Genomic DNA, 57,671 nt, shown 5'->3' on the forward strand with positions numbered 1-57,671 from the left:
CGCCCGCCCCGGCGGCCCCGCTGGTTCCGCCCGCCCCGGCGCGCCCGTCGTCGGCCCGCGGGGCGACGACGGGCTCGGCGCAGCGATCGCCTCGACGGCATCCGATCTCATCGCCGCGATCCGCTACCTTGCGCGCCGAGGGACCCCCGCGCTCGCCCTGGCCGCGATGGCCCTCCACCGCTTCGTCTACGGCCTGGAGCTCATCACGATCATCCTGGCCAGCCGCAACCTCCTGGCCGCGGGCGGCGACGCCGACGCGGGCATCGCCAACTTCGGCGCCCTCATGGGGGCGATGCTCGCCGGCCACTTCCTCGCCGTCATCCTCACCCCCATCGCCCACGAGAGCGTCCCGCCCGCCACCTGGGTGGTCATCTGCCTGCTCGGCGGGGCGGCCGGGCAGGCGCTTATCGCCGCCTCCCACGCGCGGATCCCCTTCATGACGGGGCTCCTCCTGTTCGGCATCGGCGTGCAGGGGGCCAAGATCGCCGTGGACACCATCGTCCAGTCGGACACGGCCGATGCCTTCCGCGGCCGTGCCTTCTCCCTCTACGACGTCCTGTTCAACACCGCCGAGTGCCTCGCGGCCGGCGCAGCCGTGCTCATCCTCCCCGCCGGCGGATGGTCGCGCCCCGCGCAGATCGGCCTCGTGATCATGGTGCTCGTGGTCGTCGCCGGGTACCGAGCGGGCATGAGCCGCCTGGGAGGCCGCCCCCGCCCGTATTAGGGGATCAGGGCGCGCGTGCGCGATACTGCCTATCGTGGCACCGCCCGGACACCTGATGCCCGAGCGTGATCTGCATATTCATGGCGCGGCCCGCATCGGGCCGGCCAAGGGCCGGGCGCCTTCGCGCCCGCGATGAGAAGGCGCAAGATGGCTCACGACATGGTTGCCAACGCCGTCGAGAAGATCCTCGATGCGGTCGTCGACAAGACCTTCGTGGAGGACGTCCCCCTCCCCGGCGAGTCCGAGCTCGCCCGATTCCTCCATGTCTCACGGCCCACGATGCGCGAGGCCGTGCGCAACCTCTCCATGGGGGGCGTCCTCAACGTCGTTCACGGGCGGGGCACCTTCCTCCTTCCCCGCTTCCGCTGGCGCGAGCTCCCCTACCTCATGTACGTGGCCGCCCACGAGGGCCGGGTCTCCGAGGTCGAGGTGGACGTGCTCGGCGTGGAGGAGATGCTTGAGATCGGCGCCGTCCGCCTCGCCGTCCAGCAGCGCACCGAGGAGCACCTCGCGGAGATGCGCCGCTGCCTGGAGGAGTTCGACCTGGCGCAGAAGACCGAGAACGTGCAGGCCCTCGTCGGCCTCGACTACGCCTTCCACGACGCCATCGTGGCCACCACCGGCAACCAGTTCGTCGCCTCCACCCTGCACCCCCTGCGTGACGCCCTGCTCGGCGTCCGCTTCCGGGCTTTCGAGTCCCCCGAGGCCAGGCGGCGCACGAGTGAGCAGCACAGGGCCCTGCTGGAGGCCATCGAGGCCCGTGACGAGCAGCGCGCCATCTCCCTCATGATCGAGCACATGGGCACCACCCGCGCCGACATCCTCTCGGCGCGGGAGCGCGAGGGCAGTGAGCTCGACGAGAACCTCTGACCGGCCGCTCGACTGTGACCCATTCGTGTGAGCAAACTGATTCCCCAGAGGTCTGAGAACGTTCCTGACGTGCCGTAAACTCGTCATGCCGCCCCCGAGTCGGGGCGCACAGAGTCGTGCGGGAGCGCGACCGCTCCCGCCGCAGCCCTCAATGAAGGAAAGCAGGAGAGAATGTCCGTTGTATCCGCGCCCATGAGCGAGTCTCCCCTCCCCGGGGCGGCCGGCGTCATCGCCCCCGCGCAGGCCCAGGAGCAGGGGGAAGCGGGTTCCGCAGACATCACGATCAGCACCGTTGCCCTGGCGATCCTGGCGATCCTGGGGATGCTCACCGCCTTCGCCGCCATCGCCGGCTCCATGCCGGTGGTCGTCATCGGCTCGCTCATCTCCGTCGTCCTGTCCGTGGCCACCGCTTTCACCCAACTCCACCGCGCCGGGCTCTGACCCCGCCGCACCCCCGGGCGCCGGTGGACCACCAGTCCCCGGCCCCTTCCCCCAACCAGCGCCCCGCCGCCCCGTGCCGCGGGGCGCTCGCGCGCTCGCGGCGGCCGACTCGCGCCCCGGCCAATCTGATCGCGATAGGGTCTTGCGTTCCCATGTGACAGGGCTTACGCTTGACCCACACAACTTAGAGCACAGACCTCTGAGGAGTGTGGTGAGCAATGATGCAGAACCGGCCAGTGACCACGGGGCGGAGCGAGAGCCATGAGAATCCTTGTCGTCAATGTGAACACCACCGAGTCGATGACCCGGTCGATCGCCGGGGCAGCGCGCGCCGTCGCCGCCCCGGGCACCGAGATCATCGGGCTCACCCCGGCCATCGGGGCTGACTCCGTCGAGGGGAACTTCGAGTCCCACCTGGCCGCTGCCGCCGTCATGAGCGCGGTGACTACCTATCCCGAGCCCTTCGACGCGGTCATCCAGGCCGGGTTCGGGGAGCACGGCAAGGAGGGGCTCATGGAGCTCCTGGACGTCCCCGTCGTCGACATGACCGAGGCGGCCGCCCACCTGGCCATGCTCCTGGGCCGCTCCTTCAGCGCCGTCACCACCCTGGACCGCACCGTGCCCCTTATCGAGGAGCGTCTGGCGGCCTTCGGGCTGTCCGCCCACTGCGCCTCGGTGCGCTCCACCGGTCTGGGGGTCCTCGAGCTCGAGGACGCCGACGCCGCCCGGCGCGCCATCACCGCCCAGGCGCGCCTCGCCGTGGACGAGGACCGCGCCGAGGTCATCGTGCTCGGCTGCGGCGGGATGGCCGGTCTCGACGCCGAGCTCGGACGCGAACTGGGCGTCCCCGTCGTCGAGGGCGTCGCCGCCGCCGTCAAGCTCGCCGAGGGCCTGCTCACCCTGGGACTGAGCACCTCCAAATCACGCACCTACGCCGCGCCGCGCCCCAAGGAGGTGCGCGGCTGGCCTCTCCCCGTCATCTGACACCACCCGCAAGCACACGAGCGAAGACGCTCCATCCCTGAAAGGACGCGCCATGAGTACTCGAGCAGTCGTCGTCGCCGTCGGCGGCAACGCCCTGGTCAAGAACAGCGATGAGATCTCCGTGGCCCACCAGGCCGCCGCCGTGGCCGAGTCGGCTGCGAGCATCGCCTCCCTGGTGGAGGCCGGATTCACCCCCGTGGTCACGCACGGAAACGGGCCGCAGGTCGGCTTCCTGCTTCGGCGCGCGGAACTGGCCCTCGGCGAGCTGCCGCCGCTCCCCCTGGACGTGCTCGGCGCCGACACCCAGGGCGCCACCGGCTACATGTTCTCCCGCAGCCTGCGCAACTCCCTGGCCGAGCGCGGCATCACCAAGGACGTGGCCGCGATCGTCACCCAGACCGTCGTCGATCCCTCCGACCCCGCCTTCGACGACCCCACCAAGCCCATCGGCTCATTCATGAGCGCCCAGGAGGCCCAGCGCCACGAGCGCGAGGAGGGATGGGTGCTGCGCGAGGACTCCGGCCGCGGCTACCGCCGCGTCGTCGCCTCGCCCCAGCCGCTGGAGATCGTCGAGGCGGGGACCATCAAGGCCCTCGCCGACGCCGGCAGCATCGTCATCGCCTGCGGCGGCGGGGGCATCCCCGTGCGGCGCGACGACGGCCGGCTCACCGGTGTGGAGGCGGTCATCGACAAGGACCTCGCCTCAGCCCTCCTCGCCAACCGCCTCGGTGCCCAGGACTTCATCATCTGCACCGCGGTCGACTCGGTCTGCATCGACTTCAACAAGCCCACTCAGGCCGAGCTGCGGACCCTGACCATCGCGCAGGCCCGCGAGCACCTCGCGGCCGGGCAGTTCGGCGCCGGCTCCATGGCCCCCAAGATCCAGGCGGCCATCTCTTTCCTCGAGCGCGGCGGGAAACGGGTCATCATCACCTCCCTTCCCCGCATGATCGACGCCCTCGCGGGCGCCACCGGCACCACCATCACCCCCTGAGCCCCACCACCCCACCGAACCGCATCCCCTGCCTGAACGCACGAATCACATCCGAGGGCAACGACGCCCACCCCTGACGGAAAAGGTCGCATCATGGCACCACAGCACACAGCCGCCCCGAGCGCCGAACCAGAGATCAGCAGCAGCCTCGTCAACGACGACCTCCTACCGCCCAAGGAGCGCGACTGGGGGTTCTTCTCCCTCTTCGCCATGTGGATGTCAGACATCCACTCCATCGGCGGGTACACCTTCGCCGCCGGGCTCTTCGCCCTCGGCCTGGGTGCCTGGCACGTCTTCGGCGCCCTGAGCATCGGCATCATCGTCGTCTTCTTCCTCATGAACCTCGTCGGCTTCGCCGGGCAGGCCACAGGCCTGTGCTACCCGGTGCTGGCCCGCATCACCTTCGGCACCGTGGGCTCCAACCTGCCCGCCCTGCTGCGCGGCGCCGTCGCCATCTGCTGGTACGGCATCCAGACCTGGCTCGCCTCCAAAGCCGTCATCGTGCTCCTGGGAGGCATGTGGCCCGGCATCACGAGCCTCGGCCAGACCCGCTTCCTGGGTGAGACTCTCCTCGGCTGGGCCGCCTTCCTGTTCATGTGGTGCCTCCAGCTCCTCCTCCTGCGGCGCGGCATGGAGACCATCCGCAAGTTCCAGGACTGGGCCGGCCCCGCCGTCTGGGTGGTCATGTTTCTGCTCACCGCCTACGTCCTCTACCTGGCCGACTGGCACATCTCGCTGAGCCTGACGGCCGAGGCTCCCCAGTGGGGAACCGGCTACGCCCTGCTTGCCGCCATCAGCCTGACCGTCACCTACTTCTCCACCCTCCTGCTCAACTTCTGCGACTTCTCGCGATTCGCCCCCAACCGGAAGGCCGTGTGGTTGGCCAACCTGTGGGGCCTGCCGGTCAACTTCATCGCCTTCTCCGTGGTTTCCGTGCTCGTGACGGCCGGCTCCTACCAGATCTACGGCGAGTACATCTACGACCCCGTGGACCTCGTCGCCAAGCTCGACCACCCCATCGCCATCATCCTGGGCGCCATCACCTTCACCGTGGCCACCCTGGGCATCAACGTGGTGGCGAACTTCGTCTCCCCGGCCTACGACCTGGCCAACGCCTGGCCGGCGCGGATCGACTTCAAGAGGGGCGGCTTCATCGCCGCCTGCATCGCCCTGGTCATCACGCCGTGGAACCTCTACAACAACCCGGTTGTCATCAACGTGTTCCTCGCCGCCCTCGGCGCGGTGCTCGGTCCCCTCTTCGGCATCATCATCGCTGACTACTACATGCTTCGGAAGGGCCAGGTCCAGGTCTCTGAGCTGTTCAAGCGGGACGGCATGCACACCTTCACCGCCGGGTGGAACATGCGCGCTGTCTGGGCCTTCCTCATCGCCTCGGTGCCCTCGATCATCGTCGCCGTCGTCCCGGTCACTTTCTGCAAGTTCCTCAGCCCGTTCTCCTGGTTCATCGGAGCCGCGCTGGGCCTGGTGATCCACCTGCTCATGTCCCGGGCGGACCCCTACCTCCTCAGGGCCGTCCGCCAGGCCCGGAGCGTCGACCTCGACGCCGACCGCGACTCCGTCGCCCGCTGAGCGCGGTCGGCATCGGACCCACCCTGAACCGTCCTATCCCGCACCAGCCCTGAAAGTCCCTGATCAGCACTCATCACCCCTGACCGCCCCACTGCGGCGGCGAGAGGAGAGCATTGTGACCACCGCACCGACATCATCGACCGACCCGGCCCACGACCTCGTCGTCACGGCCAACCGCGCGGTCCTGCCCGACGGCATCCGGCCCGCGGCCGTCGTCATCGACGGCGAGCGCATCACCGCCGTCGTCGACCCCGGGGTCGCCCCCATCGCCCGCGAGCGCATCGAGGTCCCCGACGGCCACGTCCTGATGCCCGGGCTCGTGGACTCCCACGTCCACATCAACGAGCCCGGCCGTACCCAGTGGGAGGGCTACGAGACCGCCACCCGCGCGGGGCTGGCCGGGGGCATCACCACGATCCTCGACATGCCGCTCAACTCCTCCCCGCCCACCGTGAGCGTGGAGAGCCTCAAGCTCAAGGAGGAGGCCGCTCGCGGCAAGCTCTCCGTGGACGTGGGCCTGTGGGGAGGCGCCGTCCCCGGCAACACCGCCGATCTGGCGCCCCTGTGGGAGCGCGGAGTCTTCGGCTTCAAGTGCTTCACCGCCCACTCCGGCATCGACGAGTACGGCTTCCTGGGATACGACGGCGTGCGCGAGGCCCTGGCCGAACTCGCCCGCATCGACGCCCCGCTCATCGTCCACGCCGAGGACCCCGGCGTCCTGGCGAGCGCCCCGCAGGAGGTCGGCCGCGAGTACGCCGGGTACCTGCGCTCGCGGCCCGACGCCGCCGAGACCGCCGCGATCTCGGCCGTCATCGACGCCGCCCGGGCCACCGGGGCGCGGGTCCACATCCTCCACCTGGCCTCAGCCCAGGCCCTGCCCCTCATCCGGGCCGCCAAGGAGGAGGGCCTGCGCATCACCGCCGAGACCTGCCCGCACTACCTCACCTTCGCCGCCGAGCAGATCCCCGACGGCGCCACCGAGTACAAGTGCGCTCCGCCCATTCGCTCGGAGGCCAATCGCCGCGAGCTGTGGGCGGGACTCCTCGACGGCACGATCGACCAGGTCGCCTCCGACCACTCGCCGTGCACCATCGATCTCAAGCGCCAGGACACCGGCGACTTCTCCCAGGCCTGGGGAGGCGTGGCCTCCGTGCAGCTCGGGCCCGCCGCCGTGTGGAGCGCCGGCGCCGAGTTCGGGGCCACCCTGAGCGACCTCGCCCGCTGGTACGGGCGAGCCCCCGCCGCGACCTTCTCCATCCCCGGCAAGGGGGAGATCGCCGTCGGCAATGACGCGGACCTGATTGTGCTCGATCCCGAGGCCGCCTTCACCGTGGACGTGACCGCGCTGGAGCACCGCAATCCGATCTCGCCCTACCAGGGGCGCGAGCTGCGCGGCGTCGTCCACCGCACCATCCTGCGCGGCCGAAGCGTCGACCGCGACTCCAAGGCCGGGCGGCTGCTGCGCCGCCGCTGACCTCCCGCCGCCCAACCGGTGGCGGCCCACCACCCACCATCCGCCGAACCACTCACCCACTACCGCTTCCCGAAGGAGGAAGAAACATGTCCGAGCACATGCGATCGCTCAAGGGGCTCGTGGACGCCGTCGACAACGTCGGCAAGAGCTTCATCTCCATCAACGACCTGTCCGACACCCAGCTCTACAACCTCTTCGAGTTGGGCAAGAACCTTGAGCTCTTCAACCGCACCCGGGCCGAGATCCTCACCGACAAGATGATCGCGCTGATGTTCTTCCAGCCCTCGACTCGCACCCGCATGAGCTTCCAAACCGCCGTCGAGCGGCTCGGCGGCATGACGATCGTCGAGGCCAACCCCAAGGTCACCTCCTCGGTGGCCAAGGAGGAGAGCATCGAGGACACGATGCGCTGCGTCTCCCAGTACGCCAACCTCATCGTGCTGCGCCACTACGACGAGGAGGAGGCGCGTCGCGGCGCCGAGGCCGCCGAGTGCCCCATCATCAACGGCGGCTGGGGCCACTGGGAGCACCCCACCCAGGCGCTGCTCGACCTGTACACCATGTGGCGCCGCTTCGGGAGGATCGAGGGCCTTAACGTCGCCGTCGTCTCCCCGGACATGATCGAGGCCCGCACCGGCCACTCCATGGCCTACGGGCTGGCGCGACTGGGCGCCAACGTCACCATCTGCTCGGACTCCGACCGGCGCACGCCCTCCGAGGTCACCGAGCGCATCCGCGCCGAGTCCAAGGCGGGCCTCAAAGAGGAGTTCGACTTCGAGCAGGACACCTTCAACGACTTCGTGCGCACGCAGGACCTCATCTACCTGCCCGGCTGCTCCGCGCCCGCCGGCGCCAAGGCCGAGGAGTTCAAGACCCTCATGGATCGCTACTTCGTGCGCTACGAGACCCTCACCGAGGAGGCGGAGAAGGGCCACCAGATTTACGTCACCCACACCCTGCCCCGCCGCGCCGGCGAGATGGACCTGCGGATCGACAACACCCCGCACCAGCTCTACTTCCGGGCGATCCTCCAGTCCGTCTCGATCCGGATGGCCCTGGTCACCTCGATCCTCGGCGTATGAGGCGCGCCTCGTCCTGACGGCGCCACCCCACCACCATCACCACCCACCCCCACGAAAGGACATGAATCATGCTTGAGATCACCGCCGGCGGCTACACCTTCAAGGCCCGCTACGAGGAGGAGGCGGCACCGCGCACCGTGGCGGCCTTCCGCGAGAAGCTCCTGCCCCTGGACTCCCGGATCATCCACGTGCGCTGGTCCGGCCAGGCCGGATGGATCCCGTTCGGGGACCTCGACCTGGGCATCGAGCCGGAGAACGGCACCTGCTACCCGCACCCTGGCGAGATCGTCATCTACCCCGGAGGCGTGTCCGAGACCGAGCTGCTCATCGGCTACGGCTACGTGAACTTCGCCTCCAAGGCCGGCCAGCTCGCCGGCAACCACTTCGCCACCATCGTCGAGGGCAACGAGAACCTCCCCGCCCTGGGCGAGAAGTTCCTGTGGGAGGGCGCCCAGGAGATCTCCTTCCGCGAGATCTGAGACCACACAAGGGGCGGCCCCGCCCATCCCGGGGCGGGGCCGCCCGAGGAGGAGGAGCGAATGCTCACCGATGACGAGCTCTCACAGCTCGCGGACGTCGCCCGCCAGTGCCGGCGCGACATCGTCCGCATGACGAACAAGGCGGGCAGCGGACACCCCGCCGGATCACTGTCCGCGATCGACGCCCTGGTGGTCCTCTACCTGCGCCACCTGCGGGTGCGCCCCGAGGAGCCCGACTGGCGCGAGCGCGACCAGTTCTTCCTGTCCAAGGGGCACTGCACGCCCGCCTACTACGCGGCCATGGCCGCTCGCGGGTTCTTCCCCCGCGAGGAGCTCATGACCTTCCGGGCCCTGCCCACCCGGCTCCAGGGCCATCCCTCCAACACCCACCTACCGGGGGTGGACTCCTCCTCCGGCTCACTGGGCCAGGGGCTGTCCGTGGCCAATGGCGCCGCCATCGCCGCCAAGCACGACGGCCTGGACTCGCGCTACTACGTCATGATCGGTGACGGCGAGAGCCAGGAGGGCCAGATTTGGGAGGCCGCGATGACCTCCTCCGACCGGGGCCTGGACAACGTGTGCGCCCTCATAGACGCCAATGGCATCCAGCTCGACGGCGCCGTCGACTCGGTCAAGTCGCTCGGTGACCAGGGGGCCAAGTGGCGGGCCTTCGGCTGGGAGGTCATCGAGATCGATGGCCACGACCTGAGCGCCATCGACGGCGCCCTGACCCGGGCGGCGCTGACCAAGGGCGCGCCCACGGCGATCATCGCCCGCACCGTCAAGGGCAAGGGCGTGAGCTTCATGGAGAACACGGCGAAGTACCACGGCCTGGCGCCCACCGACGCCGAGTTGCGGATCGCATTGGAGGAACTGCGATGAGCCAGACCACCCGGATCAGAGAACCGCGCGACGGCTACGCCGAGGCGCTCATCGAGATCGGCCGCGCCCACGAGGACGTCTTCGTCCTCGACGGCGACTGCTCCAAGGCCAACTACACCTTCCGCTTCGGGGAGGAATTCCCCGAGCGATTCATCAACCTGGGCATCGCCGAGTGCGACATCGTGGGCACGGCCGCGGGCCTGGCGGCCATGGGCAAGGCGCCCTTCGCCAACGCCTACGCCAACTTCCTCACCGGGCGCGGCTTCGACCAGATCCGCGTCTCCGTGGCCTACTCGGACCGGGCGGTGACGATCGTCGGCCACAACGCCGGCACCACCGCCGCGCAGGAGGGCGCCACCCACCTGCCCTTGGAGGACGTGAGCCTCATGCGCTCCATCCCCGGGATGACGGTCCTCGTGCCCTGCGACGCCGTCGAGATGGGCAAGGCCGTCCGCGCCGCCTACGCCCACCCCGGGCCCGTCTACCTGCGGGTCGGCAAGCTCGGCGTACCCGTGCTCACCGATGAGGCCACCCCCTTCGAGATCGGCCGCGCCATCACCCTGCGCGAGGGCGCCGACGTCTCCCTGCTGACCACCGGCGCCATGGCCTCCGAGGCCCTGGGGGCCGCTGATCTCCTGGCCGCCGAGGGCATCAGCGCCGAGGTCGTCCACCACCACACCATCAAGCCCCTCGACGCCGACTCCGTCCTGGCCAGCGCCGAGCGCACGGGCGGCCTGGTCACCGCCGAGGAGCACTCGATCATCGGAGGCCTGGGATCCGCCGTCGCCGAGACGCTCATCGAGGCCCGGCCGGTGCCCATGGAGCGGGTGGGGACCCGGGACGCCTTCGGGGTGTCCGGAACCATGGACGAGCTCTTCGACCACTTCGGGCTGCGCGCCGCCAATATCGCCGACGCCGCGCGCCGCGTCATCGGGCGCCGCAGGGGCTGACCCCTCTCCTCCCCACCATCCGGACCACCAGCGCATGCACCCACTCAAGGAGCGAGCATCATGAAGGAATCCCTCCACGACTACATGAAGGTCGGCATCGTCCACTTCATGGCGGACCCAGCCGCCATGACCGGAGAGGGCGAGATCGCCGCCAGCGTCGCGCGCATCGCCGCCGACGAGTTCTTCGACGCCATCGAGGTCACCCACGTCAAGGACCCCGCCGAGCGGGCCGCCGTCGCCGAGGTCGTCTCCAGCGCCGGGATGACCGTCGGCTTCGGCGGGCAGCCCCTCATCCTGCGGGGCAAGCTCAACCTCAACTCCACCGACGACGCCGAGCGGGCCGCCGCCATCGAGGCCCTCAAGGGCGGCATCGACCAGGCCTACGAGCTGGGCGCCGGCAAGTTCGGCTTCCTGTCCGGCCCCAATCCGCCTGCCGACCAGCGCGAGAGGGCCCTGGGGCTCCTGGCGGACTCCATCGTCCAGCTCGGCCGCTACGCGGCCTCCAAGGGCGACCTGACGCTCTCCCTGGAGACCTTCGATGACTCCACCGACAAGTGCGCCCTCATCGGCACTAACCGGCTCGCCTGCGAGCTGGCCCGGGAGGTGCGCAAGGCGATCCCCAGCTTCGGGCTCATGGTGGACCTGTCCCACCTGCCCATGCAGGGCGAGACCGTCCACCAGGCACTGAGCGAGACCGCCGAGTTCATCAACCACGCCCATATCGGCAACTGCGTCATCCGGGACCCCTCGGACCCCGCCTACGGGGACAAACACCCCGCCTTCTCCCACCCCAAGGGGGAGAACAACGTCCCCCAGGTGCGCGAGTTCCTGCGCGGCCTGCTCGACATCGGCTACCTGCGCCCCGACCCCGCCGAGCGCCCCATCGTCGCCTTCGAGGTCCAGCCGCTGGGCGCCGGGGAGAGCACCCAGACCGTCGTCGCCGACGCCAAGCGGGTCCTCCGCGAGGCCTGGCGCACCCTATGAGACCACTGATACGAGAAGGAGTGAGCTTGTGATGGCTCGTATGCGCGCAGTGGACGCGATCGTCCTCATTCTTGAGAAAGAAGGTGCCACCCAGGCCTTCGGCGTGCCGGGCGCGGCCATCAACCCGCTGTACTCGGCCATGAAGAACCATGGGGGCATCCGGCACGTGCTCGCGCGCCATGTGGAGGGCGCCTCCCACATGGCCGAGGGCTACACCCGAGCCGCGCCGGGCAACATCGGCGTGTGCATCGGCACCTCCGGCCCCGGTGGGACCGACATGGTCACCGGCCTGTACTCCGCCTGGGCCGATTCGATCCCGATCCTGTGCCTCACCGGTCAGGCGGCGGTGGCCATGCTGAGCAAGGAGGAGTTCCAGGGCGTGGACATCGCCTCCATCGCCTCGCCGGTGACCAAGATGGCCGTCACCGTCCTGGAGCCCGCCCAGATCCCCGGCACCCTGGCCAAGGCCTTCCAGCTCATGCGGTCGGGGCGCCGTGGGCCGGTCCTCATCGACCTGCCCTTCGACGTGCAGGTCGCCGAGATCGACTTCGACATCGACGCCTACGAGCCCCTTCCCGTGGCGACCCCCGCGATGTCCCGTTACCAGGCCGATCGGATCCTCGACATGCTCGATAGCGCCGAGCGCCCGGTCATCATCGCCGGTGGGGGCGTTATCAACGCCGACGCCGCCGATGACCTCGTGGCCCTGGCCGAGTTCCTCGGGGTGCCGGTCATCTCCACGCTCATGGGCTGGGGTTCCATCCCGGATGACCACCGGCTCGCCCAGGGCATGGCCGGGATCCAGACCTCCCAGCGCTACGCCAACGCCACCTTCCTGGCCTCCGACCTCGTCATTGGGATCGGCAACCGCTGGGCCGCCCGCCACACCGGCGACCTGGAGGTATACCGGGCGGGCAGGCGCTTCGTCCACGTGGATATTGAGCCCACGCAGATCGGGCGCATCTTCCCACCGGACTTCTCCGCGGTCTCCGACGCCGGGCTCGCGCTGCGGGCGCTCCTGGCCGCGGCGCGCGAGCGCTTCGCCGAGCCCCTGGAGCGCTACGCGCCCTGGGTGGAGGAGTGCCATGAGCGCAAGGCCACGCTGCTGCGCAAGACGCATTTCGACGTCGTCCCCCTCAAGCCGCAGCGCGTCTACGAGGAGATGTGCCGGGCCTTCGGCCCCGAGACCCGGTACGTGACCACCATCGGCCTGTCTCAGATCGCCGCGGCCCAGATGCTCCACGTGTTCAAGCCGCGCCACTGGGTCAACGCCGGCCAGGCGGGGCCCCTGGGCTGGACGATCCCCGCCGCCATCGGGGCGGCCGTCGCCGACCCGGGTACGCCCGTGGTGGCCCTGTCCGGGGACTACGACTTCCAGTTCCTTATCGAGGAGCTGGCCGTGGCCGCCCACCACCGGATCCCTTACGTCCACGTCGTCGTCAACAACGCCTACCTCGGGCTCATCCGCCAGTCGCAGCGCAACTTCGACATGGACTACCAGGTGCAGCTCTCCTTCGAGAACATCAACGCCCCGCGGACCGGCGGCTACGGGGTGGACCACGTGGGGGTCGTCGAGGGCCTGGGCTGCCACGCTATCCGCGCCCGCACGCCCGAGGAGCTCGCTGACGCCCTGGGCCGCGCCCGCGAGCTGGCGATTCGGGACCAGGTGCCCGTCGTCGTCGAGGCGATCCTGGAGCGGGTCACGAACATCTCCATGGGCACGGCCCTCGACGCCGTCAACGAGTTCGAGGCGATCGCCGAGGACCCGGCGACTGACGCGCCCACGGCCATCTGCCTGGGCGCGGGGGCGGCGTCATCATGAGAGCCGCCGACGTCTCCAATGACACCCTGCGCGCCGGCGACCCCGATGGCCGCCTCTTCAACGAGGACCTGGCCCCCGCGCATCCCGATGACCGCAACTGGAACTCCTACTCCCTGTTCTCCCTGTGGATGAACGACGCCCACAACGCCTCGAACTACACCTTCGCGGCGGCGCTGTTCATCGGCACGGGGACGCTCATGGGCATGACTCCACTGGCCATCGTCATCGGCGTGCTCGTGGCCACCCTCATCATCTTCGGCGCCTGCTGCGCCTCCGGTTACATGGGCTATGAGACGGGCGCCCCCTACCCGGTGGTCTCGCGCATCACCTGGGGGGTGTGGGGGGCGAACTTCCCGGCCGCGGTGCGCGGGATCGTGGCGATCGCCTGGTACGGCATTCAGACCTACCTGGCTTCCATCTCCCTGGAACTGCTGCTCATGCGGATCATCCCGGGCTTCGGGGATCTCAGCGCCTCCATCCTCGGCCTGCGCCTCAGCGGCTGGATCGCGTTCCTGGCGCTGTCCGCCATCCAGCTCGTCATCGTGTGGCGCGGCATGGAGGCGGTCCGTCATTTCCAAGGGATGGCCGGCCCCATCATCTGGGTCATCATGATCGGCCTGGGCGTGTGGATGCTCAGCCAAGCCGGCTGGCGCTTCGACTGGCTCGCCAACGCCGACGGCGTCACACCGGGGATCGGGCAGCAACTCTACCAGATCGCCGTGACGGTGGGCCTGACGGTGGGGACCCTGGCCACGCTCATGCTCAACTTCTCCGACTTCGCCCGCTACGCCCCCAGCGCCAAGTCCCTCGTGCTGGGCAATGTCCTGGGCCTGCCCCTCAACTGGACAGCCTTCGCCATGACCTCCGTGCTGTGCTCCGCCGCGGCGATCGAGGTCTACGGAGAGGCCTTCCACGACCCGGGCGAGCTCTTGTCCCGGATCGACAACAACATCATCTTCTACGTGGTGAGCATCGGGTTCATCGTGGCGACGGTGGGGGTCAACATCGTGGCGAACTTCGTGTCCGCCGCCTTCGACCTGTCCAATATCAACCCCAAGCGGATCTCCTTCCGGGTGGGCGGCATCGTCGCCGTCGTCGCCTCGATCCTCGTCACGCCGTGGAACCTCTACGGCAACCCGACGGCGATCACCTACTTCCTGGGTTCGCTCGGGGCGCTGCTAGGGCCGTTCTTCGGGATCCTGGCGATCGACTACTTCTGGTACAAGCGCCATGAGATCGACCTGGAGGATCTCTACTCGCCCCGGCCCGGCGGCCGGTACTACTACCGGGGCGGACTCAACATGAGCGCCGTGATGGCGTTCATCCCCGCCGCCGCGGTCTCCCTGTGCGTGGCGCTGCTGCCGATCAAGGCCCTCCAGTCATTGGCCTCCTTCTCCTGGTTCATCGCGGCGCCATTGGGCGCGGTTTGTTATTGGGGGGTTATGCGGGGTCGGGGGGTGCGTGCTCGGGTTGGGTCTGGCGGGGGTGGTTGAGCCTTCGGTGACTGATGTGCCGCCGCCGGGCGCTGGGGTTTGGGTTCCCAGTGCCCGGCGGCGGTGGTGGGTGCGTGTTGAGCGCGGGTGGGGGTCAGGCGACCCAGGCGCCGGAGGCGTTCATGAAGTACCAGGTGCCGGCGTCATAGACCCAGCCGGTGGCCATGGAGCCGTTGGGCAGTAGGTAGTACCAGGTGCCGGCGTTGTTGAGCCAGCCGGTGTGCATGGCGCCGGTGGTGGGGTTGAGGTAGTACCAGCGGCCGTCCAGGGCGATCCAGCCGGTGGCCATGGCGCCGGAGGCGTCGAGGTAGTACCAGGTGCCGTCGAGGGCGATCCAGCCGGTGCGCATGGTGCCGGTGGAGTCGAGGTAGTACCAGGTGCCGGCGTCGTTGAGCCAGCCGAAGGCCTTGGCTCCGGAGGGCTGGATGTAGTTCCAGCTGGTTCCGTTCTTGACCCAGCCGGTCTTAGGGGCCTCAGGCTTGGGGGCCTCGGGCGCGGGGGCGTCGGGCTTGGGGGCCTCGGGCGCGGGGGCGTCAGGCGCAGGAGCGTCGGGCGCGGGAGCGTCGGGCTTGGCCGACTCGTTCGGCTTGGTGAGGGTCAGCACCTGGGGGTCGCCCAGCTTGATGAACCGCTCCTTGGTCTCGCCTTCAATCACGCTGGCGGAGTCGACGTAAGTGGTCGGCGCGTAGCGCTTCTCCGCGTCGAAGTAGTAGGCCTGAACCTTGATCGGCTTGCCGTAGAGATCCTCATCGAGCTTACCGTTTTCCCCGAAGACCAGTTCAACGTTGATCGTGGTCTCACCGTTGACGATGTGCTCGGAGTAGACGTCGGGCAGGGCCACCTTGGAGTTGTCGGGCAGCTCGGCGACGAAGCGGTAGTTCTTCTGGGGATTTGTGGTGGCCCCGGAGATGGTGACGTCATTGCGGTTGTTGACCAGCGCCGCCTCGACCTTCGGGGTGGCCGGCATCGTCTTCTCGCAGACCTTGTCCGGGTCCTCGTAGGTGACGTCGAGGGGGTTGCCCAATGGGACCATCTTGTCCCTGGTCTGGCCGGGGATGATGGTGTTCTTGTCTGCGTACTGGCCGGCGTACTTGTTATCGCTGTCGAAGTAGTACAGTTTGAAGGTGGCCTTCTTGGTATCGAAGGAGGAGCCGGCGAAGTTGCGCTCCTTCAGGAAGGCGTAGATGTCGAAGGCACCCTTGCCTGTGGTGAAGATCTCCTTGGTGGTGTTTTCATCGACCGCTGCGGCGGCACCCAGATCCTTGAAGGCGACGACGATGCGGTAGTTCGCGGCGGCTTCGGGATCGAAGTCGCTGACGGTCACGAGGTTCTTCGGCGCGTGGCAGGTCGCCGTGGTCGCCGAGATGGTGGGGATCTTCGGGCTTGCGGCGGGGGGGGGCGTGGCCTCACCGGCCGCCATGGCGACGGGCGCGATGAGGGAGGAGGCAGCCATGAGGCCCACCAGGACAGGGAGGTGGCGCCTACGGGAAGAGGAAGACATGGGTGACAAGGCTTTCTGCATGAGGAAAAAGGGATGGGCGGGTGACCCATCGGCGACCCTATCTGACGGCCGTGATCGTTCCCAGAATGAGAGCCCAAGCGATACGGAACTGATGCGCTGGAACCGAACTTCAGCCCATTTGCGCTGATCAGTATCTATTTTGGCGAGTAAATCGCATGTCACCAGCTGCGAGGCGCCGTCCGCCCTGCTCTCCAGCAGGGCCCGCAGGGGCGGAGCCGCCTGCTCGATCGCGCCATCGGCCACATGCTTGCGGGCCACCACCTCATGGGTGGTGACGATGACGTCGATGGGGTCGGTGAAGACATCCGGGTCCTGAAGCTCGGGGCGCGGCATCGCCGAGACCACGTCCGGGTGCGGGAGGAGCCGCCCGAAGAGCATCGAGGCGAAGGCCTGGGCCGTGCGCCCGTTGGGCAGGGCCGCCGCCGGGCGCTGGGGTTTGGGTTCCCAGTGCCCGGCGGCGGTGGTGGGTGCGTGTTGTGGGGGTTAGGCGATCCAGGCGCCGGAGGCGTTCATGAAGTACCAGGTGCCGGCGTCATAGACCCAGCCGGTGGCCATGGAGCCGTTGGGCAGTAGGTAGTACCAGGTGCCGGCGTTGTTGAGCCAGCCGGTGTGCATGGCGCCGGTGGTGGGGTTGAGGTAGTACCAGCGGCCGTCCAGGGCGATCCAGCCGGTGGCCATGGCGCCGGAGGCGTCGAGGTAGTACCAGGTGCCGTCCAGGGCGATCCAGCCGGTGGCCATAGAGCCGTTGGGCAGTAGGTAGTACCAGCGGCCGTCCAGGGCGATCCAGCCGGTGTGCATGGCGCCGGAGGCGTCCAGGTAGTACCAGGTGCCGTCGAGGTTGAGCCAGCCGGTGGCCATGGTGCCGTTGGGCAGTAGGTAGTACCAGGTGCCGGCGTCGTTGAGCCAGCCGGTGTGCATGGTGCCGGTGGTGGGGTCGAGGTAGTTCCAGGTGGTTCCGTTAGGGACCCAGCCGGTCTTGGGGGCCTCAGGGGCCTCGGAGGGGTTGGTGGACCCGGTGGTGTCGGTCGAGTCGGTGGGGTCGGTGGACCCGGTGGTCTCGGTCGAGTCGGCGGCCCCAGTCGAGTCGGCGGCCCCGGTGGTCTCGGTCGGGTCGGTGGACCCGGTGGTGTCGGTCGGGTCGGTGGACCCGGTGGTGTCGGTCGGGTCGGTGGACCCGGTGGTGTCGGTGGACCCGGTGGTCTCGGTTGAGTCGGTGGACCCGGTGGTGTCGGTCGGGTCGGTGGACCCGGTGGACCCGGTGGTGTCGGTCGAGTCGGCGGCCCCGGTGGTGTCGGTGGACCCGGTGGTGTCGGTCGGGTCGGTGGTGTCGGTCGGGTCGGCGGCCCCAGTCGAGTCGGTCGGGTCGGTGGTCTCGGTCGGCGTGGGGTCGGCTGACCCGGTCGGCTTCATGAGGGTCAGCACCTGGGGTTCGCCCAGCTTGATGAACCGCTCCTTGGTCTGGCCGTCAACCACGCTGGCGGGGTCGACGTAGGTGCTCGGCGCGTAGCGCTTCTCCGCGTCGAAGTAGTAGGCCTGAACCTTGATCTCCTGGCCGTAGTAGGCCTCGACGCCACCGACATCCTTAAGGGCGGCCTCGGCGTTGACCGTGGACTCGCCACCGACGATGCGCTCGGAGTAGACCTTGGGCAGGGCCTTCTTGGTGCCGTCGGGCAGCTCGGCGACGAAGCGGTAGTTCTTCTGGGGATCCGTGGTGGCCCCGGAGATGGTCACGTCATTGTGGTCGGCGGACAGCGTCGTCGAGACCGTCGGGGTGGCCGGCATCGTCTTCTCGCACACCGTGGCCGGGTCCGCGTAGGTGGCCTCAATGGGCGTGCCCAGCGGGACCATCTTGGCCTTGACCTCGCCGGGGACGACGGTGTTCTGGTCCTCGTACTTGCCGGCGTACTTGCCTTCCTTGTCGAAGTAGTACAGCTTGACGGTGGCCTTCTTGCCATTGAAGGCGGTGTTGGTGACGCCGCGCTCCTTCAGGTAGGCGTCGACGTCGAAGACGCCCTTACCAGTGGTGAAGACCGTCTTGCTGGTGCTGTTCTTGACGGCTGCGGCACCCACGCCGTCGATGACGATGACGATGCGGTAGTTCGCGGCGGCTGCGGGGTCGAAGTCGGTGACGGTCACGAGGTTCTTCGGCGCGTGGCAGGTCGCCGTGCTCGCCGACAAAGTGGGGATCTTCGGACCTGCGGTGTTTGCGGCCTCTCCGGCCGCCATGGCCACAGGCGCGATGAGGGAGGAGGCAGCCATAAGGCCCACCAGGACAGGGAGGTGACGCCCACGGGAAGAGGAAGACATGGGACAAGGCTTTCTGAATGAGGGAGAGAGGGATGGGTGGGTGACCCATGGCCGACCCTATCTGATAGCCGTGACCATTCTCTCAATAAGAGCCTGAAGTGATATGGAATTGATGCACTAGATCTGGGTGTCAGTCCTTTCGCGCTGCTCAGAATCTATTTCGACGAGTGAACCGCATGTCATCAGCCGCGAAGCGCGCCGATTATAAAATTGAGATGTCACAAAATCGTCCTCACCTGGGAAATGATCAGGAGCGGTTCATGAGGGGCCTGACAGGATCGCGCTTCTAGTGGGGAGATCCGCGGGCGAGGTCGTCGCCAGAGGCGCGAAGCGGCGGGCCCGTCCTCCGAGGGCCCGCCAGCCGGCAGGGGCGATGCGCGGGCGATGGTCGGGGAGACCGCCGCCCGCATGGTGTCGGTCGGGGTGGTGGACGCGCTCAAGGGGGGCGGGGCGGAGGCGGCGGGGCTCGTGGCGCTGAGCCTCAGGGGTGCCGGTGGAGCGACGGGGCCCCTGACCTGTTCTCTTGGGCCCCTGTGACCTCCCTCTTCGCCCGGTCGGACCCGGTGGGAGGCTGGTGGGTGTGACCGACGCCTGAGTGATAGGCACCATATTGCGCTCTGGCCTGTGATGACGCCGATCAAGGGGGTCGCAGGGCCCATCGAGCCGACGCCGAGTCGCGATCCTGCCGCCCTCCCCTTGCCCCGAGGGGGCACTTCCCGGCCATACTTGGCACTGCACGATGGCTCGCTGGCCCCCCAGCCCTGAATCCCAGCGAACCGACCGGCACTGCAGGAATGAGTAACGCGTGACACTGAACGCGAACCCAGGAGGCAATCGTCCCCATGGCGGCAGGCTCGCCCAGGCAGCCCTCTCCGGAAGGCAGGAGCAAGGCCGACGGGCTCCCGCGAGCGGCCGCGACAGGCGCGCCGCCCGGGCCGCTGGCCCGGCCCCCACGGGCCTGAGGAGGATCTTCAATTACCCCAGGTACGGCAAGGGCCCGATCCACCGCTGGATCCCGAGCTGGCGCTTCTGCCTGGGCTCCTTCCTCCTCATGACCGCGACGGTGCTGGGCCTGTTCGTCTATGCCTACTCGACGATCAAAGTGCCTGAGCCCAGCGAGTTCGCCCAGGCGCAGACGACCACCATCTACTACTCCGACGGCGTCACCCCGATGGGGCAATTCGCCGAGATCAATCGCACTATCATCGATGCCTCGACGATTCCCTCCCATGTGGGCAGCGCCGTCGTCGCCTCTGAGGACCGCTCCTTCTACACCAATAGCGGTGTGGACCCGAAGGGAATCCTGCGCGCCCTCGTCAACAATGCCAGCGGTGGGGGGACCCAGGGCGCCTCCACCCTCACCCAGCAGTACATCAAGAACTACTACGTCGATACGACGAACTCCTACGCGGGCAAGTTCCAGCAGGCCATCATGGCCCTCAAGATCGACCGCTCCAAGAGCAAGGCGGAGATCCTCGGCTCCTACCTCAACACGGTGTACTTCGGGCGCTCCGCCTACGGCATCGAGGCCGCCAGCCAGGCGTACTTCGGCCACCCGGCATCCGAGATGACCTACTCCGAGTCCGCTCTCCTGGCGGGGATCCTGCCCGCGCCCAGCGCCTGGGACCCGGCGATCGACAAGGACCAGGCCACTCACCGCTGGAACCGCGTGCTCGACCTTATGCTGGCCGATGGCTACATCACGCAGGCGGAGCGCGACTCCGCGACCTTCCCGACGACGATCGACGTCACTGACAACGAGACCTACAAGGGCCCCAATGGCTACCTCCTCCAGATGGTCCGGGAGGAACTCACCACGAAAGCCGGGCTCACCGACCAGCAGATCGACACCGGCGGGCTGTCCATCGTCACCACGATCAACAAGGCGAACCAGGAGGCCGCCGTCGCCGCCGCCCAGAGCCTGCCGGAGGGCCACTCGCCCAACCTGCGGGTGGGACTGGTGTCTATCGACGCCAGTAGCGGCGGCATCCTCTCCCTCTACGGCGGGAGCGACTACCTCACCGGTGGACTGAACTCCTCCACCGGCGCCGTGGCCCAGGCCGGCTCGACCTTCAAGCCCTTCGCGCTCGTGGCCGCCCTGGAGAAGGGCGCGACCCTGGCCAACGGATATCCGGGGGCCTCGCCCATGACGATCGATGGCGCCCGGTTCGTCAACTTCGGAAACGCCCAGTTCAGGTGGGCGAATCTTGTGACGGCCACCGCGTACTCGGTTAACACCCCCTACGTCCAGCTCAACAAGGACGTCGGGCCCGAGACCACCAAGGAAGTGGCCAAGAGGGCGGGCTTCCCGGAGGACACGGCGGGACTGGACGACGCCAACCTCCAGAGCGTCCTCGGCTCGGCCTCGCCGCACACGATCGATATCGCCACGGCCTACGCGACCTTCGCCTCGCAGGGGACCCGCCACCAGACGCATATCGTCGCCTCGGTCAGCGGGAAGAGCGTCTCCTACACGGCGTCCACCAGTGGTGAGAAGGTCTTCTCTGACGATGTCATGGCCGACGCCACCTACGCGATGCAGCAGGTGGTCAACGAGGGATCGGGTACCACGGCGCTGCGCTTGGGCCGGCCGATCGCCGCGAAGACGGGCTCGTCCTCGGACAACAAGTCCGCCCATTTCGTCGGCTACACCCCGCAGGTGGCCACCGCCGTCACCCTCTACCAGAGCGGGCAGAACGGCGAGGAGGAGTCGATCACCCCCTGGGGGAAGTACTCCGAGATCACCGGCTCCACCTACCCGGCAGACATCTTCACCACCTACATGGAGTCCGCGCTGAACGGCCTGCCCGTTGAGCGGTTCCCGGGCCGCACGGCTGGCTCCTACACGCCGGGCTCCCTGGGAGGGATCCAGGCCCCGGCGCCCTCGCGAGGCTCCTCCCGAGCGCCCGAGCCGGTGCCCTCCTTGACGCCGGTGGAGCCCACGCAGGAGGCGCCCAAGCAGGACAAGCAGGAGGAGACCGACCCGGAGGTGCCGCCCGGGGATCAGCAGCAGGGAATCGTACCCGTTCCTGAGGGGCCGCAGAACCCCGATCCCGCGAAGCCCGGCCAGCCGCCTCAGAATGGCAACGGCGGCAACCCCAATGATCCCGGGAAAGGCGACGATGGGAATCTGGACGGTCAGAAACGTTCTCCGCAAGGCGCGGGGGGGAACGGGAATCGCCCCTTGGGTCGCGACTGGTTGGGGATACTCGGGGATCTCGGCTGGAGCCCCCGTCATCAGCGGTAGCGCGCGCACTGACGACTCCGGGACTCCGGGGGGCCGGCTCCACGCCGGCGCGCCGTCCGCCGCGCGTGTCGCACTGCACGGCCAGTGCGCCGCCCCCGTCTTCCTGGCGGCGGTGGCCCTGGAGTAGGCTCGTGCCCTGGCGCGCCCTTGGGCGACCCCGCCCCGGCGGCGCGCCGCACGCATCAACCCTCCTGTCACGGAGAGACCGTGACCGCTTGAGACCAGAGGAGGTGGGTACCAAGCATGCGTCATTACGAGATCATGATCATCCTCGACCCCGAGACGGACGAGCGCACCATCGCGCCGTCGCTCGAGAAGCTGCTGCAGGTCGTCCCCAGCAACGGGGGCACGGTCGACAAGGTCGACGTCTGGGGCAAGCGCCGTCTCGCCTACGACATCAAGAAGCGCTCCGAGGGCTTCTACGTCGTCGTCGACATGACCACCACGCCTGAGATCGCCCAGGAGCTCGACCGCCAGCTCGGCCTCAACGAGACTGTCCTGCGCACCAAGCTCCTGCGTCCCGAGGCCTGAGCCCACCGAGGGAAGGAAGCGAAATGGCCGGCGACACCGTCATCACGATCATCGGGAACCTCACCGCGGATCCGGAGATGCGCTTCACCCCGTCGGGTGCGGCGGTCGCGTCCTTCACGATCGCGTCCACACCGCGCACCTTCAACCGCCAGACCAACGAGTGGCAGGACGCGGAGACGCTGTTCATGCGCTGCTCAATCTGGCGCGACGCCGCGGAGAACGTCGCGGAGTCCCTGACCAAGGGCATGCGCGTCATCGCCCAGGGCCGCCTCCAGCAGCGCTCCTACACGGACCGCGAGGGCGCCCAGCGCACAGTCGTGGAGATGCAGGTCGATGAGATCGGCCCCTCCCTGCGCCGTGCCAAGGCCCAGGTCACCCGCACGGGCGGCCAGGGGGGCTACGGCGGGAACCAGGGCGGTGGCTACCAAGGCGGCGCCCAGAACCAGGGCGGTCAGGGCGGCGGCTCCTGGGGCAACCAGGGCGGCCAGGGCTTCCAGGGCGGCCAGTCCGGCTACAACGCCCCCCGGGGCGGCGCCGCGGACGACCCGTGGGCCACGGGCGGCTCCACCTCCTTCGGTGACGAGCCCCCGTTCTGATCCCCGCCAGAGCTCCGTTCCCACACCCACAACCCAATCTCGTATGAGCGCCGTCGGCGCTCGCAACAAGGAGTACCACTATGGCGAAGCCCCAGCTTCGTAAGCCGAAGAAGAAGGTCGGCCCCGTCAAGGCGATCAAGGTCGGTGTCATCGACTACAAGGACACCGCCACGCTGCGCAAGTTCATCTCCGACCGCGGCAAGATCCGCGCCCGCCGCGTCACCGGCGTCTCCGTCCAGGAGCAGCGCAAGATCGCCAAGGCCGTGAAGAACGCCCGCGAGATGGCCCTGCTGCCCTACACGAGCTCTGCTCGCTGAGAAGGAGGCACGGATATGACCACCAAGCTCATCCTCACCCACGACGTGGCCAACCTCGGCGCCGCCGGCGATGTCGTCGACGTCAAGGACGGCTACGCCCGCAACTACCTGGTCCCGCGCAAGCTCGCGACGCCCTGGACCAAGGGCGCGCAGAAGCAGATCGACCAGATGGCCGAGGCCCGCCGTCGTCGCAGCATCGAGTCCCTCGAGCACGCCCAGACCGCCCGCGCCTGGCTGACTGACAACGTCGTGACGATCACCGCGAAGGCCGGCGCCAACGGCCGTCTCTTCGGCTCCGTCACCACCGGCGAGATCGCCGATGCCGTGAAGGAGGCCGGTGGCCCCGCCATCGACCGCCGCAAGATCACCATCGCCCCCCCGATCAAGTCGACCGGTCGCCACAGCGCCTCCGTCCGCCTGCACGCCGACGTCGTCGCCCCGGTGGAGTTGTACGTCGCCGCCGCTCGCTGAGCACTCGCGCTGAGGGCCCGCCCAGGACTGCCTGGGCGGGCCCTCGCGTTACCGGCGGCCCGGGAGTGGCGAGGTTTGAGGATTGCTCGCGATCCTCAAGCCCCCCGCGTGGCGTCCTCCCCCTCAAGCAAGCTCGTGACCTGGGGCGACGCAGGACGTGACGCGGCGTCAGAATAAGGAATCCTCAAACCTCGCCAATTCCCGCGGCGCGAGGGCCGCGACCGGGGTCAGGTGAGCCAGGCGCGGGCGCGCGGGGCGGTGGTCGCGGCCCGGGCGCCCATGAAGACCCAGGCGAAGGCCAGCCAGAGCAGAGCAAGCCCGTGGTCACCGAGGCGCGACACCGCGCCCAGGTGCCCGACCGCCACCGCCAGGGGGGCGTAGGCCAGCAGGGTCAGCGCCCCCGCACGCGCCAGGTAGCGCCCCTCGCCCGCGCCCATGAGGACTCCGTCGAGCAGGTAGACGACCCCCGCCAGCGGCATCGCCGAGGCCGTCACGAGCAGTACCGGGGTCGCCAGGCCGACGACGCCCGCGTCCGAGGTGAACAGGCGCGGCAGCCACGGGGACGCCGCCGCCATGGCGGCGCCCAGGATGGCCCCCGTCAACGCCCCCCAGGTGACGGTCCGGCGCACCACCGCGCCCGCGGCGAGCGGAGGCGCGTCCCCGGCCCCGGGTGGCGCGCTCGCCTCACCGGCGGAATCCGCAGCATCCGCCTGTCCGAGCGCCGTGCCAATCAGGGCCTGCGCTGCCACGGCCAGCGCGTCGAGGGCGAAGGCCGCGAATGCCCACAGGGAGTTGACCACCTGGTGCGCCGCCAGCGGAGCCTCCCCCAGTGCCGTGGCCGCCCACACCGTCAGCAGGATCGCCGCTCTCAAGGAGACGGTGCGCACGAGCAGGGGAAGCCCCGCCCCCAGGGAGGTGCCGAGCCCCGCCCGATGGGGCCGCAGCGGCACGCCCGCCGCCCGGGCCGCGCGCACGATGGGCCGCGCCAGGGCCAGGGCCATCGCCGTCTGCGCCAGAGCCGTGCCCAGGCCCGATCCCGCGATCCCCATCCCCACGCCGTAGAGCAGCACGGCATTGAGCCCCGCGTTGAGCGCCGCCCCGGTGGTGGCCACGATGAAGGGGGTCCTGGTGTCGAGCAGCCCGCGCAGCGTGCCCGTGGAGGCGAGGACGACGAGCATTCCCGGCAGGCCCGGCGCCGAGGCACGCAGATAGGCGGTGGCGGCGTCGGCCACCGTCCCCCGCGCTCCCAGGGCCTCCACCAACCACGGGCCGCCCGCCCCTAGGAGGATCGCGGTGCCCGCGCCCAGGAGGAGGGCGAGCCACAGCCCGTCGATCCCCGCGCGCAGGCCGCCCGCCCGGTCGCCCGCGCCGAAGAGCCGCGCCGTCGTCGCGGTCGTCGCGTAGGCGAGGAAGACGAACAGGCCCACGAGCGTGGTCAGCACCGTGGAGGCGAGCGACAGGCCCGCCAAGGATGTGGCTCCCAAGTGCCCGACCATCGCGGAGTCCACGAGCACGAGCAGGGGCTCGGCCACGAGCGCGCCGAGCGCCGGCAGGGCCAGCCCCAGGATGGAGCGGTCGAGCCGACGGCGGCTCGCGGGGCTCGCCGGGCTCAGGGAGCCCGCCGGGCGGCCCCGGTCCCGATCGGATGAGTCGAGGGGACCGTCATCGCGCGCTGGTCTGGTCACGTCATCTCCGGGGTCGTGGGGGCGTCCCAGTGTCTCACGCAGGCCTGCGGCGCCCGCCCCGAGCCCTCGCGCCCACTGCGACCGGGTGGTCCAGACCTGAAGGTGAAGATGAGGTTATTCCACAGGAAAACCCGGTTATCCACAGATTTTGTGCGGACTTTGTCGCATTCTCCTGTGGGCTTCTGATCATGGACTCTACACCGAGATCACGCTGGTATATCAACGATCGTCGGAAACAGGCAGGTTGTCACCTCAACTTTATCCACAGGCTGTGCGGCGCGTCGCCCCCAGGTTATCCACCGCTTTCCACAGGTGTCGGTGGGCTGCCCACAATGTCCCCCCAGGGCGCGTTTGCCGCGCCCTCAGGCGGGGGCTAGTGTCGCGCGCGCGCCTCCTGGCGCCAGAGGGGAGAGAGCCGTGACCGACGTCATCGACCGCGCTGCCGTGAGCATCACGCGGGAACGCGGCGGCCAGGGCTCGCCCGGCCCGGCGGCGGCCCGCTTCGACGGCGTCTTCGATCGCGTCCCCCCGCACGACGACGAGGCGGAGATGGCCACGCTCGGCGGCATGCTTCTGAGCAAGGAGGCGATCACTGACGTCCTGGAGATCCTGCGCGGCAACGAGTTCTACCAGCCCGCCCACGAGTCGATCTTCGACGTCATCGTCGACGTCTACAACCGCTCCATGCCGGCCGACCCCATCGTCGTCTCCGACGAGTTGGCCAAGCGCGGCGAGCTCGACCTCGTCGGGGGCGCCCCCTACCTGGCCTCCCTCATGGCGAGCGTGCCCACTGCCGCCAACGCCGCGTACTACGCGCGCATCGTCCGGGAGAAGTCCCTCATGCGGGGCCTCGTCCAGGCCGGCACCCGTATCACGCAGCTCGGCTACTCCCAGGATGCCGGGGACATCGCCGAGCTCGTCACCCTGGCCGAGGCCGAGGTCTACTCCGTCGCTCACTCCGAGGGGGAGAAGGAGGATTACGTCGCCATCTCCGAGCTCCTGGGCGAGGCCAACCTGGAGATCGAGGCCGGGCAGAGCCGTGAGCAGGGCGCCATGACGGGCGTGCCCACGGGCTTCATGGACCTTGACGAGCTCACCGGCGGCCTCCACGCCGGCCAGATGATCATCATCGCCGCGCGCCCCGCCATGGGCAAGTCCACGCTCGCCGTCGACTTCTGCCGCTCGGCCTCCATTCACCACGGCATCCCCTCGTGCTACTTCTCCCTGGAGATGGGGCGCATGGAACTCATGATGCGCATCCTGGCCGCCGAGTCCGGGGTCTCCATGAACAAGCTGCGCGGCTCCAACCAGATGAACGAGCGCGACTGGCAGGACGTCGCCCTGGCGTACAACCCCGTCTCCAACGCCCAGCTGTACATCGACGACTCCCCGAACCTCACCATGCCGGAGATCCGCTCCAAGGCCCTGCGCCTCAAGCAGCAGAACGGTCTCGGCCTGCTCGTCATCGACTACCTCCAGCTCATGAGTTCGGGCAAGCGCGTGGAGTCGCGTCAGCAGGAGGTCAGCGAGTTCTCCCGCTCGCTCAAACTCCTCGCCAAGGAGCTCGAGATCCCGGTGATCGCCGTCGCCCAGCTCAACCGCGGCCCCGAGCAGCGCACCGGCAACAAGCCCCAGATGTCCGACCTGCGCGAGTCCGGCTCCCTGGAGCAGGACGCGGACATCATCATGCTCCTGCACCGCCCCGAGTACTACGCGATGGAGGAGCGCCCCGGGGAGGCCGACATCATCGTCGCCAAGCACCGCAACGGGCAGACCAAGACGATCCCCGTGGCCTTCCAGGGCCACCTCTCCCGCTTCTCCAACATGGCGCGCGACATTACCGCCGAGCCCGACTACGAGGGCTGAACGGCCTCAGTTCTCGGCGCGCCCCAGGCGCCAGTAGCCCATGAACGCCACTGCGCGCCGATCGACGCCCCGCTCCGAGACCAGGTGGCGGCGCATCGCGCGCACTGCTCCCGCCTCGCCGGCCAGCCACGCGTACAGATCCGTTCGCGACAGCGCCGCCCCGCCGCGCGCCGTACGCGGCACCTCCCACAGGAGGGCGGAGTCCACGTCGATCTCCTCCACCCGGGTGGGCCGGCCCGGCGGGCACAGCTCGGCCGCCGCCTCAACGACCGCCGCGGTCAGCAGTTCGCCATGCGCCCCGCCCTCGCGCCCCAGGAAGCGCAGCTCGAAGCCTGGATGCGCGGGCAGGTAGGCGCGGTCGGCCTGGCGGGGCATCTCGACGACGGCGATGCCGCGCGCGCTCGTGGGCAGGCCCTCCAGGATCCGGGCGATCGCTGGGGCCGCCGTCTCATCGCCGCCCAGGAGGTAGGCGCCGGTGCGCGCCGGTGGGATGAAATCGACGCCGCCCGGCTCGCCGTCGAAGGAACGACGGGGCCCCAGCAGCACCGCCCGGCTCCCGACGACGGCGCCCCCGATCCATCGCGCCGCCGGCCCCAGCCCGGTGTCGGGCCCGCCAGTCGGCGCGGCCGGATGGACCACCATGTCGACGTCCACCTCCGTCGCGCCCCTACCGTGGACGGCCCGGCGCACCGCGCGCGTCGTGTAGGTGCGGATCGGGCAGCGGTGCTCCGGCGGGCAGGCGAGCCATGCGGTGTACCAGTCCGGGCCGTCCACCAGGTGCTCGTAGCCGCCCGAGGGCGCGGGCAGGACGAGCTTGATGCGCTGGTCCCAGCCCGGGTCCGCGAAGTCGGCCAGAGGGTCGCCGCCCTCCTCGGGAGCCCCGGCGCTGACGAAGGTGAAGCGCCTCATGGAGGGGGAGACATCGAGGATCCCCGCCACTTCGACGGGGAAGAAGCCGAAAGGAGCCCTCCCCGCGCCGCTCACGCCCCCTCCTGCCCGGGCGCCTGATCCCTGCCGCCCACGTGGTAGCGGCCCTTGGGGACGATGAGCGGCGTGCCGGAGACCGGGTCCGGGATGACATCCGCCTCCAGGTCGAAGACCTCGCGCACCAGCCCGCTGGAGACGATGTCCGATGGCGCTCCCGAGGCGACCACCCTGCCCTGGCGCATGGCGATGATGTGGTCCGCGTAGCGGGCCGCGAGATTGATGTCATGCAGGACCATGACGATCGTTGTGCCGCGCTCGCGGTTGAGATCCGTGAGAAGGTCCAGCACCTCCACCTGGTGGGCGAGGTCGAGGAAGGTCGTGGGCTCGTCGAGGAGGAGCACGTCGGTGCGCTGGGCCAGCGCCATGGCGATCCACACGCGCTGGCGCTGCCCACCGGAGAGCTCGTCGATGGAGCGATCCGCCAGGGCCTCGGTGCGGGTGGCCAGCAGTGAGGCCTCCACGATGCGCCGGTCGGCGCTGCTGGTGGCCCGGAACAGGCCCTGGTGGGGGCTGCGCCCGCGCCCCACGAGATCTGCCACCGCGATGCCCTCCGGGGCGATCGGCTGCTGCGGCAGCAGGCCCAGGCGCTGGGCCAGCCGGCGGGTGGGGAGCGAGCGGATCTCCTCGCCGTCGAGCAGGACCCGCCCGTCCATGGGGGTTAGGACTCGCGCCATCGTCTTGAGCAGGGTGGACTTCCCGCAGGCATTCGCCCCCACGATGACGGAGATCCGGCCCACCGGGATGGCGACATCCACGCCGTCGACGACGACGCGGCCGCCGTACCCCGCGCGCAGGGCGCGAGTGGTCAGTTCTGCGGGGCGCGCGCGGTCCTGGGTCGCAGGGGCGGCTGTGCTCATGGACGGGGTCATGCGGAGGCTCCCTGGCGGTTGAGTCGCAGCAGTTGGAGGATGAGGTAGGGGGCGCCGACCACACCGGTCACCACGCCCACCGGGAGTGTCGTGGGGAAGGCGTGCTGGCCCAGGAGGTCGCCGCTGAGCACGATGATGGCCCCCATGAGGGCGGCGGGCAGGAGCAGCGTGCGATGCGTGCGCCCTACGAGGCCTGCCGCGAGAGGGCCGGCCAGGAAGGAGACGAAGGCGATGGGGCCGGTGGCCGCGGTCGCGAAGGAGGCCAGCGCTACCATGGTGAGCACGAGGGCGAGCCTGGCGCGGCCGGTGGCCACCCCCAGGCCGACGGCGGTCTCCTCTCCCAGGGCGAGCAGCGGGAGGTCCCGGCTGATCACCCCCATGATGAGCGCGCATACGCCCACCGCGATCGCCAGGATTCCCACCTGCTCCCAGGCGGCGTCGTTCAGGGATCCGGACAGCCAGCGCATCGCCTTGGGGACGTCGTAGATGGCGGCCCGTAGTTGCAAGTAGGCGATCAGCGAGGACAGCATCGAGGACACGCCGATCCCGATGAGGATGAGCCGGGCTCCCTGGGTCCGGCCCGAGCCGGACAGCGCGTAGATGGCGGCCGCCGTCGCCAGGCCGGCGACGATCGACAGGATGCTCACGGCCGGCCCGGACCAGCCCAGAACGAGGATCGAGAAGACCGCCGCCGTCGAGGCGCCCGAGGTGATGCCGATGATGTCCGGGCTGGCGAGCTGGTTGCGCAGCATGGTCTGGGACGTGGTGCCGGCCATGCCGAAGGCCAGCCCGGCGAGGAGCCCGACCATCGCGCGCGGAAGGCGCAGACGGCCCACGGAGAACGATGCCCCGGGCACGCGCTCACCCATCATGACGCGGATGACCTCCTCCGGGGAGTACCAGGTCCTCCCGATGAGCACGGAGGCCCACCACAGGGCGACGACTCCGATGAGCAGCGCCGCGCTCACCCCCCAGTAGCGCGCCGCCCGGGAGCGCCTGCCCCGGTCGGTGAAGCCAAGGGCTGGGGCGCTCATAATTCGCGCACTTTCGCGCTTCGGGCCACGACGATGAGGATGGGGGCCCCGACGAAGGCGGTGATGATGCCCACCGAGATTTCGCTTGGCCTCGCGATCACCCGGCCCAGGGTGTCGGCCGCCGTCAGCAGGGCGGCGCCACCGAGGACGGATAGAGGCAGGAGCCACCGGTGATCGGGGCCCGTGAGCATCCGCACCGCGTGGGGGACCATGAGGCCGACGAAGCCGATCGGCCCGGCCAGCGCCGTCACGGCGGCGCACAGGACAACCCCCGCCGCGGCGGCGAGGAGCCTCGTGAGCGGCACGTTGATGCCCAGGCCGGTGGCCGCCTCATCGCCGAGGGCCAGCGAGTTCAGCGGGCGCGCCATCGCCAGGCCCGCGGCGGTGGCCAGCACGATGAAAGGCAGGACCACCCCGAGGGAGTCCCAGGTGCCCCGCCCCAGGCTCCCGACATGCCAGGCGCGGAAGTCCTCCAGGCCTTGGGCGCGAGGCAGCACGATCGCGCTGATCGCCGAGGACAGCGCCGCGCCCGTGGCCACGCCAGCCAGGGCGAGCTTGACCGGCGTCGCCCCTCCCGGCCCGAGCGAGCCGACGGCGTAGACCGCGATAGCGGTGATCATGGCGCCGGCCATCGCGACCCACAGGTACTGGAAGAGCGAGTGGATACCCAGGAAGGCGATGCCGGTGACGATCGCCAGGGACGCCCCCGTGTTGATCCCCAGGATCCCGGGATCGGCGATGGGATTGCGGGTGATGGCCTGCATGAGGGCGCCCGCTAGCCCCAGGGCGGCGCCCGCCACGAGGGCGGTGGCGGTGCGCGGGAGCCTCTCGCCGACGGCGGCCGCCCCGATGGTCGAGTCATGGCCGGTCACGCCATCGAGGATCTCGGAGAGGCTGACCACGCGCGCCCCGAAGGCGATCGAGGCGATGACCGCCAGGGCGAGCAGTGATAGGAGCGCGATGAGCACGGCGGGCGCGGGCAGGGCGGTGGGACCGCGATCGCCGGTCCTGCCCGCGCCGTGCGTGGCCGGGGTGGTCACTGGACCTTGTCGGCGGCGGCGGCGATGAGCGCCATGTAGTCAGCCAGCCCCCAGGGCAGGGAGAGCGGCCCGGGGTTGGTGGAGGCCGACAGCGCCGAGCCCTTGCCGACGAAGGCGATGGCCCCGTTCTTGACCGCCGGGATCTTTCCGATGAGGGAATCGGCCTGGAGGGTGGGCAGGTCCTCCGCGGTGCCGTACATGACCATGATGTCGACGTCGTTGACCATGTCGGCGTTCTCGGCGGAGAGGTTGTAGGAGAAGGTGGTGGGGTCGGCCTCGGTCTGCTTGCGCACAGACTCCGGGATGGTCAGGCCCAGGTCCTTCATGAAGGCGGTGCGCGGGTCGCCGGTCGTGTAGAAGCCGATGGAGGACTGGTCGCCCGCGCCCATGTAGAAGAAGGCGGCGCTCTTGCCGGCCAGCTGCGGGTACTTGGCGGTCTCGGCGGAGATGGAGGACTCCAGGGTCGCGATGAGCGCCTCGCCCTCCGCCTTCTTCCCGATCGCGGTGGCATCCAGGGTGATCATCTCGCGCCACGGGGTGACCCAGGCGGCCTTCGGGTAGGCGATGGTGGGGGCGATCTCGCTGAGCCGGTTGTAGTCCTCCTGGGTCATGCCAGAGTAGGCGCCCAGGATGATGTCGGGCTTCGTGTCAGCGATGGCCTCGAAGGCGATGCCGTCGGTCTCATCGAACAGGACGGGCGCGGTGGCGCCGCCGGCGACGAGCTTGTCCACCTTCGCCTTGGTCCAGGGCAGCATCCCGGAGCCGTCCTCGACGCCGAAGACCTGCTTGGCGATCCCAACGGGCATGATTCCCAGGGCGAGGGGGACATCCTGGTTTGCCCAGTTGACGGTCGCGATCCGCTCCACCGAGGAGGGGAGCTCCGTGGTGCCGAAGGCATGGGTGATGGTGCCGGGGGCGGCGGAGGAGGCACTGGCACTGCCGCCATCGCTCTTCTTGCTCCCACAGGCAGCCAGGAGCGCCGACAGGGACAGTGCTGAAGTACTCGCGAGGAAGGACTTGCGGGAGACGGTCATGGGTTCCTCTTCGTTGTCGGGGCGGTCGATCACGGTGATCGCCGGAGGCGGACAAGGGGAACCTTAGTGAGGGCAGGGTGGCCTATGGAAGCGCGGGATGTATGGCGTGACGCATCTTCGACGGCACGGCGGGTCATCATCCGCCGCCTCGGACGGCCCCGCCGGCCCGGGGCCGGCGGGATCTGGGGCCCCGGGCCGGCGGGGCCCCAGGCTCAGCCCTGGCGGGCGAGGTCCGCCGCCCCCACCAGGCCGGCCTCCTGGCCGCCGGCGGCCAGGACGAGCGGGATCGGCGGTCGATGGGCGCCCGCGGTGAGGGTGGCCTCGAAGGCCTTCCGCGTGGGCTCCAGGAGGATGTCGCCCGCCTCGGCCAGGCCCCCGGCGATGACGATGATCTCAGGATCGAGCACGGCGCACAGGTCCGCGAGGCCCCGGCCCAGCCAGTGGGTGAGCTGGGCGTAGCACTCCAGGGCGCAGGGGTCGCCCTCGCGGGCCGCCGCGGTGACCGCCTTGCCGGAGATGTTGTTGGCGTCCCCACCCGAGAGCTCGATGATGCGCGCGGCGTAAGCGGGGCGGAAGCGGGCCTGCTCCCAGCCGTTGACGCCCAGGGCCGTGCCCGCGGCGTAGCGCTCGAGGCAGCCGTTGAGGCCGCAGCCGCAGGGGCGCCCATCCGGCACCACGTTGATGTGCCCGATCTCGGCGGCGAAGCCCCGCGCGCCGCGCAGGAGCCTGCCGTCCACGACGATCGCCCCTCCCACGCCGGTGCCGATCGCCACGACCAGGGCGTTGCGCTTGCCCTGGGCGGCGCCGAAGCGCACCTCCGCCCAGCCGAAGGCGTTGGCGTCGTTCTCCACCACGACGGGCATTCCCACGCGCTCGGAGATGGCGTCCGCCAGGCGCAGGCCGGTCCAGTCCAGGTTCGTGCCGTGGGCGATCGTGTTGCGGTCCTCGGCGATGAAGCCGGCCGCGCCGATGCCAACCGTCGCGCAGGTGGGGAAGTCGTTCTTGAGCTCGCGCACGACCTCGACGATCGTGTCGACGATGGCCTGGCGCTCCTTGGCGGGGGAGTCGCGCCGGATCGTGGCCAGGACCTCGCCGTCCACGCCGACGACGCCGCCCGCGATCTTCGTGCCGCCCACGTCCACGCCGATGCTCAGCGCGCCCCGTGGGCTCTGCGCCGTCTCAGTGGTCGCCCCGGTTAGATCCGCCATGTGTCGTGCTCCTTTGCCATGCCTCGGGTGATGCGGTGCTGGGTGGGAGCGCGCCCATCGATAGGCGCGATACCGAGGCGCGCCTATTGTGGCAGGGGTCGCAGGTCTCCCGCGACCGAATGACGACGGTCCCATGGGCGCCATAGGCGCCATAGGCGGTCCTCGCCGTCGCCGGGCCTTGGCGGGGCCGCTGACCATCTCCGGCTACTTCGCCGCCTGCTCGGTGATGGCGGCGCGCACCGTGTCCGCGGGGGCGAAGCCGCTGATGTAGGTGTCGTTGATCATGAGGAAGGGGGTTCCCTTCACCCCGATCTGGTAGGCGTGCGCCTTGGCCTGGGACACCGACTGAACGGTGGCGTCAGCGGTCATGTCCGCCTTGAACTTCTCGATGTCTGGCACTCCGGCGCTCCGCGCGAAGGCCGTGAGGCTGTCCTGGGTGTACTTGGGGTGGTCGGTGGGATCGGCGGCCGCGTAGACGGCGTCGTGGAACTCCCAGAAGCGGCCCTGGTTCGCGGCGGCGATCCCGGCCTGCGCGGCCAGCGGTGAGGAGGGGGTGATCTGAGCGAGATCGCGCCACTCGATCCGCAGGGTGCCGTTGTCGATGAGGTCCTGCAGCTTGGGCCCGGTCTCCTGGGCGAACTTCGTGCAGTACGGGCAGGCGAAGTCGGAGAAGACCGTCAGCACGACCGGGGCGTTCGCGTTTCCCTTCGCGCGGGCGTCGTTCGGGTCGCGCTTGGGCTCGTCGCGCAGGATCTTCAGCTCCTCGGGGCTGAGGGAGGGGGCGGCGGCCGCCCGAGTGGGATTGGGTGCGCTGCCGGAGGGTGTTGCCTCCGCCGTGGCGGATGAGGCTGAGGATGATCCGCCCTCGCTCCTCAGCAGGAGGATCCCGGCGATCGTGGACAGGAGGAGGGCGATGATGATGAGCAGGATGACCACGGCCTGATTGTTCCGCCGGGCCGGAGGCGCCCCGCCCGGGGCGGGGCTGATGGGCGCGTTCGGCCCTGTGTGCGCGGCAGTGGGGTCCGGCGAATGGGTCATGCCCGCAGTCTGGCAGATAACACGGGCGCAAGGCTGTAATCAGCCTCATCGCGACGGATCCGCGACGCTCCTCAGCCGGGCAGCCAGGCGCCCAGCGCCATGCCCGCCGCCCCCGAGGCCAGGCAGGCGGCCATCATGCCCAGGCCGTGGGCCGCGGCGGCCCTCCAGCGCCCGAGCGCGGCCAGCCGCGCGCCCTCCAGGCTGGCGGTGGAGAAGGTCGAGTAGCCGCCCATGAGGCCTGTGCCGAGGATGAAGGTCAGGCTCGCGGCGCCCGCAGTGGCCTCCGCTCGCGCCCAACCAGTGAGAACGCCCAGGATCAGGCAGGCCGAGATGTTGACGACGATCGTCCCCACCGGCGGCTCGCCGACGGCCCCGCGGGCCTCGCCGGTGGGAGCGCCCCGCCCGCGACGGGACGGGGTGGCCGCCTTCCCGGCCGCCGCGGCGGTAACGCGGCCGTCGACGACGTAGCGGGCGATGGCCCCCGCGCCTCCGGCCAGGGCCATCAGGGGCCATGCCCATGCCGCGCTCACGTCGGCTCCGGGCGCGCGGAACCGCCCCCCACGCTGTCGGTGGGACCGGCGTGACGCGACCGATCGAGGAGCCCCGACAGCCGCAGCCCCAGGTCCGCGAGCGCTAGGCCCGCCACAAGGGATCCCAGGAGGTACGCCGCCCCCAGGGCCGCGCGTCCCTGGTCGATGAGGTGAAGCGTCTCGCTGATCAGCGTCGAGTAGGTGGTCAGCGCCCCCATGAGCCCCGTGCCCAACCCCAGTCGGATGAGCCGGTGCCTGGCCGTCTGGCGCCCGGGCGCCGCGAACTGGCCCAGGATGAGGCCCAGCAGGAGCGCGCCGACGAGGTTCGCCGTCGCCGTCGCCCAGGGCAGGCCCGACGGCGAGGGGCCGATGAGTTCGGCGAGACCTGCCCGCAGCGAGGTGCCGACGGCTCCGCCAAGGCCCACCACAGCCAAGGCGGGCCAGTCGGGGGCGGGAGAGGGGCCCATGTCAGCGGGTGTCGACGAGTCGGGCGACCTGGAGATCGTCCTTGTTGAAGATGAGGGCGTAGGTGCGGCCTGTGCGGCCTTCGATCCAGGCGGCGGCGTCGCGAGGGGCGTTGCCGCCCCAAGCTGATGAGCGGGCGTCGATGACCACGTACTGCGGCGCCTCCTTGCCCGTGCCCACCCAGGCGACATCCGCCCGTGGGACCAGGTAGGCCATGAGGGACAGGTCCGTCTCCACGGTCGAGCCCTCGGGGATGAGGTCGTAGACCGCCTTCACGGAGGCCAGGCGCTCGGGTGCCTTGCCGAAGTCCCGGTTGTTCATCTGCCACAGAGGCAGATCGGAAGCGGTGACCGCGCCCAGGAGCATGGGAGTGGCCAGTCCGAGCAGCGCCAGCCAGCGGGCCCACAGTGGCGCCGCCAGCCAGCCCGGTCCCTCCGGCCTGCGCGAGCGCCGCCGCTTGAGAGCAGCGACGACGTCGAGGAGCGCCCCGATGGCCACCGGGATGAGCACGGCGTTGTAATGCCAGTTCTTCCACTCCCAGTAGAAGGCTACCGAGCCCAGGAACCGCCAGGCCAGGGTCGGGGCCACCACGGCGATCCAGGGCGATCCCAAGCCGATGAGCCCGGCGGTGAGCGCCAGCACGACCAGGGTCTGGATCTTGACCTCCGGGGAGAACAGGCGGGTGAGCAGGTCCTGGTGGGCTCCGGAGTCGGAGCCCGATCCGATGGAGTAGGCCCACGAGCCGTCCGGGTTGAGCATCGGCAGGAGCACCATGGTGGTCAGGAAGAACATGATGACGCCGAAGGTCGCGAGCGCGAGCCCGAGCTGCCAGGTGGCGAGGCGGCCGAGCGGGCGGACCAGGCGGCCCCGCCTCAGCTCGCCCAGCCCTCGCGCGGTCACGGCCAGGCCGATCATGAGGACCGTCAGGCCGAGGTCCTCCTTGACCAGGACCAGCGGTGCGGACCAGCAGGCCACGGCCAGCCACCTGCGCTCGACGAAGGCCGCCGAGGCGAAGGCCAGCATGGGAACCGCGAAGGCGATCTCATGGAACTGCGCGGCCACGGCGCCCTGGAAGCCCCAGCTCAGCACGTAGGTCAGGCCCAGTGCGAGCGCGACGACCGGCTGGGTCAGGCGCTGGGCCAGGCGCACGATGGGCCACGCGGAGACCGCCAGGAGGAGGTCCTGGACGATGAGGAGGGTCAGGCCCGAGGGGAACAGGGCCCACAGGGGGCCCAGCAGCACGAGGATGGGGTGGAAGTGGTCGCCGAGGAGGTTGTAGCCCGGCCCCTTGATCGGGACGATCGGCGCGTTCAACTGCGAGTAGGCCTTGGCCGCCTCGGAGAAGATGCCCAGGTCCCAGCTCGGGACTGTCATCGCCCTCCACTGGCCCACGGAGTACGAGATGAGCACCCAGGCGCCGATGAGGACGGTGAGCGCGGCGGGCAGGAGATCGCGCAGATCTTCGAAGGATCGCGGCGGGGTCAGGCGGAAGGGCGGCGCCTCCTCCGCTTCCGGGGCGATCGCTCGGGTGGTCCCGGCACCCTCCCCCGGCGCTCCCGCATCGGGCGGTAAGCACTGTCCCGGGGGCATGGGCGGGGCGGCCGGCAGAGGCGGGATCGGAAGCGCGTCTCCATCCCGGGGAGGAACGGCGTCGTCGGGGCTGGGCACTGGACTCATCGCGGACGAGCCTAATGCTCGAAACACCCCTCGGCGTAGGCTGCCCCAGTCACACCCACCCCTGAGGAGACGACAGATGACTGCCACCACAGGCGAGCACGATCTCGACGAGATCGTTGAGCGCGGCGAGCACCTCCAGCGCCGCCTCACCAATCGACACATCCAGCTCATCGCCATCGGCGGGGCGATCGGAACCGGCCTCTTCATGGGCTCGGGCAAGACGATCTCCCTGGCCGGCCCCGGCGTGCTGCTCGTGTACGCGATCATCGGTGGTTTCCTCTTCCTGGTCATGCGGGCCCTCGGCGAGGTCCTGCTGTCCAACCTGGAGTACAAGTCCTTCGCCGACGTCGCCCATCACCTCATCGGCCCCTGGGCGGGCTTCTTCACCGGGTGGACCTACTACTTCTGCTGGCTCGTGACGGCGATCGCGGAGGTCATCGCCATCACCCAGTACGCCCAGTACTGGTGGCCCACCGTGCCCCTGTGGCTGCCCGCCGCGCTCACCGTCGTCCTGCTGCTGGCACTCAACCTGACCACGGTCAGGGCCTTCGGCGAGATCGAGTTCTGGTTCTCCATCATCAAGATCGTGGCGATCATCGCGCTCGTCATCGTGGGCATCGTCCTGGTCGCCATCGGCTTCACGGCGCCCAATGGCGCCGTCGCCTCCCTGGGGAACCTGGGTGATCCCTCCGACCCCATTGGCAGCCTCTTCCCCCATGGCTTCTCCGGCTTCACCGGCGCCTTCCAGATCGCCGTCTTCGCCTTCGTGGGCACCGAGCTCATCGGGACCGCCGCCGCGGAGGCCAAGGACCCGGAGGTCACCCTCCCCAAGGCGATCAACGCCATCCCGGTGCGCATCCTCCTGTTCTACCTGGGCGCGCTCACCGCGATCATGATGGTCACCCCCTGGCGGGAGGTCACTGAGTCCAGCCCCTTCGTGGCCATGTTCTCCTTGGCCGGATTCGGCCTCGCGGCGTCGCTGGTGAATTTCGTCGTCCTCACCGCCGCGGCATCGAGCGCGAACTCCGGCATGTACTCCACCTCCCGGATGCTCTACGGCCTGTCCTGGTCCGGTCATGGCCCGGCCATCTTCAAGCGCCTGACCGCCCGCTCGGTTCCGGGGCCGGCGCTCGTGATCACATGCGCGGCGCTGCTCCTGGCGATCCCGCTGCTGTACACGACCGCGTCGATCATCGAGGCGTTCACAGTGGTCACGACGGTGGCGAGCGTGCTGTTCATCCTCGTGTGGATCATCATCATCGTCTCCTACCTGCGCTTCCGCTCCGTGCATCCCGAGCTCCACGAGGCCAGCGCCTTCAAGATGCCGGGCGACCGGGTGGCGGCGTGGGCGAGCATCGTGTTCTTCATCTTCGTGGTGTGGACCCTGACGCAGGCCCATGACACCAGGCTGGCGGTGCTCGCCTCACCGCTGTGGCTGATCGCGATGGCGGTCGCCTGGTGGGTCCATTCCAGCCGTGCCAAGCGCCTGAACGAGTGGGGCTGACACGGTCCCTCCTCCGGCATCGCCCCGCTGCGGCCCGCTGTGGCGCGGTTTGAGGATTGCTCGGGCCCCGGGAGGGGATGAGTGCGGCACTGGTCATCATGAGACGGCCCCTGACCTGGGGAAGCGCAAATCGTGACAACTGGTCAGAAAAAGGAATCCTCAAACCTCGCCAAATCCGCGGGTGCGCGAGCCTCAGCAGGCTGCCCGAGTACCATGAACCACAGGTGACGCCATCCCCACCGGCTCCCCCGCGCTGTGGAGGCATCTCCTCGACGGGCCTGGAGATCTCCCACAATCCAGCGCATGGGACAACGCGAGGCGGAGGCGAGCAGGATCCTCCGCGAGCTTCGAGCGGGCCATGGGGCCCTGCGCCGTCGGGACCTGCACCTGGGCCGCACCGGCCAGCGAGCACTGGCCGACCTGCTGACCACGGGCGATGCCCTGAGGACGGGCGGTGCCATCCACTTGCCGGATGCGCCCCAGTCGATTGTCGTCAGCCGGTCGCTCGGCGGCGTGCTGACGGCCGAATCCGCTCTCGAGCACTACAGGCTCCCTCTGGCGCGCCGCCCGCGCTCGCTGCATGTCGCGGTGCCGGCGCGTACCGGTGTGATCCGGGCGCCCGGTGGTGTGATCGTCCACCGGGAGGCCCATCTCGACCGGGTCGATCCGTTCGAGATGCCCGTCGCCCCGCCGGAACTCGTCTTGGCGCGGATGCTCCGGTGCTCCCCGGAGGTCGATGCCGTCGCGGCACTGGACGCCGCGCTCCGCGAAGGACTTGTCCTGCTGGGGGACGTTCATGAGCTCCTCGGGGGCGATGGGCACCAGGCGGCTGTCGCGCGTCGGAGGGCGGGTCGGGCCAACCCTCGTGCTCGGTCCCTGATCGAGAGCCGGCTCCGCATCGAGCTCGAGGACGCGGGCCATCGGGTGGATGTCGGGGTGATCGTGCATGGCGTTGGTGAGGTCGATCAACTCGTGGATCGGCGCCTGTTCGTTGAGACGGATGGCTTCGCCTACCACTCCTCCAGGGAGGCGCTCTCCAGGGACCGGGAGCGCGATCAGCGGATGATCTCGATGGGGCTGCCGGTTGTCCGGTTGACCTATGAGGATGTCATGCAAGGGCGTGGCGTCACCATCGTCGAGGCCGCGCTGAGAGGGTTGGACAGGGCGCCGGCACCCCTGCGGGTCGATCCTGATCCTTCTATCGGGGCTCCGAGACTCATGTGGTGAGTGTGAAGTGGCGCGGTTTGAGGATTGCTCGGGCCTTGGAAGGGGCTGAGTGTGACGCTAGTCATCGTAATACGGCCCCTGATCTGGGGAAACGCAAATCGTGACAATGGGTCAGAAAAAGGAATCCTCAAACCTCGCCATTCAGGGGGGCATATCGCGCCGCTGGCATCGCCTCTATGGCTCACAACTCCCCGAGCTTCTGGAGGCGCTGGAGGCTGAGCCAGCCGATGGGGATCGGGATCCAGAAGGTGACCAGGCGGTAGACGATGGCGGCCGACAGTGCGGTGCCGCTGGGGATCCCCGCGGTGATGAGCCCCGCCGTCAGGGCGAACTCCACCGGTCCGATCCCGCCGGGGGAGGGCACCACGGACCCCACCGTGTTGGAGGCGAAATAGGCGATCGCCAGCACGGAGAAGGGCAGGGTGAAGCCGAATGCCCACAGGCTCGCCCCGAAGGCCAGGATGTAGGACAGGCTCAGGAGCACCGCCCCTCCCACGCCGGCGAGCAGCCGCGCGGGATTGGACAGGATCCACACGAGCCGGGGGCGGACCTGCCGGTACGTGGGCTCGATCTTCTCCCAGATCCAGATGCGCGCCCGCGGCACGGCCAGGACCATGGCGACGAGCGCGGCCAGTAGCACCGCTCCCAGCAGCACCCAGCCCGAGGGCAGAGTCAGCCCCGTCGACTGCCCAGTCGCGGCGGCCAGGATGACGAGCAGCACCAGGGTGACGAGGAACTGCACGACCTGGACGAGCGCCACCGTGGCCACGCCGACCGCCGTCGGCACGCCCTTGCGGGTCAGGAAGCGCAGGTTGATTGCCGCCCCTCCCACGCCGGCGGGTGCCACTAGCGCGACGACGGAGGAGGCCAGGTGGACCTCGGTGGAGCGCCACAGGCTCAGGCGCTCCGGGGTGAAGGCCACCAGGATGATGCCCGCCCCCAGGTAGGTGGCCAGTGAGAAGACGAGCGCCCCCAGGATCCACCAGGCGTTGGCCTGGGCCACGGCGTCGGAGACCTCTTCGAAGTTCATTCGGGCCAGGAGCGTCCACACCGCCACGAGGAAGATGACGGCCATGACCACGGTGCGCGCCTGGAATCGGTTGATGCGGGCCGGTTCGGCGTGGGCGGTGGGCGTGAGCGCCACGAGGGCGTCCCTCAGCTCCTGGAGGACCTGTCCGCGCCGGCCCATGGCTCGGCGGGTGTCGGCGGGCAGGACCACGCGCTGGAGCATGGGAGCGATCGAGGCCAACTGGGGGGTGGTCAGGACCCGCGAGGCCGACGCGATGGCGCGCTCGACTCCCACCGAGCCCGCCAGGAGGGCGAGGGCCTGGGCAAGGTCGACGCGCCGGGACAGCTCCGAGGAGATCGTCTCCCCGGAGTCCCAGCCGAGCAGCCACACGCGGCGCGCCTCATCCACGACGACGCTGTCCCCACTGAGGCTGCGGTGAGCCAAGCCAGCCGCGTGAGCGCGGCGGAGTTGGTCCCACAGGCCGGTCAGGACCGCGTCGGGAATATCGGGGCCGAACTCGGACAGGGCGCGGGAGCCCGCGATGTGGTCGGTCACGAGGAGCACGGACTCGGGGGCGTCCGCCATCCCGCGCAGGGTGGGCGTGCGCACCCCGGCGCGGCGCGCCTCCAGCGTCATGAGGGCGGCGTGCTCAGCCTCGGCGCGGATCGACATGCCCCGCTGGGGGGACAGCCCCCGGACCCGGATCCGGTCCCACAGCGTGGCCAGGTAGCCGGCGACCTGCCGGTCGGTGTCGATGATCGTCAGATCGTGGCGCGCGCCCGTGCGGTCCCAGACCGCGTACACGCGGTGGGTGCTGGGCCTGCCCGGGGACAACGACCGGGCCTCGGCGATGAGCGCCTGGGAGTCGATCGCCGGTGCCGGCGCGATTGTCGACGACGGCGCGGCGGCGCGGCCCTCACGCGCGGGGGGCAGGGCGGCCGTGTCCGGCTCCATGCCCGGCCCCCCGGCGGCGTCGCCACTGGTGGTCGGCGCGGGCGAGGCGCTCTCGGGCGCCAGCGGGTTCTCCCGCACCTCCTCGGTGTAGCCCAGTGGGGCGTCCGTGGTCACCCACCAGGCCGTCGCCCCGGGCGCGCTGTCCACGCGGACCACCCGGACGGCGTCGACCCCCGCCCGGCGCAGCGCCCGCACGAGGGCGATGCCGTGGGCGGAGTGGTCCTCCACCCCGAACAGGCAGCGCAGCGCCAAGCCCGCCAGGCGGCCCAGGAGGAGGGAGAGCAGTGCCCCGGGAAGAGTGATGGCCGAGCGCAGCACGGCGAGCCCGACGATCATCCAGATCGCCACCCAGCCGTAGCGAACAGTGGACGACGAGCGCCTCTCGCCCGCAGCCGTGAGCAGGCCCACCAGGGCGGCGAAGACAACGGATACGCCCAGGCGCGGAAAGCCCGAGGCGGTGACGGTCAGGCCGGCGGAGAGGGTCGGCGGTGCCCAGGCCTTCAGCGTCCACAGGGCCATGATGGTGAGCGCCCAGCCGGTCACGGCCCCGGCGGCGCTCTCGGCGGCCCCCCGCCAGCGCCCCCGCAGGAGCTGGTTGAGGAGGACGAGGACCGGGATGAGGAAGGTCGCCAGTCCCTCCAGGGTCTGCAGGGGGAGGATGAGCACCTGACGCAGCACTGAGGACAGCACCACGCGGACATCCGCCGTAACTCCCGTGGTCGTCTCATGCGCGTAGGTGGCCAGGACGAGGACCGACAGGATGCCCGCGCTCACCAGCGCGAGGCTCAGCAGGTCCTCGGCGCGGCGGCGGCGGCGGGGGGCCTCATCGACGAGCAGCGTGGCTGAGCGGGGGCCGGGCTCCGGGCCGGGGGCCGCCTCCACCACGGGTGTCAGGCCGATGCGGGGGATGCCGACTGGGGAGGTCGCTGGCGTCGGAGGCGCTGGCGGGACATCGGACGGTGGCGGCACAGGCGCCGCGGATGGGGCGGGCGCGCTGCCCGAGGTCGGGGGCATGGCGTCGGCATCGGTCATGGCGGGATTCTACGGGGATCGGCGCGCTGCGCCGCTGTGTCTGAGCTCCTCACCCGGCCCTTCGCAGCCGCAGCGAGTTGGCCACGACGATGACGCTGGAGCAGGCCATCGCCCCACCGGCGATCATCGGGTTGAGCATCCCCGCCATGGCCAGTGGGATCGCCGCCACGTTGTAGGCGAAGGCCCAGAACAGGTTCTGCTTGATGATCCGCAGGGTCGCCCGGCTCACCCGCACGGCGGCGACCACCGCGTCGAGATCGGCCCGCACGAGGGTGATGTCGGCGGCCTCAATGGCCACATCCGTCCCCGAGCCCATGGCCAGTCCGAGCCCCCGAGTGCCCGCCTGGGCGAGGGCCGCGGCGTCGTTAACCCCGTCTCCCACCATGCCGACGACGGCGCCCGAGGCCTGGAGCTCGGCGACGACGTCGCGCTTCTCGGCGGGCAGGACCTCCGCGCGCACATCAGCCGGGTCGATCCCGACCTGACCAGCCACATGCGCCGCCGCCCGGGCGTTGTCCCCGGTCAGCAGGATCGGGCGGATCCCCAGGGCGCGCAGTTCGGCGATCGCGGTGGCCGAGGAGGCCCGCACCGTGTCGCGCACCGCCAGCACGGCGGTGGCCTGGCCATCGATGGCGACGACCACCCCGGTGGCCCCGGTCGACTCGGCGGCCTCCAGCGCCTCAGACAGGTGGCCGGGCAGGGCGATGCCGCGCTCGGCGATCCAGGAGGCCCGGCCCACGGCGACCTCGCGCGCGCTCCCCGGCTCCGAAGCGGTGCCGGTCACCCGGCCCGTGACGCCCCGGCCCTCGTGGTTGACGAAGCCCTCGGCCCCCGGGAGCCGGGAGCCCTCACTCTCCGCGCGCTCGCGGGCGGCGGCCGTGATAGCGGCCGCCACCGGGTGCTCACTGAAGGCCTCGAGCGCGCCCGCCAGCATGAGGGGGTCGAGCGTGGGGGAGTCGGATCGGCCCAGCCATGATTCGCTCCCGATCCCGGCGCTGGCGGCGGCGTCGAGGCTCATGCGCGCCGTCGTGACAGTGCCGGTCTTGTCCAGGACCATCGTGTCCAGCGAGCGCGTGAGCTCCAGGACCTCCGGGCCCCGGATGACGACGCCGAACTGGGCGGCCCGGCCCGAGCCCACGAGGATTGCGGTGGGCGTGGCCAGGCCCAGGGCGCAGGGGCAGGCGATGACGAGCACCGCGACCGACGCCGTGAGGGCCTCCTGGGCGGAGGCCCCAACCACGAGCCAGCCGACGAGCGTCAGGGCGGCGATCCCCAGGACGACGGGCACGAACACCCCGGAGACGCGGTCGGCGAGGCGCTGCACGGGCGCCTTGCCCGCCTGCGCCGCGGTCACCAGCGCGCCGATCCGCGCCAGGGTGGTGCCCTCGCCCACGCGCGTGGCTCGCACGAGCAGGGCGCCGGAGGTATTGATCGTCCCACCGGTCACCTCGTCGCCCACCCCGACCTCCACCGGCACGGACTCGCCGGTGAGCAGGGAGGCGTCCACGGCGCTGGCGCCCTCGACGACGACGCCGTCCACGGCGATCTTCTCCCCGGGGCGCACGGCGATGAGGTCGCCGGCGGCCAGGTCATCGACGGCGACCCGCTCTTCGTGGCGCATCGCGTCGGGGCGGGGGGCGCCATCGTCGTCGAGCACGTCGATGGCGTTGGCGGAACCGGAGGGGGTGGTGAGCCGGACGCGGCCGGCCTCCTTGGCGCCGAGCTCGAGAAGGGCTCGCAGGGCGTCCCCGGAGCGGTACTTGGCGCGGGCCTCCGCGTAGCGGCCGGCCAGGAGGAAGGTGGCCACCCAGGCGGCTGACTCGAAGTACATGTGCGGGCGGTGCCCGCCCGCGTGGGCGCCGGTGAGGATCCCGGCCAAGTCCATGGGCATCTTCACGCCGATCTCGCCCGCGCCGCCCCAGATGAGGGCCCACAGGCTCCACAGGGTGGAGGCGCTCACGCCGAGAGAGACGAGCGTGTCCATGGTGAAGGCTCCATGGCGCAGCCCCGCCAGGGCCGCGCGGTGGAAGGGCCAGGCGCCCCAGGTGACCACCGGCAGTGTGAGGGCGGCCAGCGCCCACTGCCAGCCGGGGAACTGGAGGGCCGAGCTCATTGAGATCGCCATGACCGGGACCGAGAGCAGCAGGCTGAGAATTAGGCGGCGCCGCAGGTCCTCGGCGCGCACGAGGTGGGAGGCGCCCAGCGAGTCTCGGGCGCTTGTCCCGGCCGCTGGCCCCGTGGCCGAGGGGGCGCCGCCGGTGGGCCGGGCCGATTCCTCCTCGGGGGAGGGCGGCGGCTCCGCCGGGGCGGCCGCGCTCCTGGCCGCGGAGGGGCCGGTGAGGGCCGCCGAGTACCCGGCCCTGATGACGGTGGCGATGAGCTCGTCATCCGTCACGGAGTCGGGAACGGTGAGGTGAGCGGACTCGGTGGCCAGGTTGACGCTGGCCTCGACGCCGTCGATCTTGCTCAGTTTCTTCTCCACGCGCGCCACGCAGGACGCGCAGGTCATGCCGCTGACAGCGAGATCGACCTCGCGGGTGCTCAAGAGATGCGGACGTCGCGCTCGACGGCGTCCAGCGTGTAGTCACCGGCCTCGTCGATCGCCTCGGCCAGGGCGGCATCCTCGAGAACGACGTCCGAAACGACCGTGACGACGGACTGCCCGCCCTTGTTGAGGACGATGGAGACGTCCTTGACGCCCGTGAGCGCCTCGAGCTCCTCGGTGACGTGGGAGACGCAGTGCCCGCACGTCAGGCCGGACACCTTGAGAGTGGTGGTGCGGTCGATGCCGTCGTCGGTGAAATCGGCCATGGGAATGCTCCTCGCTGCGGTGCTGCTGCGTGTCCGCCTCGGGTATGAGGCATGGCGAACCTACTCCCGGCCCGGGCGGCGCACCAAGCCGCCTTGCCTCCGGGCGAAACCGGGAACAGGGAGGCGGGAGTGGGGCGCCGATGGTCGGCATTGAGGCCGAAGTGGCTTACCCTGTCCGATGTGCCTGGAGTTATTCACATGACCTATCCGGTAGCGGCGGGGCTCATCCCTGATGGCGTCATCGACGTCCTCGCCGCCACCCCCCTGCTCACGGTCTTCCTCGTCATCGGGCTCGGGACCGCCGTCGGGCAGATCCCCTTCGGGCCGATCCGCTTCGGCGCTGCCGGGGCGCTGTTCGTGGGCCTCGCTGTCGGCGCGCTCGATCCCAGGCTCGGCGCCGACCTCGGGATGCTGCGGGCCCTCGGGCTCGGGCTGTTCTGCTACACGGTGGGGCTTGGCGCGGGCAACACCTTCTTCCGCAACCTCGGCCGGCAAATGCCCCTCATGGCGCTGTGCGTCGTCGCGCTCCTCGCCGCCGGCGCGGTGGGGGCGGGCTTCTCGCGCCTGACCGGGGTGACGCCCGCGATGGACGCCGGCGCCTACGCGGGCGCCCTGACCTCCCCGGTGCTCGACGCCGCGATCGAGGCCGCCGGGAATCAGGAGCCCTCCATCGGCTACGCCATCGCCTACCCCGTGGGCGTGGCCGTGGCGATCATCGTCGTCGCCATCGTCGTCGGACAGCGCTGGCCCGGCCGTAAGGACCCCCGGCCCGCCAGCGCCGATGGCATCGTCGCCACCAGCGTCTACGTGCTCACCCGCGTGCGGCTGGACCGGATGGAGGCCTTCACCCGCGCCCGCATCCGCATCTCCTACCTGGAGCGCGACGGGGTCACGCGTGTCGTCGACCCCGGCGAGGAGCTGGCGCCGGGGGACAAGGTCGTCGTCGTCGGGGCGCCCGCCGCCGTTGAGGAGGCCATGCACGAGCTGGGCACGGGACTGCGCTCCTGCCTGGCCAAGGACCGCCGGGCCGTGGACCACCGCCGGCTCACCGTCTCCTCCACCCGCGTGGCGGGGCGGACGATCGCCGAGGTGGACATGCCCGGGCGCTTCGCGGGCGTCATCACCCGCGTGCGGCGCGGGGACCTCGACCTGCTCGCCCGCGATGACCTCGTGCTCGAGCTCGGGGACAGGGTCCTCGCCGTCGTGCCCAGCGAGAGGCTGGAGGAGGCGGCCGACTGGTTCGGCGACTCCGAGCGCGAGATCTCGCAGATCGACGCCTTCAGCGTCGGCATCGGCATGGCCCTGGGAGTGCTGCTCGGCCTCGTCGCCGTCCCGCTGCCCGGCGGCATCACCCTGAAGCTGGGGGTCGCCGCGGGGCCGCTGGTCGCCGGGATGATCCTCGGGCGCCTCGGGCGCACCGGTCCCTTCCTGTGGGGGCTGCCCCATGCCGCCAACGCCACGATCCGCCAGCTCGGGCTCCTGTTCTTCCTGGCCGCGATCGGCCTGGCGTCCGGCCCGCGGTTCGCGGGCGCCGCCTTCTCCGTAACGGGCCTGGCGGTGGGCGGGCTCGCGGCGATCGTCGTCGTCGTCAGCGCCGTGGTGCTTCTCACGGGGGCGAGAATCGCCGGGATCTCCGCCGCGCGCGCCGCCGGTGGACTGGCGGGCCTGGTGGGGCAGCCGGCGATCCTCTCCTACGCCCTGTCCCGCAGCGAGGACGTGCGGATCGAGGCCGGGTATGCGACCCTCTTCGCGCTGGCGATCGTGGTCAAGATCGTGATGGTTCAGTTACTCGTGGCCCTGTGAGTCGCCTCCCAAACCTGTCGCGAGAAGGCGCGTCCCGAAGAAATTACCGGTCTCGTCAGGTAACATGAAGATCACGAGATGAGTATCATGAAGGCGCGGACCCCATCCGCGCCTGATGCTCCGGAGCCCCTAGCGTCCCGGTGAGTCATCGACAGAACTGACTACCCATGGAGATTTCAGCCCTGTGAAGATCGCCCGCCTCTTCGCCGCCGCCGCAGTCACCGCGTCGCTCGTGGGGATCACTCCCCAGGCCGTCGCGGCGCAGGCCCCGGCGTCGCCGGTCAACCCCGGCGCCGCAGGGGTCCTCCTGCCCGCTGCGACCTCCGCTGACAGCGCCGCCGCCCAGCAGATCCTCACCCGTGTCAATGAGTTGCGCCAAAGTTCCGGTCTCAAGCCACTGACCCGGCTCGTCGAGCTCGACAACGTCTCTCAGGAGTGGTCCGGCCAGATGGCCGCCGAGGGCAACCTGTACCACCGTCCCAACCTGCGCAACGCCTTCCCCTCGGGATGGACGTGGGTGGCCGAGAACATCGCGATGAACGGCAAGGGCCTGTCCGGCGTGGAGCTCGGCAACGCCCTGTTCCAGCAGTGGGTTGACTCTCCGGGTCACTACCAGAACATGGTGGATCGCAACGCCACGGCTATCGGTATCGGCATCGCCGAGTCTGCCGACGGTTCCATCTACGCCACCCAGAACTTCGCCGCCTACCCCGACGACGTCCAGGCGGGCTTCAAGGTCTCCGGTGGGGGCTCGGCCTCCTCTCCATCGACGACGCCGAACGGCTCGGGAGCGCCCAGCGGCGGAGCCTCGGCGGAGGCCGTCCAGCCCGCGCCCAAGGTGAGCCCGACGGCGGCCGCCACCGCGGCCCCTGACGCCACGGCGGCGGCCGCTCCCACCGCGGCGGCGAGCGCCTCGGCGCGCGCGACTGCCACCGCCGCTCCCGTGGCCGTTCCATCTAGCGGCGCCACCGCCCCGATCGGCGCCCCGAGCACGGCCTCCGAGGTCGTGGCCGCCCCGGCGGAGCCCGTAAGCACACCGCGGTCCACGCAGGAGAGGGTGCTGGGGAAGCTCGGCATGACGGGAGCCAACGCGACCCTCGTGCTCTTCGCGATCATCACGCTGGGTGCGGGCGGCGTCGTCCTCATCCTGCGCCGCGGCCTGCGCGACTGACGGCCTCGGCGAGAGCGCGCCCTCGGGCGGGATCTCATGCTGATCCTCGACCTCGGAAAGGCTCATGCTGCCGGAAGGGGCAAGGCGAATCCTCGCGGAAGAGTGACGCGCGTCGCTGTGCCGTGGATGAATCGCCGCTGAGGGGCTAGCTTCTCGCCCGAACATGTGCTTAGCTTGACCCGTGTCCTTCGCCTTCATTGACCTTTTCGCCGGCATCGGCGGCTTCCACGCCGCACTGTCCGAGATGGGGGGCGGGTGTGTCTACGCGGTCGAGATCGATCCGGATGCCTCTCGGATTTATGAGCAGAACTGGGGCATCAATCCGCTGGGTGACATCACAGTCGATGCCGGCGAGGCTGGTGTGAGCCCAAGGATCCCTCATCATGACGTGCTGGCGGCGGGATTTCCCTGCCAGCCGTTCTCGAAGTCGGGCGCGCAGCGCGGAATGGAGGAGACCCGAGGGACCCTGTACTTCAACATTCTTCAGATCGTTCGCGAGCGCCATCCTGCTGTCCTCCTACTTGAGAACGTTCGCAATCTCGCCGGCCCGAGGCACAAGCATGAGTGGGAGGTCATCGTTCGAACGCTCCGCGACGAGGGCTACAGGGTGGCCGATGCTCCTGCCATCATCTCGCCGCATCAGATCGGGAGAGAGCGGGGCGGGCGGCCTCAAGTGCGCGAACGAGTCTTCATCACGGCCACTTATGATCCTGAGGGACTGGGCGATGGCGCGCCTGCGCCGGTCGCCCGACCGCGCCATCAGTACGGCGAGGACACTGACTGGAGCATCGAGGACTACCTCGATGAGGATCCGTCGGGATATGAATTGACCCCTTCCGAGGTTGAATGGGTGGATGCTTGGGACGCTTGGGTGCGCCGCTTCCGGAAATACAACCCCGGCGTCAAGCTCCCTGGTTTCCCGATTTGGGCTGATGAATGGCGCACCGTCGAAGAGCTGGAGGCGCGCATCGCTGACGGAGACTATGACGGGGCGCCGGCGTGGAAGATGAGTTTCCTCCGTAAGAACGCCGAGCTCTTCGACCGCAATCAGGGTTGGTGCAGGGCTTGGCTCGTCGAATATCAGGTCGCCTCGTTCCCGCCTTCACGGCGGAAACTGGAATGGCAGGCTCAGGGCCTCGGCTCGTTATGGGACTGTCTCATGCATTTCCGGCCCTCTGGCCTGCGTGCTAAGCCCCCCACCTACGTGCCCGCGCTCGTGGCCATCACGCAGACGAGCATCATCGGCCCACGCCGTCGGCGGTTGACCCCCAGGGAGGCCGCTCGGATGCAGGGGCTGCCAGACGATTTCACCTTCGAAGGGCAGTCGGACGCGGCCACGTACAAGCAACTGGGTAACGGTGTGAACGTCGGGGTGGTGCAGAACGTGCTGGCGATGCACTGTGATCGCGATAGGTCGATCCTTGAGACGACGCCGTCGGGCCGTCGTGTCCTTCGAGCGGTTCAGCGCTGGAAGCGCCGTGACTGACGGCAGAGGTCATAGCGGGGTCGTGCTGGTGAGGCGTTCAGCCGGGCGCGGGCGGCGGTGAGAGGAAATGGCGAAGTTTGAGGATTCCTTTTGCTGACGCGATGTCGGATTATCTATCGTCGCAGGTCAGGGGCTTGTGAGATGCGGGATGCCGGGCCTGGTGGGCGCCGAGCGCCCGGGCAATCCTCAAACCTCGCCAATTCTGGGCGTGCTGGCCTGAGCGGGGCATCGGGCACCCCGGGCAGGCTGCCCGGCGAGGAGCTCAGGGTAGTTGCCCTGCCAGACGTAGGTGAAGGGGATGTTCCCGCGCATGCCGGGATTGACTGACGCAGAGACCACGTTCTTCGCCGTCACCGCCGCCTCCAGGGGCGTGGCCCCCTTGGCGAGCTCCGCCGTCACCGCGGCGGCCAGGGTGCAGCCAGCGCCGTGCATCCGCTCCGCGCCCACTGCCGGGACCTCCAGGACCTCCAGGGTGGAGCCGTCGTAGAAGACGTCCAGCGCCGTGCCGGTGCCCAGGCTCGGGCCCGCTTTCGCCAGCACGTTGGGTACGCCGAGGTCGAAGATCCGCTTCGCCGCGTCCTTGAGCGCCTCCACCGAGGTGATTTCCTCGACGCCGGCCAGCGTCGCCGACTCGAAGAGGTTCGGGGTGACCATCGTGGCGCGCGGCAGGATCTTCTCGCGCAGCGCGTTGTCCACGGCCATCGCCGAGGAGAACTCCTGGCCCTTGCAGATGAGGACCGGGTCGAGCACCACGATCGGGAAGCCGTAGCGCTCCAGGGCGGCGTCGACGGCGTCGATCGTAGGCTGCGTGCCCAGCATCCCGACCTTCACGGCGTCGATCCTGGAGTGGACGGTGGCGCAGGCCTCGATCTGATCCGCGATCACCTGCGGGTCCACCGGCACGAAGCGGTGATCCCAGTTCGCCTTCGGGTCCATGGACACGATGCAGGTCAGCGCCGTGCAGCCGAAGACGCCGAGCTGCTGGAAGGTCTTGATGTCGGTCTGCGCGCCAGCGCCACCGGAGGCCTCGGAGCCGGCGATGGCCAGGGCAATGGGGGGAGTAGTGCTCATGGGCCAAGCCTGCACCCAGTGGGCCCCATCGCGCAGCCCCTTGGGCCGGCGCGCCACCGCCCCGGCCTCAGCTGAGCGCGGCCAGGGCGGCGATGACGACGGCGGCGCTGCGGGCCGCGGCCTCGTCGGCGCCGATGTGGAAGTCCTGGCCCGCCTCGGGCCCGCACAGGTCGGAGATCCCGCGCACCGAGGCGAAGGGGATGCCCGCGGCGGCCGCCACCTGCGCCAGCGCCGCGGACTCCATGTCGGTGCTCACCGCCTCCGGGAATGCCTCGCGCGTGTCCGCCACGTTCGCCGCCGTCACGAAGGAATTGCCGGAGAGCATCTGCCCGGCATGGATGCGCGCCGACGACGATGCCGGGGTAGCGGCGGCCAGCGCCGCGGGGCCGTGGAGCTCGATGGCTTCGCGCAGCCCGGTGGCCGACCCGAAGGCGGGGGGCTGGCCGGGGATCTGGCCGCGGGCGTAGCCGAAGGCTGTCGCATCGGCGTCCGTGAAGGCCAGGGTCGTCGAGGCGCACACGTCCCCCACCTCAACGTCGCGGGCCAGGCCGCCGGCCGTCCCGGCCGAGATGATCATGCGCGGGGCCACCTGGGCCAGCGCTGCCGCCAGCGCCGAGGCGGCCGCCACCAGGCCGATCCCTGTGCGGATGAGGATGAGCTCGCGGGGGGCCCCGGGGCCCTGGCCATCGGCGCTTCCCGGGATGACGGGGGGCAGCGCGAGGCTCACGGCCCATGCGTCACCGTTCAGCGCTAGGGGAGCGGCGCCGTCGAGCGCGGGGAGGCGTTCGAGGAAGGGGCGCGCCTCCTCCTCCATCGCGGTCAGGACGACGGAATGCGCCCGGCGGTCCGGGGGCGCGGGCTGTTGGGGCCGTGCGAGCTGAGAGGGCGTCATGCCGCGAGCCTACGCGGCCCGCTCGCCCTGCCGCCCGCGCGCGATGACCATCTCCATCCACGGGTCGGACGCCGCGTGGAATCGCTCGGGGAAGGTGCGGCGCACGCAGTGCGGGGCGTCCACGATCACCGCGGTGGAGATGAGGGGGTTCTTGCGTGAGAGCAGGCTCAGGTAGTGGTCGCCGCGCAGCACCACGCCGTCGGTGCCGGTGATGATGAGCGTGGGGACGGTCAGGCCGTCGACCACCTCCTCCCACGGCGTCGGCGGGGACACGCAACCCAGGCCGATGAACCGCAGGTCGACGCCGCAGGATGCCTCCACGCTCGCGCGCACCTCCCGGTGCGACCACGTGGGGTTCTCGGTGGTCTCCGCGGTGAAGCGGGCCTCGGGGTCCTTCGCGATGCCTTTCAACTCGGCCACCTGCCGGAAGGCGTTCGCGCGCAGGAGGGCACGCCATGCCGGGGTGACGAAGGCGGGGTCCTCCGCGACGACGCCGTCCACCAGATCCGGGCGGTGATAGGCGACATCGAGGCTGGTCACGCCGCCCATGGAGTGCCCCACGAGCAGCAGCGGCGCGCGCAGGGGGCCGGCCGAGGGCTCCTTGGGTGACGCGCGCAGGCCGTGGGAGCGCAGATCCTCCAGGGCGTCGGTGAGGTCGGCGGCCAGGCGACGCCCGGCAGTCTCCTGGTTCTTCAGATCGGCGTCGTCCCAGCGGGGGGAGTCCCCGTGGCCGCGCGCGTCGAGCGCGACGATCCGGTGGCGCGGCGCCCAGTGCTCGACCGCCTCGATCCAGCAGGCGGCCGAGTCCGTGATCCCGTGGGATAGGACAAGAACGGGGGCCTCGGCGTCGTCGAGCCGCCCGGCGAGGTGCCGGGCGAGGGGCGCGGGCGCGGGATCAGCGGTCATGCCCCGATCGTAAATCCCGCCCCCTGCGCGAGACCGGTCGATATCAGGAGCGAGACCGGTTGATATCAGGAGCGAGACCGGTCCTGTTTCCACAGGCTCGTCTCATGCCGCGCCCACGCCGTCGTCCTTGTGGACGGCGAACCGGTCTCGCTCTTATTTTCGACCGGTCTCGCGAGGGGGGTGGGCGGGATCAGGAGGGGAGGACGGTCTCCCACTCCTCGCGCCTGGCCAGGAAGGCTCGTGCGGCGTCCTGGGCCTGTTCCAGCGAGTGGTTCGCGCCCCAGCCGCACTGGACCTCATTCGCCGCCGGCACCTCGGTGGCCGCGAGGATGCCGCGCATCGTCGCCTCCAGGAGCCCCAGGAACTCCTCGGTCTCAACGCCCAGCATGAGCGCGTAGAAGCCCGTCTGGCATCCCATGGGGGAGAAGTCGATGAGCCGGTCGGTGTGGTCGCGCATGAGCTCGGCGCTCAGGTGCTCGATGGAGTGGACCGCCTTCATCTCCAGGTGCTCCACGTTGGGCTGGCAGAAGCGGACGTCGTACTTGATGAGGGTGTCCCCGCCCGGCAGCTCCTTGCGGTCGGCGATACGGACGTAGGGGGCCCGCACCCTCCGATGGTCCAGGTTGAAGGACTCCACGTTCATCCGTCCGTACAGCGCTTCCTCGCTGGTGACGACCTGTTGCTTATTCGTATCTCTGTCCCCTGTCATGGGAACAGCCTAATGGGGGAGGATGACGCCCATGCACTCCTCCCTGGCGCGGCTCACCGTGGGCTGCGATGACGCTCCCACCCTTGTCCTCCTGCACGGCATCACCTCCTCGGCCGTCTCCCAGGCCGACGCGATCAACCACTGGGCCCGGCGCGGCTACCGGGTCATCGCCGTCGACTCCCGCGGGCACGGGCTCTCCCCCTCCTGGGAGCGCTCGCAGCTCGAGCGGGCCGGCGAGCAGCTCGTCGACGACGCCCTGGACCTCCTCACCGACCTCGACACCCAAGCCCGCGGACGAGCCGCCCTGGGATTGACCGCAGCGCCGGCCCCGATCGTGCTGGGCCACTCCATGGGCGGGGCGACCGCCATGGTCGCCGCCATCCGCCGCCCCGAGCTCGTCAGCGGCCTCATCCTGGAGGACCCCTCCCTCTACGGCACCCGCAGCCCCTCCGAGCTCCTCGCCCGTGGCGCCGCTCGGAAGCGCGCCCTGGACGCCGAGCTCGCCAACCCCGCCGGCGCCGTCCTGCGCGCCCTCGCCTCGGCCACCATGCCCGAGAGCGAGGCTCTGCCCTCGGTCTGGGCCAGCCAGCGCGTGGACCCGAAGCTCCTGCGCACCGGCGTCGTCGCCCCCGAGGTCCCTTGGCGCGAGGCCCTGGCCGCCCTCACGGTCCCCACGCTGCTGCTCAGCGGTGACCAGCCCGGCTCCGCCCGCCTTGGCGCGACCGGCCTGGAGGAGGCCCGCTCCCTGGGCAACCCGCTCATCACTCCGGTACTCATCAAGGGTGCGGGGCACCTCATCCGCCGCAGCCGGCGCCGGGACTTCTACGCCGCCGTCGAGCCGTGGATCGAGCGCGTCCTGGGCCCCGCTCCCGCCGCTTGATGAGAGCGGCCGCCGGTCGGCGCGAAATCATCGGAGGATAGGGCCATGAGACCCGACAGCGCTAAAACAGGGCGGCCGACGCCCTTCCCGCCTGCGACGACAGCCGATCAGGCGGCGCCCGCCTCCTCGGCGCCCGCCTCCCCGGCGCCCGCCGATGATCCCGGGCGCAGCCAGGGGGAGACGATCGCCTTCACGGTGGCCGCGCTCGTGGTGTGCTGCGTCGGCATGTACTACGCGAGCAGGCTCATCGGCCCCGTGTTCCTGGCCCTCACCCTGGTCATCACCGTGCGGCCCCTGATCACCTGGGCCACCCGCCACCGCATCCCGAGGCCCGTCTCCGCGCTCGCCGCGATCGTGATCATCTACGCCTTCGTCGTGGGCCTGTTCGCATTCCTCGGCATCGCCGTCATGCAGCTCATCGACACCCTCCCGAGCTATTCGAACCGGTTCGCCGACATCTGGACGCAACTGCAGGACCGCCTCACCCGGCTGGGCATGTCCCAGACCGATCTCGTCGCCCAGGCCTCCAAGGCCGTCGACACCTCCAAGGTCGTCGGCTTCGCCCAGGCGCTCCTCGAGCAGATCTCCGGCATCGGCTCCATGCTCATGGTCATGGGCCTGACCGTCCTCTTCCTCATGTTCGACATGGCGCGCATTGAGAGGCGCACCCGCGCCCTGGTCATGCTCAAGCCGAGTCTCGCCTCGGCGCTGGCCGGCTTCGCGGAGTCCGTGCGCTCCTACTGGCTGGTCTCCACCGTTTTCGGGCTCATCGTCGCCGTCTTCGACACGATGGCCCTGTGGTGGCTCGACGTGCCCATGGCCGTGACCTGGGGCGTCGTCGCCTTCATCACGAACTACATCCCCAACATCGGATTCGTCATCGGCGTCATGCCGCCGGCCCTCCTGGCCGCGGTGGACTCCGGGCCCTGGACGGCCCTGTGGGTGATCGTCATCTACTCATTGCTCAACTTCGTCATCCAGTCCATCATCCAGCCCAAGTTCACCGGCGACGCCGTGGGCCTCAACACCACCGTCACCTTCATCTCTCTGCTGTTCTGGTCCCAGGTCATCGGAGCGCTCGGCGCGATCCTGGCCATCCCGCTGACCCTCTTCGCCAAGGCCCTCCTCATCGACACTGATAGGCGCGCCGCCTGGGTGGGCCTCTTCCTGTCCGCCGGGGACAATCCGCCCGATCCCATCGCGCAGGTGGACCTCGACGATCTCGACCGTGCCGACCTCGACGGCGACGGCCCGGATCCCGCCACCCCTGAGGCCGACGAACCGATCACCGCGCACTAGCGGGAGCCCCTGGGCGCTTGTCCGCCTTCAGCCGGGTGTCAGGGATAGCGGGTACCGTGCGGCGGGTTCGCAACCGCCGCCCCCCCGCCCTGAAGGAGGTGCCATGCCCCGGTCCTCAGGCGTCGTCGCCGCCGCCCTGAGCGCGAGCCGCCTCCTGGCCGGTCCCGAGGCCGACGCCGGGCTGCGCCTCCTGCGCTTGGACCAGGCCGCGATCGCCGTCGCCGTGCTCGGCTCCCACCTGGGCGGCCAAAGGCGCCGCATGAGCGTCGCCGACCTCCACGAGCTGATCGACGAGGACCTCCTCTGCCTGCGCGAGGCCGGCATGGACCTGGGGGAGAGGACCACGGCCCGCACCTACTGCGACCGTTGGCGCGCCGAGGGCATCCTCGTGCGCTCCACTGCCCCCGGTGAGCGCGAGGAGTCCTACGAGCTCTCCGCCCCCGCTGAGGCCGCACTGCGCTATCTCGCCCAGGTCGAGCGGCCCCGCCCCGCCGCCACCCAGTCCCGCCTCGCCTCCATCGCTAGTCAGCTCGACCGCCTCGTGCGCGACTCCGACCCCTCCACGGAGCGCCGCCTGGCCGGCCTGCGGGCCGAGCGCGACGCCATCGACGCCCAGATCGCCCGAGTCGAGACCGGCCAGGCCGAGCCCCTCGACCCCCACGACGGCGCCGAGCGCCTCAAGGAGATCATCGCCCTGGCCGAGCAGATCCCCGGCGACTTAGCGCGCGTGCGCTCCGAGATGACCGACCTCAACCGCTCCTTGCGCGAACGGATCGTCGAGGCCCCCGGGTCCCGCGGCGAGGTTCTCGACGACGTCTTCCGCGGCGTCGACCGCATCGAATCCTCCGAGGCCGGCCGCTCCTTTCTCGGCTTCTTCGAGCTCCTCCAGGACCCCGAGTCCTCCGCGCTCCTCGACGACCACATCGACGAGGCCCTGAGCCGCGGCTTCGCCGAGATGCTCGACGAGGCGGACCGCCGATTCCTGCGCGACTGGCGCTCCACCCTCGTGACCGAGGCCGGCGGCGTGCGCCAGACCATGACCGGTTTCTCCCGCTCCCTGCGCGCATTCGTGGCCAGCCGCGCCTTCGAGGAGCACCGCCGCCTGTCCGACGAGCTCGCCCGGGCCTGTGCGCTCGCCGGGCGGGTCGCTGAGCGCGCCGCCCCGATCGCCCCCATGGGCATGAGCCTGGAGCTCACCGGGCTGCCGCTGGCCAGCGTCGGCTCCTGGCGACTCAACAACCCCGCCGACGCCGAGGTCGCCGAGGACATCGTCACGCACAGCGCCTCAGGCCTCGACCTGGACTCCATGCGTCAGGCCGTGCGCGCCTCCGAGATCGACATGATCGAGCTGGCCGAGGCGGTCGCCGACTCGATGGCGCGCCGCGGCGCCGCGACCCTGGGCGACATCCTCGCCGACCACCCCGCCACCCAGGGCCTGGCCAGCGTCATCGGCCTGCTCCTCATCGGGAGGCGCGCCGGCGCTCTCGCCTGCGGCGAGGAGGAGATCTCCTGGTCGACGGCGGGAGGAGAGGAACGCCGCGCCACCATCCCCCGGCTCGTGCTCACCGCGCCCGTGGCCGGCCCGTCCACCGACTCCGCCGCATTGGCGCCGCGCCCCGAGGGAGACGACGAATGAGCCCCGAGAGCCCGTTGCAGGAGATGAACCTGGAGGTCCCGCCCCCGCCGCCCGGCGGGGTCGGCGCGATACCGCCGCCACCACCGAC

Annotated in this window: 48 protein-coding genes and 1 pseudogene (1 of these 49 running past the window's edge); 29 read left to right on the forward strand and 20 right to left on the reverse strand. The window is 70.1% G+C overall.

The window, feature by feature from the left end:
• The 14 genes and pseudogenes from GVV75_RS05710 to GVV75_RS05775 all read left to right on the forward strand — a co-directional run.
• Positions 1-724 (forward strand): annotated as a pseudogene (locus GVV75_RS05710) (MFS transporter); the annotation flags it as partial.
• A 147-nt stretch (positions 725-871) separates the two neighbouring features.
• Entirely contained in the window at positions 872-1,594 is a 723-nt protein-coding gene (locus GVV75_RS05715) for a FadR/GntR family transcriptional regulator (protein WP_159624237.1), read from the forward strand.
• Between the two features lie 192 nt (positions 1,595-1,786).
• Positions 1,787-2,035 carry a hypothetical protein gene (locus GVV75_RS05720; RefSeq protein ID WP_235925171.1) on the forward strand — a complete coding sequence of 83 codons (249 nt, stop codon included), beginning with the start codon at positions 1,787-1,789 and terminating at the stop codon, positions 2,033-2,035.
• 261 nt (positions 2,036-2,296) lie between these two features.
• Positions 2,297-3,019 carry an aspartate/glutamate racemase family protein gene (locus tag GVV75_RS05725; RefSeq protein WP_159624233.1) on the forward strand — a complete coding sequence of 241 codons (723 nt, stop codon included), beginning with the start codon at positions 2,297-2,299 and terminating at the stop codon, positions 3,017-3,019.
• Between the two features lie 52 nt (positions 3,020-3,071).
• On the forward strand, positions 3,072-4,013 hold the full coding sequence (gene arcC / locus GVV75_RS05730) for a carbamate kinase (protein WP_159624231.1): 942 nt from the start codon (positions 3,072-3,074) through the stop codon (positions 4,011-4,013).
• A 93-nt stretch (positions 4,014-4,106) separates the two neighbouring features.
• On the forward strand, positions 4,107-5,603 hold the full coding sequence (locus GVV75_RS05735) for an NCS1 family nucleobase:cation symporter-1 (protein ID WP_159624229.1): 1,497 nt from the start codon (positions 4,107-4,109) through the stop codon (positions 5,601-5,603).
• A 115-nt stretch (positions 5,604-5,718) separates the two neighbouring features.
• Complete coding sequence (gene allB, locus GVV75_RS05740) at positions 5,719-7,077, forward strand: allantoinase AllB (RefSeq protein ID WP_236266070.1); 1,359 nt, start codon at positions 5,719-5,721, stop codon at positions 7,075-7,077.
• 86 nt (positions 7,078-7,163) lie between these two features.
• Positions 7,164-8,159, forward strand: a complete 996-nt coding sequence (locus tag GVV75_RS05745; RefSeq protein WP_159624227.1) for an aspartate/ornithine carbamoyltransferase family protein — start codon at positions 7,164-7,166, stop codon at positions 8,157-8,159.
• A gap of 68 nt (positions 8,160-8,227) precedes the next feature.
• Positions 8,228-8,638 (forward strand): DUF3830 family protein, encoded by a 411-nt coding sequence (locus GVV75_RS05750; RefSeq protein ID WP_159624225.1) that lies wholly within the window; start codon positions 8,228-8,230, stop codon positions 8,636-8,638.
• 60 nt (positions 8,639-8,698) lie between these two features.
• Positions 8,699-9,520, forward strand: a complete 822-nt coding sequence (locus tag GVV75_RS05755; protein ID WP_159717150.1) for a transketolase — start codon at positions 8,699-8,701, stop codon at positions 9,518-9,520.
• Complete coding sequence (locus GVV75_RS05760) at positions 9,517-10,470, forward strand: transketolase family protein (RefSeq protein ID WP_159813865.1); 954 nt, start codon at positions 9,517-9,519, stop codon at positions 10,468-10,470. The genes GVV75_RS05755 and GVV75_RS05760 overlap by 4 nt, the downstream gene beginning before the upstream one ends.
• A gap of 60 nt (positions 10,471-10,530) precedes the next feature.
• Entirely contained in the window at positions 10,531-11,454 is a 924-nt protein-coding gene (locus tag GVV75_RS05765; protein ID WP_159624219.1) for a sugar phosphate isomerase/epimerase family protein, read from the forward strand.
• Between the two features lie 40 nt (positions 11,455-11,494).
• The gene (gene gcl, locus GVV75_RS05770; protein WP_236266071.1) at positions 11,495-13,276 is read left to right on the forward strand and encodes a glyoxylate carboligase; all 1,782 of its coding nucleotides are present in this window, start codon (positions 11,495-11,497) and stop codon (positions 13,274-13,276) included.
• Positions 13,273-14,769 carry an NCS1 family nucleobase:cation symporter-1 gene (locus tag GVV75_RS05775; RefSeq protein ID WP_159624215.1) on the forward strand — a complete coding sequence of 499 codons (1,497 nt, stop codon included), beginning with the start codon at positions 13,273-13,275 and terminating at the stop codon, positions 14,767-14,769. The genes gcl and GVV75_RS05775 overlap by 4 nt, the downstream gene beginning before the upstream one ends.
• Positions 14,770-14,863: 94 nt before the next feature.
• Here the strand turns inward: GVV75_RS05775 and GVV75_RS05780 are convergent, their stop codons facing one another.
• On the reverse strand, positions 14,864-16,270 hold the full coding sequence (locus GVV75_RS05780) for an N-acetylmuramoyl-L-alanine amidase family protein (RefSeq protein WP_159813869.1): 1,407 nt from the start codon (positions 16,268-16,270) through the stop codon (positions 14,864-14,866).
• Positions 16,271-16,774: 504 nt separating this feature from the next.
• A complete protein-coding gene (locus GVV75_RS10450) occupies positions 16,775-18,598 on the reverse strand; it encodes a hypothetical protein (RefSeq protein ID WP_268891841.1) in 1,824 nt (607 codons plus the stop codon).
• A gap of 805 nt (positions 18,599-19,403) precedes the next feature.
• On the opposite strand from GVV75_RS10450, the gene GVV75_RS05790 reads away from it, so the two are divergent.
• From GVV75_RS05790 to rplI, 5 genes are all read left to right on the forward strand, one after another.
• On the forward strand, positions 19,404-21,845 hold the full coding sequence (locus GVV75_RS05790) for a transglycosylase domain-containing protein (protein ID WP_159813871.1): 2,442 nt from the start codon (positions 19,404-19,406) through the stop codon (positions 21,843-21,845).
• A gap of 243 nt (positions 21,846-22,088) precedes the next feature.
• The gene (gene rpsF, locus GVV75_RS05795; protein WP_017177877.1) at positions 22,089-22,376 is read left to right on the forward strand and encodes a 30S ribosomal protein S6; all 288 of its coding nucleotides are present in this window, start codon (positions 22,089-22,091) and stop codon (positions 22,374-22,376) included.
• A gap of 23 nt (positions 22,377-22,399) precedes the next feature.
• Complete coding sequence (locus GVV75_RS05800) at positions 22,400-22,972, forward strand: single-stranded DNA-binding protein (RefSeq protein ID WP_159717164.1); 573 nt, start codon at positions 22,400-22,402, stop codon at positions 22,970-22,972.
• An 80-nt stretch (positions 22,973-23,052) separates the two neighbouring features.
• Positions 23,053-23,289 carry a 30S ribosomal protein S18 gene (gene rpsR / locus GVV75_RS05805; protein ID WP_017177879.1) on the forward strand — a complete coding sequence of 79 codons (237 nt, stop codon included), beginning with the start codon at positions 23,053-23,055 and terminating at the stop codon, positions 23,287-23,289.
• A gap of 15 nt (positions 23,290-23,304) precedes the next feature.
• The gene (gene rplI / locus GVV75_RS05810) at positions 23,305-23,760 is read left to right on the forward strand and encodes a 50S ribosomal protein L9 (RefSeq protein ID WP_159624205.1); all 456 of its coding nucleotides are present in this window, start codon (positions 23,305-23,307) and stop codon (positions 23,758-23,760) included.
• A gap of 227 nt (positions 23,761-23,987) precedes the next feature.
• On the opposite strand, the gene GVV75_RS05815 is transcribed toward rplI, so the two are convergent.
• Complete coding sequence (locus GVV75_RS05815) at positions 23,988-25,445, reverse strand: MATE family efflux transporter (RefSeq protein WP_159813873.1); 1,458 nt, start codon at positions 25,443-25,445, stop codon at positions 23,988-23,990.
• A 450-nt stretch (positions 25,446-25,895) separates the two neighbouring features.
• Between GVV75_RS05815 and dnaB the strand changes: the two genes are divergently transcribed.
• Positions 25,896-27,311 (forward strand): replicative DNA helicase, encoded by a 1,416-nt coding sequence (gene dnaB, locus GVV75_RS05820; protein WP_268891844.1) that lies wholly within the window; start codon positions 25,896-25,898, stop codon positions 27,309-27,311.
• Between the two features lie 6 nt (positions 27,312-27,317).
• Here dnaB and GVV75_RS05825 read toward each other — a convergent pair whose 3' ends face one another.
• The 10 genes from GVV75_RS05825 to GVV75_RS05870 all read right to left on the reverse strand — a co-directional run bounded on the left by GVV75_RS05825 (position 27,318) and on the right by GVV75_RS05870 (position 37,193).
• Positions 27,318-28,295 carry a siderophore-interacting protein gene (locus GVV75_RS05825; RefSeq protein WP_236266072.1) on the reverse strand — a complete coding sequence of 326 codons (978 nt, stop codon included), beginning with the start codon at positions 28,293-28,295 and terminating at the stop codon, positions 27,318-27,320.
• Positions 28,292-29,167: an ABC transporter ATP-binding protein gene (locus GVV75_RS05830; protein ID WP_201288238.1), complete on the reverse strand. Its 876-nt coding sequence runs from the start codon at positions 29,165-29,167 to the stop codon at positions 28,292-28,294. The genes GVV75_RS05825 and GVV75_RS05830 overlap by 4 nt, the downstream gene beginning before the upstream one ends.
• Entirely contained in the window at positions 29,164-30,201 is a 1,038-nt protein-coding gene (locus tag GVV75_RS05835) for a FecCD family ABC transporter permease (protein WP_159522362.1), read from the reverse strand. Before GVV75_RS05835 ends, GVV75_RS05830 begins: the two co-directional genes overlap by 4 nt.
• Positions 30,198-31,241, reverse strand: a complete 1,044-nt coding sequence (locus GVV75_RS05840) for a FecCD family ABC transporter permease (RefSeq protein WP_235904945.1) — start codon at positions 31,239-31,241, stop codon at positions 30,198-30,200. The genes GVV75_RS05835 and GVV75_RS05840 overlap by 4 nt, the downstream gene beginning before the upstream one ends.
• Complete coding sequence (locus tag GVV75_RS05845; protein WP_159522364.1) at positions 31,238-32,275, reverse strand: iron-siderophore ABC transporter substrate-binding protein; 1,038 nt, start codon at positions 32,273-32,275, stop codon at positions 31,238-31,240. Before GVV75_RS05845 ends, GVV75_RS05840 begins: the two co-directional genes overlap by 4 nt.
• Positions 32,276-32,487: 212 nt before the next feature.
• On the reverse strand, positions 32,488-33,483 hold the full coding sequence (locus tag GVV75_RS05850) for an ROK family glucokinase (RefSeq protein WP_159624196.1): 996 nt from the start codon (positions 33,481-33,483) through the stop codon (positions 32,488-32,490).
• A gap of 204 nt (positions 33,484-33,687) precedes the next feature.
• Positions 33,688-34,419, reverse strand: coding sequence for a DsbA family protein (locus tag GVV75_RS05855; RefSeq protein ID WP_328703536.1), 732 nt, complete (start codon positions 34,417-34,419; stop codon positions 33,688-33,690).
• A 173-nt stretch (positions 34,420-34,592) separates the two neighbouring features.
• Entirely contained in the window at positions 34,593-35,051 is a 459-nt protein-coding gene (locus tag GVV75_RS05860) for a fluoride efflux transporter FluC (RefSeq protein ID WP_236266073.1), read from the reverse strand.
• Positions 35,048-35,518 (reverse strand): fluoride efflux transporter FluC, encoded by a 471-nt coding sequence (locus tag GVV75_RS05865; RefSeq protein ID WP_159813880.1) that lies wholly within the window; start codon positions 35,516-35,518, stop codon positions 35,048-35,050. Before GVV75_RS05865 ends, GVV75_RS05860 begins: the two co-directional genes overlap by 4 nt.
• A 1-nt stretch (position 35,519) precedes the next feature.
• The gene (locus tag GVV75_RS05870; protein ID WP_236266074.1) at positions 35,520-37,193 is read right to left on the reverse strand and encodes a DUF2079 domain-containing protein; all 1,674 of its coding nucleotides are present in this window, start codon (positions 37,191-37,193) and stop codon (positions 35,520-35,522) included.
• Positions 37,194-37,269: 76 nt separating this feature from the next.
• Here GVV75_RS05870 and GVV75_RS05875 point away from each other — a divergent pair, with 76 nt between their 5' ends.
• Together GVV75_RS05875 and GVV75_RS05880 are read left to right on the forward strand one after the other, a co-directional pair.
• Positions 37,270-38,697, forward strand: coding sequence for an amino acid permease (locus tag GVV75_RS05875; RefSeq protein ID WP_159813882.1), 1,428 nt, complete (start codon positions 37,270-37,272; stop codon positions 38,695-38,697).
• Between the two features lie 303 nt (positions 38,698-39,000).
• Positions 39,001-39,924, forward strand: a complete 924-nt coding sequence (locus GVV75_RS05880; RefSeq protein WP_159813884.1) for a hypothetical protein — start codon at positions 39,001-39,003, stop codon at positions 39,922-39,924.
• 181 nt (positions 39,925-40,105) lie between these two features.
• Here the strand turns inward: GVV75_RS05880 and GVV75_RS05885 are convergent, their stop codons facing one another.
• The 3 genes from GVV75_RS05885 to GVV75_RS05895 are packed head-to-tail and all read right to left on the reverse strand — an operon-like array spanning position 40,106 to position 45,730.
• Positions 40,106-42,919 carry a lysylphosphatidylglycerol synthase transmembrane domain-containing protein gene (locus GVV75_RS05885; RefSeq protein WP_201288719.1) on the reverse strand — a complete coding sequence of 938 codons (2,814 nt, stop codon included), beginning with the start codon at positions 42,917-42,919 and terminating at the stop codon, positions 40,106-40,108.
• A 49-nt stretch (positions 42,920-42,968) separates the two neighbouring features.
• Positions 42,969-45,464 (reverse strand): heavy metal translocating P-type ATPase, encoded by a 2,496-nt coding sequence (locus GVV75_RS05890; RefSeq protein ID WP_268891842.1) that lies wholly within the window; start codon positions 45,462-45,464, stop codon positions 42,969-42,971.
• Positions 45,461-45,730 carry a heavy-metal-associated domain-containing protein gene (locus tag GVV75_RS05895; RefSeq protein ID WP_159813886.1) on the reverse strand — a complete coding sequence of 90 codons (270 nt, stop codon included), beginning with the start codon at positions 45,728-45,730 and terminating at the stop codon, positions 45,461-45,463. The genes GVV75_RS05890 and GVV75_RS05895 overlap by 4 nt, the downstream gene beginning before the upstream one ends.
• 198 nt (positions 45,731-45,928) lie before the next feature.
• On the opposite strand from GVV75_RS05895, the gene GVV75_RS05900 reads away from it, so the two are divergent.
• The 3 genes from GVV75_RS05900 to dcm all read left to right on the forward strand — a co-directional run bounded on the left by GVV75_RS05900 (position 45,929) and on the right by dcm (position 50,190).
• Positions 45,929-47,533 carry a TrkA C-terminal domain-containing protein gene (locus GVV75_RS05900; RefSeq protein ID WP_159813889.1) on the forward strand — a complete coding sequence of 535 codons (1,605 nt, stop codon included), beginning with the start codon at positions 45,929-45,931 and terminating at the stop codon, positions 47,531-47,533.
• Positions 47,534-47,717: 184 nt separating this feature from the next.
• Entirely contained in the window at positions 47,718-48,704 is a 987-nt protein-coding gene (locus GVV75_RS05905; protein WP_159813891.1) for a CAP domain-containing protein, read from the forward strand.
• Positions 48,705-48,885: 181 nt separating this feature from the next.
• Positions 48,886-50,190 (forward strand): DNA (cytosine-5-)-methyltransferase, encoded by a 1,305-nt coding sequence (gene dcm, locus GVV75_RS05910; protein WP_159813893.1) that lies wholly within the window; start codon positions 48,886-48,888, stop codon positions 50,188-50,190.
• A 186-nt stretch (positions 50,191-50,376) separates the two neighbouring features.
• On the opposite strand, the gene GVV75_RS05915 is transcribed toward dcm, so the two are convergent.
• From GVV75_RS05915 to GVV75_RS05930, 4 genes are all read right to left on the reverse strand, one after another.
• Positions 50,377-51,261: a hydroxymethylpyrimidine/phosphomethylpyrimidine kinase gene (locus GVV75_RS05915; protein ID WP_235904958.1), complete on the reverse strand. Its 885-nt coding sequence runs from the start codon at positions 51,259-51,261 to the stop codon at positions 50,377-50,379.
• Between the two features lie 67 nt (positions 51,262-51,328).
• A complete protein-coding gene (gene mtnN / locus GVV75_RS05920; protein WP_159813895.1) occupies positions 51,329-52,153 on the reverse strand; it encodes a 5'-methylthioadenosine/S-adenosylhomocysteine nucleosidase in 825 nt (274 codons plus the stop codon).
• 9 nt (positions 52,154-52,162) lie between these two features.
• Positions 52,163-53,059, reverse strand: a complete 897-nt coding sequence (locus GVV75_RS05925; protein ID WP_159813897.1) for an alpha/beta fold hydrolase — start codon at positions 53,057-53,059, stop codon at positions 52,163-52,165.
• A gap of 190 nt (positions 53,060-53,249) precedes the next feature.
• Positions 53,250-53,702 (reverse strand): S-ribosylhomocysteine lyase, encoded by a 453-nt coding sequence (locus tag GVV75_RS05930; RefSeq protein ID WP_159522602.1) that lies wholly within the window; start codon positions 53,700-53,702, stop codon positions 53,250-53,252.
• 97 nt (positions 53,703-53,799) lie between these two features.
• On the opposite strand from GVV75_RS05930, the gene GVV75_RS05935 reads away from it, so the two are divergent.
• The 4 genes from GVV75_RS05935 to GVV75_RS05950 all read left to right on the forward strand — a co-directional run.
• The gene (locus GVV75_RS05935; protein ID WP_159624180.1) at positions 53,800-54,648 is read left to right on the forward strand and encodes an alpha/beta fold hydrolase; all 849 of its coding nucleotides are present in this window, start codon (positions 53,800-53,802) and stop codon (positions 54,646-54,648) included.
• A gap of 45 nt (positions 54,649-54,693) precedes the next feature.
• Positions 54,694-55,947, forward strand: coding sequence for an AI-2E family transporter (locus GVV75_RS05940; RefSeq protein WP_159813899.1), 1,254 nt, complete (start codon positions 54,694-54,696; stop codon positions 55,945-55,947).
• Between the two features lie 103 nt (positions 55,948-56,050).
• Positions 56,051-57,583 (forward strand): DUF3375 domain-containing protein, encoded by a 1,533-nt coding sequence (locus GVV75_RS05945; protein ID WP_159813901.1) that lies wholly within the window; start codon positions 56,051-56,053, stop codon positions 57,581-57,583.
• Positions 57,580-57,671 carry the start of a DUF4194 domain-containing protein gene (locus GVV75_RS05950; protein WP_159813903.1) on the forward strand. It continues 808 nt past the right edge of the window, so only the first 92 of its 900 coding nucleotides appear in the window; it begins with the start codon at positions 57,580-57,582; its stop codon lies off the right edge, out of view. Before GVV75_RS05945 ends, GVV75_RS05950 begins: the two co-directional genes overlap by 4 nt.

Origin of the sequence: Actinomyces sp. zg328 (assembly GCF_009829635.1) — a bacterium.
In the GTDB taxonomy this organism is placed as follows: domain Bacteria; phylum Actinomycetota; class Actinomycetes; order Actinomycetales; family Actinomycetaceae; genus Actinomyces; species Actinomyces marmotae.

What these genes read in the sequence shown, in the direction of transcription:
- GVV75_RS05715 (WP_159624237.1), top strand. Translation starts at nt 872, where the DNA reads ATGGCTCACGACATGGTTGCCAACGCCGTCGAGAAGATCCTCGATGCG.
- GVV75_RS05720 (WP_235925171.1), top strand. Translation starts at nt 1,787, where the DNA reads ATGAGCGAGTCTCCCCTCCCCGGGGCGGCCGGCGTCATCGCCCCCGCG.
- GVV75_RS05725 (WP_159624233.1), top strand. Translation starts at nt 2,297, where the DNA reads ATGAGAATCCTTGTCGTCAATGTGAACACCACCGAGTCGATGACCCGG.
- arcC (WP_159624231.1), top strand. Translation starts at nt 3,072, where the DNA reads ATGAGTACTCGAGCAGTCGTCGTCGCCGTCGGCGGCAACGCCCTGGTC.
- GVV75_RS05735 (WP_159624229.1), top strand. Translation starts at nt 4,107, where the DNA reads ATGGCACCACAGCACACAGCCGCCCCGAGCGCCGAACCAGAGATCAGC.
- GVV75_RS05745 (WP_159624227.1), top strand. Translation starts at nt 7,164, where the DNA reads ATGTCCGAGCACATGCGATCGCTCAAGGGGCTCGTGGACGCCGTCGAC.
- GVV75_RS05750 (WP_159624225.1), top strand. Translation starts at nt 8,228, where the DNA reads ATGCTTGAGATCACCGCCGGCGGCTACACCTTCAAGGCCCGCTACGAG.
- GVV75_RS05755 (WP_159717150.1), top strand. Translation starts at nt 8,699, where the DNA reads ATGCTCACCGATGACGAGCTCTCACAGCTCGCGGACGTCGCCCGCCAG.
- GVV75_RS05760 (WP_159813865.1), top strand. Translation starts at nt 9,517, where the DNA reads ATGAGCCAGACCACCCGGATCAGAGAACCGCGCGACGGCTACGCCGAG.
- GVV75_RS05765 (WP_159624219.1), top strand. Translation starts at nt 10,531, where the DNA reads ATGAAGGAATCCCTCCACGACTACATGAAGGTCGGCATCGTCCACTTC.
- gcl (WP_236266071.1), top strand. Translation starts at nt 11,495, where the DNA reads ATGCGCGCAGTGGACGCGATCGTCCTCATTCTTGAGAAAGAAGGTGCC.
- GVV75_RS05775 (WP_159624215.1), top strand. Translation starts at nt 13,273, where the DNA reads ATGAGAGCCGCCGACGTCTCCAATGACACCCTGCGCGCCGGCGACCCC.
- GVV75_RS05780 (WP_159813869.1), bottom strand. Translation starts at nt 16,270, where the DNA reads ATGTCTTCCTCTTCCCGTAGGCGCCACCTCCCTGTCCTGGTGGGCCTC.
- GVV75_RS10450 (WP_268891841.1), bottom strand. Translation starts at nt 18,598, where the DNA reads ATGTCTTCCTCTTCCCGTGGGCGTCACCTCCCTGTCCTGGTGGGCCTT.
- rpsF (WP_017177877.1), top strand. Translation starts at nt 22,089, where the DNA reads ATGCGTCATTACGAGATCATGATCATCCTCGACCCCGAGACGGACGAG.
- GVV75_RS05800 (WP_159717164.1), top strand. Translation starts at nt 22,400, where the DNA reads ATGGCCGGCGACACCGTCATCACGATCATCGGGAACCTCACCGCGGAT.
- rpsR (WP_017177879.1), top strand. Translation starts at nt 23,053, where the DNA reads ATGGCGAAGCCCCAGCTTCGTAAGCCGAAGAAGAAGGTCGGCCCCGTC.
- rplI (WP_159624205.1), top strand. Translation starts at nt 23,305, where the DNA reads ATGACCACCAAGCTCATCCTCACCCACGACGTGGCCAACCTCGGCGCC.
- GVV75_RS05830 (WP_201288238.1), bottom strand. Translation starts at nt 29,167, where the DNA reads ATGACCCCGTCCATGAGCACAGCCGCCCCTGCGACCCAGGACCGCGCG.
- GVV75_RS05835 (WP_159522362.1), bottom strand. Translation starts at nt 30,201, where the DNA reads ATGAGCGCCCCAGCCCTTGGCTTCACCGACCGGGGCAGGCGCTCCCGG.
- GVV75_RS05845 (WP_159522364.1), bottom strand. Translation starts at nt 32,275, where the DNA reads ATGACCGTCTCCCGCAAGTCCTTCCTCGCGAGTACTTCAGCACTGTCC.
- GVV75_RS05850 (WP_159624196.1), bottom strand. Translation starts at nt 33,483, where the DNA reads ATGGCGGATCTAACCGGGGCGACCACTGAGACGGCGCAGAGCCCACGG.
- GVV75_RS05865 (WP_159813880.1), bottom strand. Translation starts at nt 35,518, where the DNA reads ATGGGCCCCTCTCCCGCCCCCGACTGGCCCGCCTTGGCTGTGGTGGGC.
- GVV75_RS05870 (WP_236266074.1), bottom strand. Translation starts at nt 37,193, where the DNA reads ATGAGTCCAGTGCCCAGCCCCGACGACGCCGTTCCTCCCCGGGATGGA.
- GVV75_RS05875 (WP_159813882.1), top strand. Translation starts at nt 37,270, where the DNA reads ATGACTGCCACCACAGGCGAGCACGATCTCGACGAGATCGTTGAGCGC.
- GVV75_RS05880 (WP_159813884.1), top strand. Translation starts at nt 39,001, where the DNA reads ATGGGACAACGCGAGGCGGAGGCGAGCAGGATCCTCCGCGAGCTTCGA.
- GVV75_RS05885 (WP_201288719.1), bottom strand. Translation starts at nt 42,919, where the DNA reads ATGACCGATGCCGACGCCATGCCCCCGACCTCGGGCAGCGCGCCCGCC.
- GVV75_RS05895 (WP_159813886.1), bottom strand. Translation starts at nt 45,730, where the DNA reads ATGGCCGATTTCACCGACGACGGCATCGACCGCACCACCACTCTCAAG.
- GVV75_RS05900 (WP_159813889.1), top strand. Translation starts at nt 45,929, where the DNA reads ATGACCTATCCGGTAGCGGCGGGGCTCATCCCTGATGGCGTCATCGAC.
- GVV75_RS05915 (WP_235904958.1), bottom strand. Translation starts at nt 51,261, where the DNA reads ATGAGCACTACTCCCCCCATTGCCCTGGCCATCGCCGGCTCCGAGGCC.
- mtnN (WP_159813895.1), bottom strand. Translation starts at nt 52,153, where the DNA reads ATGACGCCCTCTCAGCTCGCACGGCCCCAACAGCCCGCGCCCCCGGAC.
- GVV75_RS05925 (WP_159813897.1), bottom strand. Translation starts at nt 53,059, where the DNA reads ATGACCGCTGATCCCGCGCCCGCGCCCCTCGCCCGGCACCTCGCCGGG.
- GVV75_RS05930 (WP_159522602.1), bottom strand. Translation starts at nt 53,702, where the DNA reads ATGAACGTGGAGTCCTTCAACCTGGACCATCGGAGGGTGCGGGCCCCC.
- GVV75_RS05935 (WP_159624180.1), top strand. Translation starts at nt 53,800, where the DNA reads ATGCACTCCTCCCTGGCGCGGCTCACCGTGGGCTGCGATGACGCTCCC.
- GVV75_RS05940 (WP_159813899.1), top strand. Translation starts at nt 54,694, where the DNA reads ATGAGACCCGACAGCGCTAAAACAGGGCGGCCGACGCCCTTCCCGCCT.
- GVV75_RS05945 (WP_159813901.1), top strand. Translation starts at nt 56,051, where the DNA reads ATGCCCCGGTCCTCAGGCGTCGTCGCCGCCGCCCTGAGCGCGAGCCGC.